The organism is Arthrobacter sp. 01T425 (assembly GCF_056398725.1).
This window is the reverse complement of record NZ_JBFTPY010000001.1, coordinates 338,668-395,740: the sequence shown is the minus strand read 5'-3', so window position 1 is coordinate 395,740 and position 57,073 is coordinate 338,668. Positions and strand designations below refer to the sequence as shown.

The following is a 57,073-nucleotide window of genomic DNA, read 5'->3' as shown; positions in this document are numbered from 1 at the left end:
CGGTATCGTCCACTGGGCCAAGGCCCTTATGCCGGACCACGAGGTCTCGGAAGAGCGCCACGCGATCCGCACTGAGGAAGACCGCCAGGCTGCCGTGCGCATCGTCGATGACATCGTCGAGGAAACCGGCATTAAGCGCCGGCCGCTGATCCGCAACACCCTGCTCGGCGCCGTCGCCCTCGCCCCCCTGCCGGCCCTGGCCATCTTCGGTGACCTCGGTCCCCGTCCGGACGACAAGCTGGCCCACACTCTGTGGGCCCCGGCCCCGGACGGCAGGCTCAAGCGGCTGGCCCGCGACCCGGATGGCACCCCCATCAAGGCCGCGGACGTCACCATGGGCTCCGCGTTCCACGTCATCCCCGAAGGGCTGAACGAACTGAGCGAAGGAAAGCTGAACGAGAAGGCCAAATCGGTCGTTCTGCTCATGCGCCTGGACCCGGCACTGCTCAACCCCTCCCCCGAGCGCGCAGATTGGGCCTACAACGGAATCGTTGCATACTCCAAGATCTGCACCCACGTTGGCTGCCCTGTTGCCCTGTACGAACAGCAGACCCACCACCTTCTGTGCCCGTGCCACCAGTCAACCTTCGACCTGACCCAGCAGTGCAAGGTTATCTTCGGCCCGGCCAGCCGCCCCCTCCCCCAGCTGCCTATCGCAGTCGACGCTGAGGGCTACCTCGTCGCCACGAGCGACTTCCATGAACCCGTTGGACCGACCTACTGGGAGCGTGAGCAGCATGTCCTCAACAACAACGCCTGATGCCCCTGTTTTCGTCGCCAAAACCACAGGCGGCCGCATCACCGACTTCGTCGACCAGCGTGTTGGCGGCTCCGGAATCCTCCGTGAATTCGGCCGGAAGGTCTTCCCGGACCACTGGTCGTTCATGTTCGGCGAAGTGGCGCTGTACTCCTTCGTCATCCTGCTGCTCTCGGGCACGTTCCTGACGTTCTTCTTCGATCCGTCCATGGCGGAGACGCATTATGCGGGCTCGTACACCCCGCTGAAGAACGTTGAAATGTCGGTGGCCTACAGCTCCTCCCTGAACATCTCCTTCGATGTCCGCGGCGGCTTGTTCATGCGCCAGGTACACCACTGGGCTGCCCTGCTGTTCGTCGCATCTGTCTCCGTGCACATGCTCCGCGTGTTCTTCACCGGCGCATTCCGGAAGCCCCGGGAACTGAACTGGGTGGTGGGCAGCGTTCTGCTCATCCTGTCCATGGCCGCAGGCTTCACCGGCTACTCGCTCCCCGATGACCTGCTCTCCGGCAACGGCCTGCGCATCATCGACGGCGTCATCAAGTCCATCCCGGTCATCGGCACCTACACCTCGTTCTTCCTCTTCGGCGGCGAGTTCCCGGGCACCATGATCATCAGCCGGCTGTACATGCTCCACATCCTCCTGGTTCCCGCGCTCATCCTGCTGATGATCGTGATGCACCTCTTCATGGTGGTTGTGCACAAGCACACGCAGTACCCCGGCCCGGGCCGCAACGACGGCAACGTCGTCGGCTACCCCCTGGGACCGGTTTACGCGGCGAAGGCCGGCGGCTTCTTCTTCATCGTGTTCGGTGTCGTTGCCATCATGGCGGCGTTCTTCACCATCAACCCGATCTGGAACTACGGCCCGTACGACCCCTCCCCGGTTTCTGCGGGCACCCAGCCTGACTGGTACATCGGCTTCGTTGACGGTGCCCTCCGCCTGATGCCGGGCACGATCGGCGACTGGAAGGTCGAGCAGATCTGGTTCGGCCACATGTTCACGTTCAACGTGCTGCTGCCGGCACTCGTCCCGGCGGGCATCCTCTTCACGGTCATGTTCGCCTACCCGTGGATTGAACGCTGGATCACCAAGGACAACCGCGAACACCACGTCCTGGACCGCCCCCGCAACGCTCCTACCCGTACGGCAATCGGCATGGCCGGTTTCGTCTGGTACTGCGTGATGTGGGCAGCGGCCGGCTCGGACCTCATCGCCACCCACTTCCACGTGGCCCTGAACGATGTCACCTACTGGCTGCGCGCACTGTTCTTCATCGGCCCGGTCATCGCGTTCGTCGTCACCAAGCGCGTCGCCCTGGCGCTCCAGCGCAAGGACCGCGAGATTGCCCTGCACGGCCGTGAAACCGGCCGCATCGTGCGCCTGCCGCACGGCGAGTTCATCGAGGTCCACGCCCCGCTGGATGAATACAAGCGCTACAAGCTGGTCGGCTTCGAGTCACCGGCCCCGCTGCCCGCGGTGCCGAACGAGCACGGCGTCGTTGACCGCAAGGAAAAGCGCCGCGCGAAACTGTCCCGCTGGTTCTTCGAGGACCGGGTTGCCCCGGCCACCCCGGCAGAGCTGGAGGCCGCTCACGGCCACCACGGCGCCCACGAAGCGATCGAAGCCGCTGAGTCGAAGTCGCTGAGCCACTAGGCGGCACCAAGGAATACAAAGGAAGGCCCGGTCCCTTGGGACCGGGCCTTCCTGCGTCCCCCCGAAGCTGCAGAAACAAGAGGGAACGCGGGGTCACGTCGCGCCCATCAACCCCTTCGGGATGGACGCGACGTGACCCCGCGTTGCTGTGGTTAGGGGCGGTACCCCGAGGCGTAGTTCCGGGTGGGCCGGACGCCAGGGCGCTGCAGGGGCACCCAGAGCTTGTAGCGGTCAGCCCGGTAGTAGGACACGGAGTAGTCCACCATGGCGCGGGCCACGAACGCGTGGCGCTGGATCTTGAGCAGCGGGGTTCCGACCTCGACGTTCAGGAGACGGGCCGTGGACGGCGACGCAGCCGTCGCCTCGATCATGTCCTCGCCCCATTCCATCACCAGCCCGTAGCGTTCGCTCAGCACGTTGTAGAGCGATGTGGGCGGTTCGCCGTCCAGCAGGCCGGGAACCCGGTGGGCCGGGATGAAGTTTTCGTCCACGCTCATCGGTTCGTTGTCGGCCAGCAGGAGGCGCCGGAACCTGACGAGGGGTGTCCCCTCCTCCAACTGCAGCTCACGGGCCAGGAACGCGCTGGCGCCAATTTGTTCGAAGCTCAGGACCTTGGCGGCCGGGACCATGCCGCGGCGCTGCATCTCTTCGCTGTAGGAAGTCAGCTTTACCTGGAGATCCAGTTTGGGTTTGCGCACAAACGTGCCCAGGCCCACGACGCGTTCAATCACTTCCTCACCCACGAGGGCATCGATGGCCTGGCGCACGGTCATCCGGGCGAGGCCGAAGCGCTGGGCGAGGTCGCGTTCGGAGGGCAGCGCGGATCCAGGCGGGCACGCGGCGGCGATGTGCGCGCGGAGGATCTCGCGCAACTGCACGTAGATTGGCACCCCGCTCTGACGGTCGATCTCGCCAATCATCTTGGACGCGTTAGTGGACGCCATGGTTCAGCCTCCGGTTGCGGCCCGGCGCGGGAAATACACTCATATCTCAAGGGTAAGCCCGCGACCCGGCAGGTCTAGACCACGCCGCCGACTCAAGTCGTGCCGGGTCCTCCCCCGCCGCTACCCTTGTAGGTACAGGCCGGAGCCGGGGCAATGCCGCCCGGCCTGACGGACTGCCTGCCGGACGCCCTCCACCTGGGTCACCGTTCGCGTGGCCGGCCCGTGCAGCAGCAACACGTACAGCACAACACCAGCATGAGGGAGTCCCGTTGCCAGTTCGCAAGGCAATCGTCACGGCCGCCATCGGCCTCCACGCCCGGCCCGCGGCAGTATTTGTCCGGGCTGTCACGGCGACCGGCCTCCCGGTGACCATCAGCAAGGACGGCAGGCCAGGCGTCGACGCCCGCTCGCTGCTGGAGGTCATGACCGAGGACTTCGAGTGCGGCTGTGAGGTGGAGCTGGCCGTCGCTGCGGACGCCCTCCCGGCCTCCTGCAGCCCCGCAGAGGCAGAGGGTGCGCTGGAGGAACTCCGGATCCTCTTGGAATCGGCAGCCGCCGCCTGAGGGCCTCCCCGCTCCCATTCGGCGGCCCGCAGTGCGGTGCCGCCCTCCAGGAGGGACGCTGCGCAGGCGGGCTGGACGTGCAGGGACGCGCCGCACCCGGCCGGCAGGAACTCAAGAACCAAGACACAACGACGGCGGGCCCCACCAATGGTGGGGCCCGCCGTCGTGCGTTCTGAACTTTTAGTCCGGGTGGGCGCTAGTGCGCGTGGTCACCGCGGCTGTACTCGTAGACCCAGCCGACCAGTGCGACCACTGCCATCCCGCCGGCGATGAAGACGATCCACCAGCCTACGGCCAGGCCGAGGAACCCTGCGGCGCAGGACAGGCCCAGCATCAGCGGCCACCAGCTCCAGGGGCTGAAGTGTCCCTGCTCGCCGGCGCCTTCGTGGATCTCGGCGTCGTTGCGGTCCTCGGGGCGCATGCCCACGCGGCGGCCGGTGAAGCCGAGGTAAGCGCCGATCATGCCGGCGAGTCCGCCAACCAGCAGGATGGCCAGTGCGCCCACCCATTCAGTCCAGTTGGTCAGGTATCCGTAGATGAATGCAACGGGCACGAAGAAGAAGACGCCGAAGCCAAAGATCCTTGATTCGATTTTCACTTGGCGGTGTCCTTCTGGTCGGCGTTACCGAGAGCCGCTGCTGCCGGAGCAGGCGAATCCGCGGTGTAGGACTGGGAGAGCTCCGGATGGTGCAGGTCCAGGGCAGGACGCTCGGAGCGGATGCGGGGCAGGGAGGTGAAGTTGTGGCGCGGCGGCGGGCAGGACGTGGCCCATTCCAGCGAGGCACCGAAGCCCCACGGGTCGTCAACTTCCACACGCTCGTTGCTGCGCCAGGTGATGTAGACGTTCCAGAAGAACGGAATCAGCGATGCGCCGAGGACGAACGAGGCGATGGTGGAGAACTGGTTCATCCACGTGAAGTTGTCCTGCGGCATGTAGTCGGCGTAACGGCGGGGCATGCCCTCGACGCCGAGCCAGTGCTGGATCAGGAAGGTGCCGTGGAAGCCCAGGAACAGCATCCAGAAGTGGATCTTGCCGAGGCGCTCGTTGAGCATCTTGCCGGTCCACTTGGGCCACCAGAAGTAGAACCCGGCGAACATGGCGAACACGACGGTGCCGAAAACCACGTAGTGGAAGTGCGCCACCACGAAGTAGGAGTCCGAGACGTGGAAGTCCAGCGGCGGCGAGGCCAGGATGATGCCGGTGAGGCCGCCGAAGAGGAACGTCGCCAGGAAGCCGATGCTCCACAGCATGGGAGTCTCGAACGTGATGGAACCGCGCCACATGGTGCCGATCCAGTTGAAGAACTTCACACCGGTCGGAACGGCGATGAGCATCGTCATGAAGGAGAAGAACGGCAGCAGGACCGAGCCGGTGACGTACATGTGGTGGGCCCACACAGTCACGGACAGGGCGGCGATGGAGATGGTCGCGTAGACCAGGCCCTTGTAGCCGAAGATCGGCTTGCGGCTGAAGACCGGGAAGATCTCGGAGACGATGCCGAAGAACGGCAGCGCGATGATGTACACCTCAGGGTGGCCGAAGAACCAGAACAGGTGCTGCCAGAGGACGGCGCCGCCGTTCTCGGGATCGAAGATGTGCGCACCGAAGCGGCGGTCGGCGCCGAGGGCAAACAGCGCGGCGGCCAGCGGCGGGAAGGCCATCAGGACCAGGATGGAGGTCACGAGGGCGTTCCAGGTGAAGATCGGCATCCGCCACATGGTCATGCCCGGGGCGCGCATGCAGATGATGGTGGTGATGAAGTTGACGGCGCCGAGGATGGTGCCGAAGCCGGAGAGCGCCAGGCCGAAGACCCAGAGGTCACCGCCCACGCCGGGGCTGAACGTCGTGTTGGACAGCGGCGCGTACGCGAACCAGCCGAACGACGCGGCACCCTGCGGGGTGATGAACCCGGAGACGGCGATCGTGGAGCCGAAGAGGAAGAACCAGAAGGCCAGCGCGTTCAGTCGCGGGAAGGCGACGTCGGGGGCACCGATCTGCAGCGGCATGATGACGTTGGTGAAGCCGGCGAACAGCGGCGTCGCGAACATCAGGAGCATGACGGTGCCGTGCATGGTGAAGAGCTGGTTGTACTGCTCTTTGGTCTGCAGGATCTGCATGCCGGGCTCGAAGAGCTCGGCACGGATCAGCAGCGCCATGATGCCGCCGAAGCAGAAGAAGATGAACGACGCGATCAGGTACATGTACCCGATCGTTTTGTGGTCGGTCGAGGTGATCCAGTTGACGACGATGCGTCCCTTGGACTTCGGTACTACGGGAGCCTCGAGGATCCCGGCGGATTGAGTGTAAGTTGCCACGTCGCTCCCCTTACTTGGTTTCGGCCGGGGCCGGGTTGCGGTCGTACTCTTCACCGAGCAGGCCGGTGTTCCCGTCCTGGCGCAGCTGGTTCATGTGCGCCTGGAACTCCGACTCGGAGACAACCTTCACGCGGAACAGCATTTCGGAGTGGTACTCGCCACAGAGTTCGGCGCACTTACCGTCGTAGGTGCCCTCCCTGGTGGGCGTCAACCGGATGTAGTTGGTCTTGCCGGGAATCATGTCGCGCTTCTGCAGGAAGGCAGGAACCCAGAAGGAATGGATGACGTCGCGCGCGTTGAGCTCGAGGTCAACCGACTTGTTGACCGGCAGGTACAGGGTGGGCAGCTTGTTCTTGTCCACGTCGTTACCGGTCAGGTGCGCCTGGACGCCCGCTTCGTGAACGTCCTCGGTGACGACGTTGCCCTTCAAGTAGTTGAAGTCCCACGCCCACTGCTTGCCGCGGACGTCGACGACGACGTCGGCCGGCGTTGAGCGGTCATCGATCGACTGCTGGTCGCGGTCGGTGAAGTAGAAGAACACCAGGACCATGAACAGCGGGATCGTCAGGTAGAACACTTCAAGCGGAAGGTTGAAGCTGTTCTGGCGCGGGAAGCCCACGGTGCCCTTGCGGCGCCGGTAAGCGACGATGCACCAGATCATCAGGCCCCAGGTGATGATGCCGACGACCAGCGCGGCAATCCATGAGTTGACCCAGAGGTCCATGATGAGGTCAGTGTGATTGGTGGTGCCACGCTCGGTGGGCAACCAGCCCTTCTGTACCTCTGGTGAACATCCAGTCAAAGCCAACGCGCCGGCTAGTGCCAAGCCAGTGATCGTAGTGATCTGTTTGCGTCGGCTGCCGGTTCGGTTCTGCGAACTCACAGACGGCCCTTCCTACTTGTTGCTGTTGCCCCGCAAATTACGGGCAGGGCAAACGAAAAGTTTTACTACTCGGTGTAGAGCTTACCGCTCCCCGGGAGTTTTCGCCCACATGTCCGCACCGTGCGTCGGGAGCTTTTTGTAGGCGCCGCTCGTTGAGGATCCTGCGGCACTAAGGCCGGGCAAAATGCCCGGCCTTAGTGGAAGGAATTAGTGGAAAGAATCTCCGCAGGCGCAGGACCCGCCGGCATTCGGGTTATCGATCGTGAAGCCCTGCTTGGCGATGGTGTCCTCGAAATCGATGCTGGCACCGCTGAGGTAAGGAACGCTCATCTTGTCGACGACGACTTCGACCCCGTCGTAGTCTCGCACTGCATCCCCGTCGAGCAGCCGCTCGTCGAAGTAGAGCTGGTAAATCAGGCCGGAGCAACCGCCGGGCTGCACGGCAACGCGGAGGCGCAGATCGGTGCGGCCTTCCTGCTCCAGCAGGCTGCGGACCTTTCCAGCCGCGACGTCGGTCAGCATGACCTCGTGCGTGGCCAGCTCGCCGGCCTCGGCGGCAGAGTTGCCGGCGCTGTTTTCATTGGTTGTAGTGCTCATGGCCTACCTTCTTGCAACGGTGGTGGCGGCCCCGCTCGCACGGTGCCCGCCCCTACTTAAACGGTATGGGCTATAGCTACATGCTACTTCGCGCAGCCCTGTAGCTCTAACTTCTGACGTAACCGTGGGAGACGGCTGGATGTTCCCCGGGACCCGCCGGGCGCGGGGGCTAGAGCGCGCCTTCGTTGTTCAGGCGCGCGAGCAGCAGGGCCTCGGCGACAATTGCGTTCCGGAAGTCGCCCAGATGCAGCGATTCGTTGGCGCTGTGGGCTCGGGAATCGGGATCCTCGACGCCGGTGACCAGGATCTGCACGTCCGGGTAGAGCTCGGTGAGGTCCGCGATGAAGGGGATCGATCCGCCGATCCCCATTTCGACGGCGGGCACCCCCCAGGCTTCGCCCAGGGCCCACATGGCCATGGACGCGGCCTTCGAGCTCGTGTCCGTCAGGAATGAGTTGCCGCTCTCCCCCGGGGTGAACACCACCTCAGCGCCGAACGGGGCGTGGGTTTCGACGTGCTGGCGGACAGCCTCCATGGCGGCTGCCGGGTCCTGACCCGGGGCCAGGCGCAGGCTGAACTTGGCCCGGGCCCGCGGCAGCAGGGTGTTGGAAGCTACGTCCACGGCCGGGGCGTCAAAGCCGATGATGGACAGGGCGGGCTTGGTCCACATGCGTGAGGCAATGCTGCCGGTCCCGGCGAGCTTCACGCCGTCGATCACGGAGGCGTCGGCGCGGTACTCCTCCTCGGTGAGGTCGACAACCACGTCATCGCGGCTCACCAGGCCCTTGATCGCGACGCTGCCCTCGTCGTCGTGGAGGGTCGCGATCAGGCGGGCCAGCAGGGTCGGGGCGTCGAGCACGGGGCCGCCGAACATGCCCGAATGCACGGCGTGGTCCAGGACCTTGACCTCGATGGTGCCGTCCACCAGGCCGCGCAGGCTGGTGGTGAGGGCCGGAATGCCGACCTTCCAGTTGCTGGAGTCCGCCACGACGATCACGTCGGCGCGGAGCAGTTCGCGGTGGGTTTCCAGGAACTGCCGGAACGTTGGCGAGCCGGCTTCCTCTTCGCCCTCGAAGAAGAACGTCACGCCCAGGCCCAGTTCGTCACCGAGCACCCGCGTCACCGCAGAGTAGGCGGCGATGTGCGCCAGGATGCCGGCCTTGTCATCGGCGGCACCGCGGCCGAAGAGCCTGCCGTCGCGCTCGACGGCGGTAAAGGGGTCGGTTTCCCACAGTGCCAGGTCGCCAGTGGGCTGGACGTCGTGGTGGGCGTACAGCAGGACTGTCGGCTTGCCCTCCGCGGCCGGGCGGCGGGCGACGACGGCGGGCCCGCCGGGCGTCCCGTCTTCCTTGTCGCAACGGAGGATCCGGACGTCGTCGAAGCCGCTGGCCCGCACGAGGCTGGCGACGGCGTCGGCGCTGCGGTTCAACGGGGCAGGATCAAAGCTCGGCCAGGCGATGCCCGGTATGGCGACAAGGTCCGTCAGCTGGCCGATCGTCTCGTCGAACGATTCGGCAACGGCCTGGCGGAGGGCCTCGGCATCGATGGTGCCCTCGTGGTCCATGGTGGTCTGCGGGTTCCCCGCGGTAGATGAAGTCATGGCCAAAACACTACCCGTGCTCTGAATCACTACAAACAGCGTCACGCCCGGGCCTGCGCCGTGTGGGCTGGGTCTCGGGCCTGTGTCTGCGGGGTATTCTTTAGGGGTGTTTGGACGTAAAAAGGAAGCGCCATCGGCGCAGGACGTAGTTGACCAGCAGGCATCCGAGGCAGCAGCCCGTAGCGCCGTGACCGGCAAGGGCGCACCCACGCCCAAGCGCAGCGCCCAGGAGGCGGCCCGCAAGCGGCCCCTCGTGCCGGAGGACCGCAAGGCTTCCAAGGCGGCCGAGCGCGCCGCCGTCACGGAGCAGCGGCTCAAGATGCGGCAGGCCATGGACACCGGTGACGAGAAGTTCCTGCCGCTGCGGGACAAGGGTCCGCAGAAGCGGTTCGCCCGCGATTTCGTCGATGCCCGCTTCAGCCTTGGCGAGTTCCTCATGTTCGGCGCCCTGCTGTTTGTCATCATCTCCTTGCTCGTGCCGGCCTCCAGCGCACAGATGGTCTACGTCCTGGGCGCATTCTGGGTCATGTTCCTCGCGGTCTTCGTGGACGTCTTCATCCTCTCCCGCAAGCTCAAGAAACGGCTCGGCGAAAAGTTCGGCGACGTCGAGCGCGGCACGGTCTGGTACGGCTCCATGCGCTCCCTGCAGTTCCGCCGCCTGCGCCTGCCCAAGCCCCAGGTCCGGCGCGGCGAGTTCCCCGCCTGACATTTCCCTTCCACGATTCTTCAACCAAGAAGCCCCCGGCAGTCACCTGCCGGGGGCTTCTTGGTTGCGGAGACCGGTCCGGGCCCGATCGCAGCGTAAGGTCTAGCGCCGGCTCGGGTGGGTGGCCAGCAGCCGGTTGATGCGGGCGGCCCAGAAAGGCCCCTCGTAAAGGAACGCCGTGTAGCCCTGGACGAGGGTGGCGCCGGCGTCCAGCCGTTCCTGCACATCCTGTGCCGTTTCGACGCCGCCCACCGAGACCAGGGTCAGCGCCCCGTCGGTGACGGACTTGAGCCGGGCCAGGACCTCCAGGGACCGTTTCTTCAGGGGCGCCCCGGAAAGACCTCCTGCTCCGCACGCCTCGACGTTGTCGGGCCCGGAGGCGAGCCCGGTGCGGGCGATCGTGGTGTTGGTGGCGATGATGCCGTCCAGCTTCAGGTCAAGCGCCAGGCGCGCGACGTCGTCGATGTCCTCATCACTGAGGTCGGGCGCGATCTTGACCAGGAGCGGAACGTGGCGGCCGGCGGCCTTGTCCGCCTCCTCCCCCACTGCGGCCAGCAGCGGACGCAGGGTCTCCACGTCCTGCAGCAGCCGAAGCCCGGGGGTGTTGGGCGAGCTGACGTTCACCACGAGATAATCCGCTGCGGGGGCCAGGCTGCGCGCGCTGATCAGGTAATCGGACACCGCATCCTCGAGCCCGACCACCTTGCTCTTGCCGATGTTCACCCCGATCACCGGCCGGACGCCGGGGTGCTGGCGCTGCAGGGCGGCGCGGGCGGACTTCAGGCGCGGGGCCACCGCCGCGGCGCCGTCGTTGTTGAATCCCATGCGGTTGATGACGGCCCTGTCCTCCACGAGGCGGAACAGCCGCGGCGCCGGGTTCCCGGGCTGGGCCTGGCCGGTGATGGTGCCGACCTCCACATGGCCGAAGCCGAGCTCCGCCAGCGCCTCGATGCCGTGGCCTTCCTTGTCGAAGCCGGCCGCAAGGCCGAACGGGGACGGGAAGGTCAGGCCTAACGCCTGGGTCTGCAGCGACGCCGCGGGGGCGGTGAACTTCTGCAGCAACCGCCCGGCACCGCAGCTGTGGGCGAGGCGGATGGCCTTGAACCCGATCTTATGGGCGCGTTCGGCGTCCATCCATGAGAAGGCCAGCCGGAAAAATGTGGGATATACGCGCATGCCTCTAGTTTTCCGGTTCGGGCCGCGCAGACCAAACCAGCGCGCGCGCCGGCACGGTTGTGACTGCCGTTGTGACTGCCCGTTGTGACTGCGGTTGTGACTGCGGCGCCCCGCGCCCCGGGCCCGGCGGCGGAAGTGCTCCGACGCGAGTTAGCATGAAGCCATGACCAGCAATGAGGGTGTCGGAACGGGCGGCCGTGGGGCTTCGGGTCGCGGGATCGAGGCCGACGTTGTGGTGGTCGGCGCCGGCCTGGCAGGGCTCGTGGCCGCGGCCCAGGCCTATGCGGCCGGCCGCCGGGTGGCGGTGCTCGATCAGGAACCCGAGGCCTCCGTCGGCGGCCAGGCGCACTGGTCTTTCGGCGGCCTCTTCATGGTCAACACTCCGGAACAGCGGCGGCTCGGGGTGCGGGACAGCGAAGAGCTGGCCCTCGCCGACTGGCATGCGTCCGCGGGATTCGACCGGCCGCAGGACGCCCTGGCGAAGGAGTGGGCGGCGGCGTACGTGAACTTCGCCGCCGGTGAGAAGCGTGCCTGGCTCGCCTCGCTGGGCGTCGGGCTGTTTCCCCTGGTGCAGTGGGCCGAACGCGGCGGCTACGGCCCGGACGGCCACGGCAACACTGTCCCGCGCTTCCATGTCGTGTGGGGCACGGGACCGGCGCTGGTGGCCCCCTTCCTTGCCAAACTGCGCGAAGGCGAAGCCGCCGGCCGCGTGTCCTTCCATTTCCGCCACCGCGCCACCGGGCTCGTGAAAACTGCGGGCCGGGTGAGCGGCGTGCGCGGCGAACTGCTCGAAGCCAGTGGCGCAGGCCGGGGTGAAAGCTCTTCCCGACTCCCTGACGGTACTTTCGAGGCTGCGGCCGCGGCCGTGGTGGTGACAAGCGGCGGCATCGGCGGCAACCACGATGTGGTCCGCAAGCAATGGCCGGGCGGCGCGGCGCCGGAGCGGATGTTGAGTGGCGTTCCGGCATCCGTGGACGGGGACTTCCTCCCGGCCGTGGGCCGCGCCGGCGGACACCTCATCAACGGGGACCGGATGTGGCATTACCCGGAGGGTATCCACAACCATGCCCCGGTCTGGCCGCGGCACGGCATCCGGATCCTGCCCGGACCGTCGGCCCTGTGGCTGGACGCGACGGGGCGGATGCTCCCGCCTCCCCTGTTTCCGGGTTTCGATTCGCTCGGCGCCCTGCGCCACATCCTGGCCACGGGACATGCCCATTCATGGTTCGTCTTGAACCGCAGCATCGCGCTGAAGGAGTTCGCGCTGTCAGGATCCGAGCAGAACCCGGATCTCACGGGCAAGGACGTCCGTCGGCTGGTCTCACGGCTGAAGCCCGGCAGCGATACACCGCTGCAGCGGTTCCTGGACCGCGGGGTCGACTTCCTGCAGGCAGCGGACCCCGCCGGGCTCGCCGGGCAGATGAACGATCTGACGGGCGGGCAGCTCATCGACCCCGCTGCCCTGGAGCAGCTGATCCGCGACCGGGACCGGCAGTTTGCCAGCGGGATGGGCAAGGATCCGCAGCTGGCGGCGATCCGGGCAGCGCGGCGTTTCGCCACCGACAAGATCATGAGGGTCGCCCCGCCGCACCGGCTTCTGGATCCGCGGCACGGTCCCCTGCTCGCCGTCCGGCTCTCGGTCCTGACGCGCAAGAGCCTTGGCGGGGTGCAGACCGACCTGCAGTCGCGGGTCCTGGATGCCGCCGGGCAGCCCGTGCCCGGGCTGTTCGCGGCCGGTGAAGCCGCAGGGTTTGGCGGCGGCGGAATCCACGGCTATCGGTCCCTCGAGGGAACGTTCCTGGGCGGATGCCTCTTCTCCGGACGTTCCGCGGGCCGGGCCGCTGCGTCCGCGGCCTAGTCCGAGCAGGCACTCAGCAACACAGGAGGAAAGTCGATGCAGTGGCGGACCGACATTCTCGGGGACGATTTCCAGGCGTGCACCTTTGAGGCCGTCAGCCCTGACGGTGTGCTGCGCACTGCCACCCTGGTCCGCCATACCCCGCTCCCGCCGGCACCATCGGCGCTGCCGGCCCGGGCGGTGCTGTTCCTGCACGGCTGGAGTGACTACTTCTTCAATGAGGAGCTCGCGGAATTCTGGGCGGGGCAGGGGTTTGAGTTTTTCGCCCTCGACATGCACAACCATGGCCGCAGCCTGCGTCCGGGCACCCACGGCGGCTACGTCGCGGACCTGGACAACTACGACGCCGAGATCACTGCAGCGCTCGGGATCATCGGCTCGCTCAGGCCGGACGGTGCGGCGCCGCAGGTGACGCTGATGGGACACTCCACCGGCGGCCTGATCGCGGCGCTGTGGGCCGACAGGCATCCGGGGATGGTGTCACAACTGGTCCTGGACAGCCCATGGCTGGAAGTCCACGGCAGCCCCGCCCTGCGCCGCGCCGCGCGGACCATGGTGGAGCCGTTCGCCCGGTTCTGGCCGGAGTCTGTGATCCGGCTGCCCGAGCGGGCCTTCTACTGGCGCAGCATCAGCAGCGCCGCGGAAGGCGAATGGGCCCTGGACGATGCCTACCGTCCGCCGCACGCCTTTCCGGTCCGCGCCGGCTGGCTCAGCGCCGTGCTCGCCGGGCAGTCCAAGGTGGCGCGTGGCCTGAACATCGACGTGCCCATCCTGGTGCTCATCTCGGGCGCCAGCGCCAACGGGATGTTCTGGAAGGAGTCCATGCGCCGCACGGACGCGGTCCTGGACGTGAACACAATCGCCCTCCGCGCGCTCAGCCTGGGCCGCACCGTGACGCTGGAGCGGATTGACGGCGCCCTGCATGACGTCTTCCTCTCCGCCCCGCGGGTCCGCGCGGACGCCTATGCCCGGCTGTCCCGGTGGATCAGGGCGTACGTCTACGACTGACGCGGATCAGCTGACCTGGCCGCCCGCGGCGGGAGCGGCGTCGATGGCTCCACCGTAGCGGCGATCCCGCTGTGCATAGATCTCGACGGCGTCCCACAGCGTCCGCCGGTCCACGTCCGGCCACAGGGTGTCCATGAACACGAACTCGGCATAGGCCGACTGCCAGAGCATGAAGTTGGACAGCCGCTGTTCCCCGGAACTGCGCAGGAACAGGTCCACGTCCGGCAGGTCCGGCTCGTCGAGGAACTTCTGGATGGTCCGCTCGGTGATGGCCCCCGGCTTCAGCCGGCCCTGGGCCACTTCCTCCGCAATCGCGGAGACGGCGTCGGCGATCTCGGCCCGTCCGCCATAGTTGACGCACATGTTCAGGGTGCAGGTGCTGTTGCCCCGGGTGTAGTCCTCGGCCTCTTCGAGTTCGCGGATCACCGAGCCCCACAGCTTCGGGCGCCGCCCGGACCAGCGGATCCGGACCCCCCATTCATCGAGCTGGTTCCGCTGCCGGCGCAAGACATCCTTGTTGAAGCCCATCAGGAAGCGCACCTCCTCAGGGGACCGCCGCCAGTTCTCGGTGGAGAAGGCGTACACACTGACGTATTCGATCCCCAGCTCGATCGCGCCGGCCATGACGTCCAGCAGGGCAGGCTCCCCTGCCTTGTGGCCCTCGATCCGGGGCAGGCCCCGCTGGTTCGCCCAGCGCCCGTTGCCGTCCATGACGATCGCCACATGCCGCGGGATGAACTCCGCGGGAATCGCGGGCGGAACAGCGCCGGACTGGTGCGGATAGGGAGCCACCACCGGGGTGGTCCGCCGCCGGCCGTTGGACTGTTTCGCCTGGCTTTTATCCAGGTTCTTTCCCAGGCTTCTTCCCAATGCCACTTTTACGTTCGCTCCACATGTTTGAGGGATTTCAGGACTCGTTCCAGGTGCCACTGGAGGTAGCTGGCTACCAGGCCGGCCGCTTCCCGGCGGTGGACGGAGGCGGAGGCATCCGCCGTCGTCCAGTTTCCGGTGAGCAGGGCACCCATGAGGAGCACCGTCTCCGGGGCCGGCGCGGGCGATCCCGGCGGCCGGCACCCGTGGCAGACCATGCCGCCGAGAGGCGCGGAAAAGGCGGTGTGCGGCCCGGACGCACCGCACCGGGCGCAGTCGGTGAAGCTGGGCGCCCAGCCGCCGGTCGCGAGGGCGCGGAGCAGGTAGGAATCCAGGATGAGTTCGGGGGCGTGGTCGCCCCGGCTCAGGGACGCGAGGGCCCCCACCAGCAGGTTGTACTGGGCGGTGCCGGCTTCACCGTCGACGTCGGTGAGCTTCTCCGCCGTCTCGGTCATGGCGGCCGCCACCGTGTACCGGCCATAGTCCGCGGCGATGTTCCCGCCGTAAGCGCCCTTGGCCACGGCCTGCGTGACGACGTCCAGGGTCCGCCCGGAAATCAGCTGGAGATCGGCCACCATGAACGGTTCCAGCCTGGCGCCGAACCGGCTGCTGGTGCGCCGGACCCCCTTGGCCACCGCCCGCACCTGGCCGTGGTGCTTGGTCAGCAGGGTGATGATCCGGTCGGCCTCGCCCAGCTTATGGGTGCGCAGCACGACGGCGTCATCACGGTAGGCACGCGCAGCAAAGGATTGTTGGACCACAGTTAATCTTCGCACTGTCTTTACGGAATCACGGCATGGGCAGCGCCGCCGAGGCAGAACGGTAAAAGACTGAGATAAAAGACTGAGGCAAAATACTGCGCCGCCGGAGTGTTCCGGCGGCGCAGTCATGCATTGGTTCGACAGTGCCTGCCCATCCGCGGACGGATCAGGCGCGGACGGATCAGGCAGGGACGAATCAAGCAGCGACGGATCAGGCGCGGGCGTCCCGGATGGCGCGGTTCACGGCCGAGATGACGGCCTTGAGGGCTGACGTGCTCGTGTTGGCATCGATCCCCACGCCCCAGAGCACGCGCTCCCCCACGGCGCATTCGACATACGCGGCGGCCAGGGCACTGCCGCCCTCGGAGAGTGCGTGTTCGCTGTAGTCCAGGACCCGGACGTCCACGCCGTCCTCGCGCAGGATGCTCAGCAGGGCCGCGATGGGGCCGTTCCCGGTCCCGGTCCGGCGGACCTGGGTCCCGTCGATCTTCAGGGCGGCGGTCAGCGTCATGTCGCCGTCTTCGTCCGTCTCCGTGCTGATCGAACCGAGGGCGTAGCGGCCCCACTGCGTGTCGGCAGAGCCCGAGGGCAGGTATTCGTCCTGGAAGACCTGCCACAGCTGGGGTCCGCTGACTTCTCCGCCGACCGTGTCGGTCCGTTTCTGGATGACGCCGGAGAACTCGATCTGGGCGCGGCGCGGCAGGTCCAGGCTGCGCTCGTTCTTGAGCAGGTAGGCGACGCCGCCCTTGCCGGACTGCGAGTTGACCCGGATGACCGCCTCGTAGCTCCGGCCGAGGTCCTTCGGGTCCACCGGCAGGTACGGGACCTGCCAGGTGTAGTCGGCCACGTCCTTGCCCGCCGCGGCCGCGTCCTTTTCGAGGGCCTCCAGGCCCTTCTTGATCGCGTCCTGGTGCGAGCCGGAGAACGCCGTGAAGACGAGGTCTCCGCCGTACGGGGACCGCTCGGCCACCGGCAGCTGGTTGCAGTACTCCACCGTGCGGCGGATTTCGTCGATGTCGGAGAAGTCGATCATCGGGTCGATGCCCTGGACGAACATGTTCAGGCCCAGGGTCACCAGGTCCACGTTGCCGGTCCGCTCGCCGTTGCCGAAGAGGCAGCCCTCGATCCGGTCTGCCCCGGCCAGGTAGCCCAGCTCGGCGGCGGCGACGCCGGTGCCGCGGTCGTTATGCGGGTGCAGGGACAGGATGATGCCTTCGCGCGGGTGCAGATTCCGGCTCATCCACTCGATGGAGTCGGCGTAGACATTGGGGGTGGCCATTTCCACCGTGGCGGGCAGGTTGATGATGACCTGACGGTCCGCCGAGGCCTCGAAGACGTCGGCGATCGCGTTGCAGACCCGGATGGCGTACTCCAGCTCGGTGCCGGTGAAGGACTCGGGCGAGTATTCGTAGGTGATGTGCGTATCGGCGAGGGTTTCCTCGTACTTCTTGCACAGCCGAGCACCCTGCAGGGCGATGTCGAGGATGCCGTCCTCGTCCTGGTTGAAGACCACGCGGCGCTGCAGGACGGACGTGGAGTTGTAGAGGTGGACGATTGCCTGCTTCGCCCCGACCAGGGACTCATAGGTCCGCTCGATCAGGTGTTCGCGTGCCTGCGTCAGCACCTGGATCGTGACGTCGTCCGGGATGTGGTTGCCCTCGATCAGCTGCCGGACGAAGTCGAAGTCCGTCTGCGATGCCGAGGGGAACCCGACCTCGATCTCCTTGTAGCCCATCCGGACCAGCAGGTCGAACATCTTCAGCTTGCGGGCCGGGCTCATGGGATCGATGAGGGCCTGATTGCCGTCGCGCAGGTCCACGGCGCACCAGCGCGGGGCCTTGGTGATGACTTTGTCCGGCCAGGTGCGGTCCGGCAGTTCAACGGTGATCTGGTCCTGGAACGGGATGTAGCGGTGGACCGGCATTCCTGAGGGCTTCTGTGCGTTTCGCATTACAATCGGGGCCTTTTCTGTGATTCTTGGTGAAAGGGTGGCCGGGCAACACAAACTCCGCAGCGAGGGTGGGCCTTGCGCTAGATCGCGTCTGAGGCCTCGCCGCGGCAGCTAAGAAGGAGCAGTTCTGCGCGCACCTTTTCACAGTAACACGGGTGCGTAAGATGAAGGAGCCAGACCACCGTAACGTCCACCATGCAGACCGTGCGCCGGCAAACACTCCGGGCCGGACTGCCTCTCAAAGGAGCATCCGTGCCACTTTCGGGGATCGATCTGTCCACCATCGACGCCAGCGTCCGCCCGCAGGATGACCTGTACCAGCATGTGAATGGCGGCTGGCTCAACACTACGGTCATCCCGGACGACCGGCCGCTGGAGGGCACCTTCACCGCCTTGCGCGACGCGTCGGAGCTCGCGGTGAAGGAGATCATCGAGCAGGCCGCCGCACGCGGTGCGAAGGCGACCGGCATCGAGCGCAAGATCGGGGACCTGTACAACAGCTTCATGGACGAAGCGGCGGTCGAGGCCAAGGGCCTGGACCCGCTCCGGGCGCGGCTGGCGCAGGTGTTCGCGACGACGTCGGTGCCCGAACTCGTGGCGCTGGCCGGACGGCTGTTCCGCGCCGATGTGTCCGGGCTCTTTTATATTTACCCCGCCCCGGATGCCGGAAACCCGGACCGGGTCCTGCTCTACACGGGCCAGGGCGGCCTCGGCCTGCCGGATGAGTCTTATTACCGGGAAGCGAAGTTCGCCCCGATGGTCCAGGCCTACCGTGCACACGTGGGGGCCATGCTGGGCCTCGCGGAGGTTGCCGACCCTGAGGGGGCAGCCGGACGCGTGGTGGCGCTGGAAACTGCGCTGGCTTCGCACCACTGGGACAACGTGACATTGCGGAATCCGCAAAAAACGTACAACTTGAAGTCCGCCGCAGAAGCCGCGGAGCTGTTCCCTCTGCTGGCGGACTGGTTCGACGCGGCCGGCATCGAGCCGGAGAAGCGTGCCGAGCTGGTGGTGAGCACCCCCGACTTCTTCTCCGGCGCGGCCTCGCTGCTGGATTCCGAACCGCTGGCGACCTGGCAGGAATGGCTCGCCATGCGCGTGGTCAGCGCGGCCGCCCCGTACCTGTCTTCCGGGTTCGTGGACGCGAACTTCGCGTTCTATGGCACCACCCTGAGCGGTACGCCGCGGATCAAGGACCGCTGGAAGCGCGGCGTCGCGGTGGTCGAGGCGGCCCTGGGTGAGGCGGTCGGGCAGATCTACGTGGCCGGACACTTCCCGGAGGGGCACAAGGCGCGCATGCAGACCCTCGTGGCCAACTTGATCGAGGCGTACCGCGAGTCCATCACCGGGCTGACCTGGATGGGCGAGGCAACCAAGCTCGAGGCCCTGAAAAAGCTGGACTCCTTCCGCGCCAAGATCGGCTTCCCGGACAAGTGGATCGACTACTCCGCGGTGGAGATCGACCCCGCCGATCTGCTGGGGAATGTGGAGCGCGCGCACAGCGCCGACGTCGACCGCCACCTCGACGAGGTCGGCAAGCCCGTGGACCGCGAGAAGTGGCTGATGACGCCTCAGACGGTCAACGCCTACTACCATCCGCTCCTGAACGAGATCGTGTTCCCTGCGGCCATGCTGCAGCCCCCGTTCTTCACTGCCGACGCCGATGACGCCGTCAACTACGGCGGCATCGGTGCCGTGATCGGCCATGAAATCGGCCACGGCTTCGATGACCAGGGCTCGCAGTACGACGGCAGCGGCCTGCTGCGCAACTGGTGGACGGAGGATGACCGCACCGCGTTCGAGGCGCTGGCCGCCCGGCTCGTGGCGCAGTTCGATGCCCTTTCCCCCACGGCAGCCCCCGGCCACACGGTCAACGGCAAGCTGACCTTGGGCGAGAACATCGGCGACCTGGGCGGGCTCACCATCGGCTACAAGGCCTACCTGATCAGCCTCGACGGGCAGGAACCGCCGGTGCTCGATGGCCTGACCGGGGTGCAGCGTTTCTTCGCGTCCTGGGCCGCGGGGTGGCGGCAGGTCATCCGGACCGAAGAGGCCATCCGCCGGCTGGCGACGGATCCGCACTCCCCAAATGAGTTCCGCACGAACGCCATCGCCAAGAACCTCGACGCCTTCCATGCGGCATTCGGCGTCACGGACCAGGACGGCATGTGGATGGCACCGCAGGAGCGCGTCAGCATCTGGTGACCCGGGGCCCGGTCACTGGCACCGACCCAGCCGGGAGGGCTTTGCTTACACGCTTGCGTGAATACATCGACAGCTGTACTTTCGGTTGATGGAGACTCTTACGCATGCCCCGGTGCTGGCACGGTTCGGTTATGCCGTGTCAGACCCGACACGGGCAGAAATCCTGCTTGCCCTCACGGCTGCGCCGTCCTATCCCTCGGAGCTGGCGGATTCCCTCGGGGTATCCCGGCAGAGCATGTCGAACCACCTGACGTGCCTGCGGGGATGCGGGCTGGTCGTTGCCGTTCCGGAGGGGCGAAGGACCCGCTATGAGCTCGCCGATCAGCGCCTCGGCCATGCCCTGAAAGATCTTCTGGGCGTCGTGCTGGCGGTGGACCCGGCCTGCTGCGCACCCGACGGGACGTGCACGCTGTGATGGCTTCCCTCCAACTGTCGCCGGGCCCGGCCCGCCGCGCCGTCCTCAGCCGCCGGATCCGCTTGTTCGCGGCGGCCACCATCAGCTATAACCTCATCGAGGCCGTTGTGGCTTTGTGGGCCGGGGGTACGGCGGACTCGTCGGCGCTCCTCGGCTTTGGCCTGGATTCCATCATTGAGGTCGCGTCGGCGCTGGCCCTGTCGTGGCAGTTTTCCACCAAGGACCCTGAACGGCGTGAACACCTCACCTTGCGGATTATCGCTGTCTCATTCTTCGCACTGGCGGCCTTTGTCTCCGCCGAGGCAATCAGGTCACTTCTCGGCGCCGGCGAGGCACAGCACTCGACCCCGGGCATCGTGATTGCCGCACTGAGCCTGGTGATCATGCCGGTCCTGTCCTGGCTCCAGCGCCGGGCCGGCCGGGAGCTCGGATCACGCACGGCGGTGGCTGACTCCAAGCAGACCCTGCTCTGCACGTATTTGTCGGCAGTCCTGCTCGCGGGTTTGGTGCTGAACAGCACCCTTGGCTGGTGGTGGGCCGACGCCGGCGCTGCGCTGGTCATCGCCGCGATCGCCCTCCGGGAGGGCATCAACGCCTGGCGCGGCGACATCTGCTGCACGGTCCCCCACACGGCGGCAGACACCCTTCCGACGGCCACGGAGCCGGCCTGCTGTGACGGATGCGGTGCCGATTCAGCACCTCCAAAGGCGCTCTTCCTACCTGAGGTGGGGGTGGGACAGTCCGCCGCCGATGAGCAGCATGCGTAGTCGGTAGTGCTTCCGGTTGCGGAAGCCGCGGTGTCAGCAGCACTCATCTGGCACAGCGGTTCAAGGAGCTCGTCGCCGCTGCCGGCCGCTTGATTTCTTACTGGAGCGACAGCTCGCGGCACGCTAATGTGGGGGCACCCCAAAGCAGAGGAGTGCCCCGTGGGCAAGGTGGTCATGTACAGCTCGGTGTCGGTGGACGGCTTCATCGCGGACGAGAATGACCAGCCCGGACCGCTGTTCGACTGGTTGTCCAACGGTGACGTCCCGTTGGACGAGAGCGGCGAGGTGAAGGTGTCCCAGGCCTCCTACGACTACACCCGGCCGTACTGGGACCAGATCGGGGCGACCCTCGTCGGCCGCCACGTCTTCGACCTGACGGACGGCTGGGACGGGAAACCCCCGAGCGGGATCGATCACGTGGTCGTCGTGACGCACCGGCCGCAGCCCGAGGGCTGGGACCCCGAGGCGCCGTTTCACTTCGTCGACGGCGTCGAGGCAGCCATGGCCAAGGCGCAAGAGCTTGCGGGTGACCGCATCGTCGAGGTCGCCGCTGGTGATGTCGGTGGCCAGATGCTTGCCGCGGGCCTGGTCGACGAGGTGCGCATGGACGTCGTACCCGTCGTGTTCGGGTCCGGCAAGCGCTACTTCGGGTCGGTCCACGCACAGCACCTGCTGGAGGATCCCGACGTGGTGATTCAGGGCAACCGGGTGCTTCACCTGCGCTATCGGGTGCGCCGTTGAGGTCCTCGCCGTGTGCCACGACCCAGCAGGACGTGGAAGGGCCTCCAAAGGCCGCCGTCCAACATCCATGACAAAAGAAGGCCCCCGTTCAGGAAAATCTGAACGGGGGCCTTCCTGGCTGCCGGGTCAGCGGGTGATCAGTGCCGGGTTGGCCTGCTGGCAAACGGTGTCGCCGGCTGTCTGGTTGACGATGTCCTTGGGCAGCTGCGGGGCAGCGGCGGCGGCGGTCGGCGTCCCGTTCGCGAAGTCACTGCCCAGGTAGACCTGGACACCGGCAACTCCGGCGGCCGGGAGCACCCGGTCCGGCGCCACACCGAGCAGGGCCGCGACGTCCCCGGCCACGTCAGCGTAATCCGCACCGTAGTAGACCGCCGTCGCAGCGACGGGCGGAGCAGTCAACTGGCCCACATGGGTGAAGCCGGCGCCCTTGATGGCCTGCATGATCTCCTGGGTCCGGGCCGGAACACCCGAGCCGTTGGCCACAGTGACGGGCTGCAGGGTCTTGTCATAGGCCGGGGCGGTGGGGCTGGGCGTCGGCGTGGCGCTGGCGCTCGGGGAAGCGCTCGGCTTCGCGGTCGGATCCGTCAGGTCCACGTCGTTGCGCATGGCGGCGAACAGCTGGGATGCCGCGGGCTCGGCCAGCTGCAGCCGGTTGATGTCCGTTTCGGCCGGGACTGTCGGCGTGGCCACGAAGGCTACCTTGCCGACGTCGATGTTCTTGAGCCGGTTGCCCACGGTCAGCAGCGTCGGCACCGAGGCCAGGCCGTCGTCGATGGTCAGGTTTTTGGTGATCGCGTCCGCGATGCCGAGCATCCGGGCCGGGTTGGTGAGGGTGCCGTCGTCCTTGATTTTCCGGGTCAGCGCGGACAGAAAGCCCTGCTGGGCCTTGATCCGGCCGAGGTCGCCGCCGTCGCCGAAGGCGTGCCGGGTGCGCACGAACGACAATGCCTGCTCGCCCTGGACAGTGGAGGTGCCCTTGGGCAGGCGCAGCTTCGAGTCGGGGTCATACACGGCGTCGCTGACACACACTGACACGCCGCCCACGGCGTTGGAGAGTTCCTTGACGGCGTTGAAGTCGGCCATCATGAAGTGGTCGATCTCCAGGCCAGTGAGCTTGTTGACGGTGTCCACGGCGCAGCCGATGCCGGCCTCGGACATCGCCGAGTTAATCATGACGCCGGTCTGGGCCGGGTACTCCTTATTGGTTTTCGGATCCTTGCACTTGGGGATGTCGACCAGCAGGTCGCGGGGGAAGCTGACGACGTTGACCCGCTTGTTGTCCGCGGAGATGTCCATCAGCATCATCACGTCCGAGTGCCCATATCCGGTCGCGTCATCGCTGGTGCCGTACTGCGAGTTCTTCCCGTCGCGCGTGTCCGAGCCGAGGATCAGGATCTGCATCCGGTCCGTCGAATCGTTCACGGCACCCTCGGTCTTGATGCTGCCGGCGCTCAGTGGGGCCTTGGTGAGGTTGCCCTGGAGCCGGATGGTCCAGTAGGCGCCAAAAGCGATCACGCCGACCAAGAGCACGGCCACCACCCCCGTGAAGACTTTCAGCCAGGTGGGGGTCCGGCGGGCGGAGCCGAGGTGGCGGGCCGGACCAACGGCGGGATCGGCCGTGTGCCGGGCAGCGGCTGTTGACCGGGCCGGCGGGGCGGATCCGTCGGCACGGTTGTCACGGGGTCGAACCACTTGTTGAGCCTTCCTAAACGAACGGGGAGTCAGCCCATTTTAGAGTCCGAATCTGAGAAAACGCCGATGGCCCTCTCTTGGGAGCGGCGGGAAGGGCCAACGGTCAAAATAGCGGCCCAAGAACAGCGCGTCTCAGAAGCCCAGTTTGACGAGCTGCTTCGGGTCGCGCTGCCAGTCCTTGGCGACCTTGACGTGCAGGTCAAGGTAGATCCGGGCACCGAGCAGCGCCTCGATCGCCTTGCGCGCGTTGGTGCCGACCTCGCGGAGCCGGGCGCCGCCCTTGCCGATGATGATGGCCTTCTGGGAGGGCCGCTCGACGTACAGGTTGACGCGGACGTCCAGGAACGGGCGGTCCTCGGGCCGGCCTTCCCGCGGAACGATTTCATCGACGACGACGGCCAGGGAGTGCGGCAATTCGTCGCGGACGCCTTCGAGGGCTGCTTCCCGGATGAGTTCGGCGATCATCACCGCTTCCGGCTCGTCCGTCAGGTGACCGTCCGGATACAGCGGCGGCGACGCCGGCATGTGACCGATCAGGACGTCGGCAAGGGTGTCGACCTGGAAACCGTCCGTGGCGGAGACCGGGACGATGTCCTTCCAGCCGTCCTCGCCAAGGACCTCGCGGCCCAGGGAGGCGACGGCGAGCAACTGCTCGGTGAGGGCCTGCCGGTCGACGGTGTCGGCCTTGGTCACGATCGCGATGATGGGCTTGTTGGGGATGGCGGCGAGCTGGGCGGCAATGAACTTGTCCCCCGGGCCGATTTTCTCGTTGGCCGGCAGGCAGAAGCCGATCGCGTCGACCTCGGCGAGGGTATCGGCGACCAGTTCGTTCAGCCGCTTCCCCAGCAGCGTGCGCGGGCGGTGCAGGCCCGGGGTGTCAACGAGGATCAACTGGGCGTCGTCCCGGTGCACGATGCCACGGATTGTGTGGCGCGTGGTCTGGGGCTTGGCCGAGGTGATCGCGACTTTTTGGCCGACCAGGGCGTTGGTGAGGGTGGACTTGCCCGCATTGGGCCGTCCGACCAGCACCGAGAAACCGGCGCGGTAGCCGCCGTAGGCTGCGTCGCCGTCGGACTTATTCTGCTTGCTCACGTGAGACTCCCTGTTGGATTGGTGCGGCCTCGTCGAGAAGGTCTTCAAGGTCAGTTTGTTCTTTTGCTACGGCGGCCGCAATGATGTGGCTGACGCGGTTCCGCCGGCCCTCCAGCCTGTCGGCGCGGAGGGACAGTCCGTGGACCTGGACGGTGCTGCCGACAATCGGCACCCGCCCGAGGGCCTTGGCCAGCAGGCCGCCCACGGTGTCTACTTCGTCGTCGTCGAGCTCGAGGTCGAAGAGTTCGCCGAGGTCATCGATGCTCATGCGGGCGCTGACCCGGTAGCTTCCGTCCCCCAGTGCCACGGCCTCGGCGCTCTCGGTGTCGTATTCGTCCACGATTTCGCCGACGATCTCCTCGATGAGGTCCTCGAGCGTGACCAGCCCCGCCGTTCCGCCGTATTCGTCGATGACGATCGCAACGTGCGTGGATTCCTTCTGGAGTTCGCGGAGCAGGTCGCTGACGAGCTTCGAGTCCGGCACGTAGCGGACCTCGCGGGCCACCTCGTCCACCACCGGCGGTTCCTCGTGCGGGCCGAGGTTGTGGAGCGAGGCGGCAACGTCCTTCAGGTACACAATGCCCAGGATCTGGTCCGTGTTTTCGCCGATGACCGGAATCCGCGAGTACCCGGAGCGCAGGAACAGCGACATCGCCCGGTGCAGGCTGGATCCGGAGTCGATCGTGAGGATGTCGGTCCTAGGCACCATAACGGAGCGGACCAGGGTGTCCCCGAAGTCGAAGACCGACTGGATCAGCTCGGCCTCGTTGTCCTCGATCACGTCGGACTCGGTGGCCCGGTCCACGAGTTCGCGGAATTCTTCCTCGCTGAAGAACGCCTCGCTGTCGGCCGGCGCGCCGGGCGCTACGACGCTGCCGAGCCGCACCAGCCAGCCCGGAATCGGGCCGAGCACGGCGTAGAGGGACCGGACGAGCGGGGCGCTGAACCGGACCAGGGCGGCGGAGTGGACCCGGCCGAGCTGCCGAGGGGACACCCCCACGATCACGAAGCCGAGCAGCGCCATGATGCCGGTGGCCGCCAGCCCGGCCAGCCAGACGTTGTCCAGCATGCTGTAAAGGAGCACGGTCACGGCGACGGCGGCGGCCATCTCGAACCAGACCCGCCAGAACCGCAGGGCGCGCATGTGCCCCACGGGCTGGGCCAGGATGCGTTTGAGCGAGGTGCCTCTGCTGTTCAGGACCGCCTGCTCGGCGTCGTGCCGGGGCAGGAAGTTGAACGCGGACTCGGCAGCGGTCAGCACTGCGGCAAAGCTAAGGAACACCAGCGCCATGCCGGCAAGGATCAGTGGGGTCACTGAACCGTCTCGGACGGGGCCGCTTTGCCGGTGAAGGCGGTCAGGAGTTCGCGCTGCAGCCCGAACATCTCTTCCTTCTCTTCCGGCTCGGCGTGGTCATAACCCAGCAGGTGAAGGATGCCGTGCGTGGTCAGCAGCAGCATCTCGTCCTGGGTGGAGTGGCCGGCGTTGCGGGCCTGGACCTCGGCTACCTGGGGGCAGATGGCGATGTCGCCGAGCATGCCCTGCGGCGTCGGCTTGTCCGGCGTGCCCGGGGTCAGCTCGTCCATGGGGACGGAGAGGACGTCGGTGGAGCCTGGCTCGTCCATCAGTTCGAGGTGCAGCTTTTCCATGGCCGGTTCGTCCACGAGCAGGATGGACAGCTCCGCCTGCGGGTGGATGTAAAGGCTTTCGAAGATGAAACGCGACAGCGCCACGAGCCCGGCCTCGTCCACGACGACGCCGGATTCGTTGTTGACCTCAATGCTCATGCGTGTTCTCCCCGCGTTTCCCGGGCAACGGAGTGCTTGACCCGGTTCCTTTGGACTTCGTCCCAGATGCTGTAGGCGTTGACGATATCCCCCACCAGGCGGTGCCGGACGACGTCGGAGGCATCCAGGATCGAGAAGTTGACGTCCTCGATCCCCTGCAGGATCTCCTCGACAATCCTGAGCCCCGAGCGGGTGCCGAAGGGCAGGTCCACCTGGGTGATGTCGCCGGTGACCACCATCTTGGAGCCGAAGCCCAGACGGGTCAGGAACATCTTCATCTGTTCGGGCGTGGTGTTCTGCGCCTCATCGAGGATGATGAAGGCATCGTTAAGCGTGCGGCCCCGCATGTAGGCCAGCGGGGCGACCTCGATGGTGCCGGCGGCCATGAGACGGGGAATGGATTCGGGGTCCATCATGTCGTGCAGGGCGTCGTACAGGGGCCGCAGATAGGGGTCGATCTTGTCACTCAGGGTGCCCGGCAGGAAGCCGAGCCGCTCCCCCGCCTCGACGGCGGGACGGGTCAGGATGATGCGGCTGACTTCCTTCTGCTGCAGGGCCTGGACGGCCTTGGCCATTGCCAGGTAGGTCTTGCCGGTACCGGCCGGACCGATCCCGAAGATCACGGTGTTGGCGTCGATCGCGTCCACATAGTTCTTCTGGTTCAGCGTCTTGGGCCGGATGGTCTTCCCGCGGGTGGAGAGGATGTTGGTGGTCAGCACTTCCACGGGGTTCTGCAGCGACTGGCTGCGCAGCAGGGAGACGAGCTGCTGCAGCACGGCCGGGGTGATGACGGTGCCTCGGGCCACCAGCCCGCGCACCTCGTTGAGCAGCCGCATGATGCGCGGCACGTCGGCGGCAGGACCGCTGATCGCGAGCTCGTTGCCCCGGACGTGGAAATCGACGGCGGGGAACTGGTTTTCGATGAACCTTAAGGCTTCGTCATGGCTGCCCAGCGACTGGACCATCTGCTCTGAGTCGTCGAACAAGACCACCTCCGTCCGCAGCCCTGGTAGGGAGTGGGGAAATTCCCCTGCGGTGCGTTCTCGGGCGCTGAACCGGGCCTTGCCGTTCGCTGCTTCAGTCATGGTGTTGGCCCGCGGGCCTCTGGTCCCCTCCAGTATGAATATGGTCTGTCGCCGTGATCCGTGCCGACGGCGGTTCGCACCGCCCGCGGCCAGGGTCTACGGGTGCTTCCATCTTACGCCAGCGCGGCGCGGCCGACGCCGGAGGGCAGCCGGCGCCGGCTGTTACGGGTAGGCGTTTCCGAAGACGACCCACCCCTCCAGCCAGTGGGCGCCTGTTGCCGGGCACGGCTGTTCCGCTTTGCCGGGTTCCCGCTCCGGCTTCGGCTCCCGCTCCGGCTTCGGTTCCGCCTTCGGTTCCGACACGGTCAGGCCGCGCTCTCCAGCGCGCCGGCGCGGGACCCGACGCCGGCGTAGCGTCCCTTGTAGAAGAGCAGGGGCTCAGCGTCGGGGCGGGCGCCCAGGGCGCGGACGGCGCCGACGACGATCGTGTGGTCGCCGCCGTCGTACTCCTGGTGGAGTTCGCAATCCACCCAGGCCAGGGCGTTATCCAGGACGGGGTTGCCCAGCGGCGAGGGCGAATGGCCGACGCCGGCGAACTTGTCCGTCCCCGAGTGCGCGAACTGCCCCGCCAGATGCTGGTGCTCTGCGGCCAGGATGTTCACGGTAAACCGTCCCGCCGCACGCAGCAGCGGCCAGGTGCTCGATGTCCGTGCGGGGCTGAAAGTGACCAGGGCCGGCTCCAGGGACAGGGAGGCGAAGGACTGGCATGTGAAACCGGCCGGCCCGTGCTGGGTTGCTGCGGTGATCACCGTCAGGCCGGTGGCGAAGTGTCCGAGAATGTAGCGGAGTGCCTTCGGGCTGGGGTCAGAATGTTCCGTCATGGCGGGTCCTTTCGAGCGCTGGTAGCCCCAATCAACCACCGTAGACGCGGGTTCCCAAGCCCGGCCGCAACGCACAGTCGCGCAACGACACAACGCGTCACGGACCCGTTGCATGACGTAAGAATTCGGCACCGGGAGTTCCCCGGCCATGGCCGTTAGGCTCGGTTGATGGCAAACCAGGAAAATTTGATGGACGTCAGATCCGCGTACGACACAGTGGCCGAGACCTATTCAGCGGTTATCCCGGATACCAGTTTCGAGGCCCCGCTGGATATGGCCATGATGGACCACTTCATCGCCCACATGCGCGGCACGGCGGACCGGACGGTGATCGACGTCGGATGCGGTGCCGGACGAATGAGCAGTTATCTCGGCCAGGCGGGGCTGAACGTCAGCGGAGTCGACCTGTCGCCCGAAATGGTCCGGATCGCGCAACAACTGCATCCCGGGCTGTCGTTCGAGCTGGGAGAGCTGACGGACCTGCCCCAAGCGGACGCAGCTGCGGACGGCGTCCTCGCCTGGTATTCGATCATCCACTCTCCCCCGACGGCGCTGCCGGCGATCGCGCGCGAGTTCTGGAGGGCGCTCCGCCCTGGCGGTTCGGCGCTCGTCGCCTTCCACGCCGGCAGCGGCCACCGCACGATTGACCGTGCCTACGGACACGACGTCCAGCTCCGGGCGGAACTGCACGCACCCGAAGAGGTGGCGCTCCGGTTCACCGAACAAGGCTTTGTGATGCGCGCCCAGTTGGTGCGTTCACCGAGGGCCAAGGAAAAACATCCACAGGCCGCCATCCTCGTCGACAAACCCTTCGTGTCTTCAACACTTAGTCCCTCATAGCGGACGTTGGCGTGTTCGCAGGGTCGAACCAGCGGTGAACTGCTCTTCACGGGAGTAGTCGAGATAGTGCTTGAGGGACGGATCGCCGGTTCCCGGCATGGCTCCGGCCGCTGCCGCCTTCACCAGCCAGTCCACCTGATGCGGGATGGTCTGAGCGTATGTCCCAACAGGTTCATAGGCGAGGTTAAGGGAGGCCTTGGTGCTCAGTACCAGCGGAGGCCGGAAATCCCACGGATGGTCACCGAGGCCCGTGGGTGCGCTGTCATCCAGAAGCACCTCTTCCCAGTGGTGGCCCAGGTAGCGGGCAATTGCTGCGGCGATCTGCCGGGCATTCGGCGCATCTGGATCGGCGCTGTTGAGGATTCGTGCCGCGGGCACGGCGGCAACCCGTTCCACGAGGGCCGCCGTGTTCACCGCTGCCGTCGTGTGGTCCGCGCCCTGCCCAGCATGGGCCAGGAACACGGCCCGGCGCCGGTCGAGCACCCGTTTGACGAACATCCATTCCCGGGGCAGGGCCGCGCCCTCACCATGTACCTTGGACGCCCGGATCACCGTCACGGGATGGCCGCTGCCCAGGAGGGTGTTCTCTGCAGCCACCTTGTTGGCGCCATAGCCTTCCCGGGATTGGTAGTCCCCGGTTCCCGGCCGCATGGTCGGATTGTTCTCGAGGATCGGCGCATCAAAGCGGGGCGCTACCTCGGAATTGACGTGGTTGCCGGCGGCGTCAACGTACACAGCCTTGCTCGAGAGCATGACGGCAGAGGTCACCGCGGCCAGGTGCGGCAGGAGTTGCCGGGCGTCGGCCTCGGTGTAGCACACCGCGTCCACGAGGAGATCGGCACCACCGGCCATCACCCCGGCCAGTGCGGCGTCGTCACGACGTTCGGCGGCGATAAATCGGGCACCGGCGGCAGCCAGGTCAGCCGGCATCTTGGTCCGGTCCCGGCCCGTCACGTCCACGGCCCAGCCGGCACGGATCAGCCGCCACGCAATCGCGCGGCCGAGAACGCCAGTGCCTCCAAGGATCACAGCCCGTTTCATTTGTCCGACTCTAACGGACGGGTGCATTAGGCGGAGGCGATGCCGGGACCAAGAAGCCTCGGGTATTTCCACTCCTTGGAGAGCGCGGGAACCGCGGCGGCCGTGCGGGGAAGCCGGACGACGAGCCGGTCACCGAGCGTGAGCATGACGTTGTCCGTCCCGCTGGATGACACCGGCTTCAGCGGGAGCCCGGCCCACCCCGGAAACTGATCCGCGATCATGAGGCCGACCTGGTTTGTGTCGATGTCAGGCTCAGCGTCGTGCAGCTTCTTCGAGGTCGCCCTGCGGACCTTCAGTGGGAGGCGGGCGCCCCGCCAAAGTAGGGTACTTCCATGTTCATCATTCGCGAAGGGCGCCCAGACGATGTGCCCGGCCTTGCGACGCTAAGGGCCACGTGGGCGGCGGAACAGGACCCCGCGCCCATGGACGATCCCACCTTCGACGCCGTCTTCATGGAGTGGATGAATGCCAGTCCCCGAAAGTTCTTTGTGGCCGACTACGGTGGCGAACTCGTCGGGATGCTCAACCTGATGATTTTCGAGCGGATGCCCAAACCCGGAACAGAATCGTCCCGGTGGGTCTATCTGGGCAACGCCTACGTGCTCCCGGAGTTTCGGAACGCAGGAATCGGCGGCCGGCTCGTGGAGGCATCGATCCAGTTCGCGCAAGGCATCAAGGCCGTACGGATGGTGCTTTCCCCCTCCGATGCATCACGCGGCTTTTACGCACGGCTTGGTTTCGAACCGGCCGCGGAATTGAACATTCTCAGGTTTTGACCCACGGCCCGCCAGGCCGCTGCGCCGGCTCCGGCATGATGGACACATGGAATTGCAGACTGATCGTCTCCTGCTGCGCGAGTACACCCTGGATGATTTCGCAGCGGTACATTCATTCGCTTCCGACTTGAGGATCGCCGAATACGTGGACTGGGGACCGAATACAACCGGCGAAACGCTGGAATTCCTTAAAATGTGCTCGGCGGCGCAACGCGGTTCGAACCGGACAAACTTCACTCTTGCTGTCACTTTTCCCAGGGGCGAACCCTTTGGTTCTGTCGGACTCGGCATTGATCGTGGCCGGGGCGAGCTGGGGTACGTGATTGATGCTGACCACTGGGGGCACGGATATGCCACTGAGGCCGCAGCCGCCCTCCTCAGGTTCGGCCAAGGAACTCTCAAACTGCAGGACATTACCGCAACCTGCAGACCTGAAAACACCGCTTCTGCGAGGGTGCTGGAAAAGATCGGATTGGTCCCGGTAGGAGTGCGGAGGGCGGACAAACTCATTCGTGGACAGTGGCAGGATTCGCTCGTCTTTTCGTCGGTCAGCACCACCTGATAACGCACGAAACGAAGGGTGACCTCAGCCGACGTTTAGCGTGGCCCCTGCCCGGCTAAATGTCGGAGCGGACCATCCGTATTTCAGGTAGTTCCTCCCACTCGGGTGAAAGCAACTTACGCGTCCCATCGGGCTGAAAACCGTTCTTGACGTAAAAGGCCTGAGCGCGCACGTTGGCCTCAAGGACCCACAGGTAGGCGGGTAAATCGCGGAGGGCGGCCTTCAACAGGGCGACACCGAGCCCAGTGCCATGGGTGCGCCTCAGAGTGTAAATGGAGTAAAGCTCAAGTTCGCCGGGCAGGTCATCGTCACGCCCCGTGCCTGCGTCGGCAAATCCAACTATTTCATTGCTCTCGTCCATGGCGATGATTCGCGGCTGGGCACTGTCCAGATACGGTCGGCGTTTTTCCACGCGCACCGGCATGCTGGCACGGCGCGCATCGAAGAACGCTGGGGACAAAAGGTGCCCGTAGCATTCCTCATGGGCCAGGGTGTGCATCCTAACCACGGCATCAGCGTCCTCGACCGCGGCCTGGCGGATCTGATATTCCATCGTCCCAGCCTAACTTCGACTTGAGGGCTTCCCAGGGTCATTTTGCAGCCGGCCGGCAGAACGCCGCACCGGTGAGGAAGCGACGCCGTCACCAGCCGCCGCGTGTCGGCGTATGTCCCTTTCGGGCATCGTCGGGCATTGCCATTTCGGCCCGCAGGCCCAGGAGCCGGATCGGACGGTCTGCTTCGATTCCGGCTGCGAGGTCCAACGCCTGCGCGAGGATTTCGTCCCGGTCGAATGTCTCGGGAAGCTTCCTCGCGTGGGTCTTGGTGACGAACGGCGCGTACCGGACCTTGAGGGTCAGCCCAACCACGGGCCGACCTTCGGCCACAACATCCTCCAGGACGCGCGCTGTCAGCTCCCTCACGGCGTCGTCGACCTGGGCGGGTTCAGTCAGGTCGCGCTGGAAGGTGGTCTCCCGGCTATGCCCGCGGGCAACCCACGGGGTGTCGTCCACGACGCTGGCGCCGTCCCCGCGTCCGAGCTCCGCGTACCAAGGTCCCATCCTGGGGCCGAACTCCGGGACCAGGTCCCGGGGGTCGGACGCGGCTAGCTCGGCCACTGTGTTGATGCCGAGTTTGGCCAGTCTGCCCGACACCTTGGTTCCGACGCCCCAGAGCTCCTTGGTGGGCCGACTGCCCATGACGTCGAGCCAGTTCGCGGCAGTGAGACGGAAGACGCCGGCCGGTTTGCCGAAACCGGTGGCGACCTTGGCTCGTACCAGGGTGTCGCCGATGCCCACGCTGCAGTGCAGCTGCGTTCGCTCCAGGACAGCGGCCTGCACCTGCCGGGCGTAGGCTTCCGGATTCTCTGTCTCGGTGCCTACAAAAGCTTCATCCCACCCCAGCACCTGCACGGTGGCGCCGGGCTGCGCGCGCAGGGTAGCCATGACCGTTTCGGACGCCGCAAGGTAAGCCTCCTGATCGACGGGCAGGATCACAGCATCGGGCACTTTCCGGGCCGCAATGCGTAGGGGCATTCCGGAACCCACGCCGAACGCCCTCGCTTCGTAGGATGCCGTCGACACCACGGCGCGTTCCGTGGGGTCGCCCCGACCGCCGACAATGATCGGCTTGCCAGCAAGCTCCGGCCGCCGGAGCACTTCGACCGCCGCGATGAACTGGTCGAGATCGACGTGCAGCACCCATGGGATTCCGCTCACGCCACCAGTGTGCCCTAAACATCCCTTGCAAGCATCGGCTCTCCACCAAGCCTGGCCGGACTCGCCGTCGTCGACGTGCCCTCCCGTGACGAAGCATTGGAGCGGGCCGCCAAGATCGCCGCCGCTTGCCGCTGTGCGCGGGAGGTCCGCGGGTTCGTGCCTGACCCCACGGGATAATTTGTGTGCTGGATGCCCCCGTGATCGACTGATGCGATGACCCACCGCATTGCCGTCGGCGTACTCTTCGGGCCACGATGCGTTCTGATGTGCCGCCGGGTCCCGACATCGAAATGGTACCCGGGTATGTGGGACTTCCCGGGCGGCCACATCGAGGACGGCGAATCAGCCGGCGAGGCGCTGGCCAGGGAGCTCCTCGAAGAAATCGCAGTCAACGTCGTCCCGCCTACGAACGCTCCCACGTTTAGGGTCCAGGACAACGAGGGCTCACCTGAGGGTTGGCGCTCTCGGGGTGGGTCCTGGAAATGTGGACCGGCGATCCTGCCAACTTGGCCAGGGATGAGCACTCCGAAATACGCTGGTTCAGCCCTAACGATGCCCTCGGACTGGACCTCGCGCACGCCCATTACACCGAAGTACTTCAACACCTTTGAAGTTTAAGAAACGGCGGCGCCTGAAGAGGACAGACTTACACGCATTCTGATAAAGGCCGGCCCGCGGATGGGTTCTGATAGGTGTCGGCCTTCGGAGCACCTTGGCATATGGAACCAGACCGTCCGGCTCGAGGAAACGCGTGCCGGGTGCGCATCGGGGGTATAGTCGGCGCATGCAACTTTCGCGTCGATTTATATGCCCCCGGCCGGTCCCCGGCCGCGAGGGCTCTGAGGCGCGCGCCTAGGTCCTGGCGCCGGGTTTGAGTCGGGGGAAGTCAACCCACCACTCGAAATCCGAAAACAAGGACCTGCAATGCCCTCATATCTCAGTCCCTCCGAGCTCCACGACGCTTTGACCATCCGCGATCTTTCAGATCCGGACGGCGGGCCCCATGCAATGCAGCCGCTGTTGCAGGGCATCCTCGACGCGCTCAGCCGCGAATGGAGAGTGCCACAACGAATCGTCCGCCACAGCCCGCTGGTGAGCGTGGCCGACAATTACGACCGCTTGGGGTTCAAGGAATCAGATGTGACGCGGGATCAAAGGTATTCCCGCTATCTCAGCCCGACGGCCATGCTCCGAAGCCACACGTCGGCTTCCATCCCGCAGCTGCTGCGTGCACTGCACGCGGACCAATCCATGGACGAGCTCTGGGCGGTCCCAGGTCTGGTCTACCGGCGCGATTGCATCGACCGCACCCATGTGGGAACTCCCCACCAGGTCGACCTATGGCGCGTCAGCTCACGGGGGCAACTCGACGCCGGCAACCTGCAGGAAATGGTCGGATCGCTGGTGCAGGCGGTGCTTCCAGGAGCACCCTGGCGTGCAGTTCCGGCAGATCACCCCTACACCGAAGAAGGCTTGCAGGTCGATGTCCTCGCGGACGGGGAATGGCTCGAACTCGCCGAGTGCGGGCTCATCGCGCCGCATCTGTTCTCCGGGGCCGGCCTGGATCCCACCAAGTGGTCGGGACTGGCTCTGGGCATGGGATTGGACCGCGCCCTCATGCTCCGCAAGGGCATCCCCGACATCAGGCTGCTTCGGTCCACAGACCAGAAGATGGACCAGCAGATGCTGGACCTGTCCCGGTGGAATCCAGTTTCCCAGATGCACTCCATCCGCCGGGACATCTCCATCGTCATTCCCGCTGACCTGGATACCGAAGTGCTTGGAGACCGGGTGCGAACAGCGTTGGGCGCAAAGGCCGACGATCTGGAAAGTGTCGAACTCCTGGCCCTGACGCCCTGCGCTGACCTCCCCGCAGCGGCGAGGAAACGACTCCGCCTCAGCGATGGGCAGGCCAATGCACTGATACGCCTGGTGCTGCGTCCCCTCGCCCGGACCATGACAGACCCGGAGGCGAATCGGATCCGGGACGACGTCTACCTGGCCCTGCACGAGGGGCCCGTCAAGGAACTCATCGCAGGATAGTGCCTGCCGTGCCAGTTCACCATCGGGCTGCTGGCACGGCAGGCATGGAGACGCGGCCGGACCATGTCAGTGCCAGGAACCACAAGCGGACGCCATTAGGTATCAACTTTGTATCGGCCTCATATCGTTCCCGTTGCAGTTCCGGCGCCAGGGCCCAAACCCGGCTGCCGCGCCGCGCCCGTGTGCCATGCTGGAATCCGGCTGTCCCGGGATCGCCGGGCCGGTCTCCGGCCGGTGAGGGATGGGGCGGCCGTCGACGGCCGACGACGGCTACAAACGGATCATCACCGCGGAACGCGGGGCGTACGACGAAGGGACAGCAGCATCAGGAAGCGTGGAGTTCAGCAGCCATCGGCGGGGCGCGTCCGCCGCGTCGCGCTGGCGTTGGCGCTGCCTGCCGTGCTCGTCCTGTCCGGCTGCGTGGCGACGCCGCAGAGCGGCATCACGAATTCCAGCAGCCCATCAGAGCTCATTCCCGCCCCGGCGTCGGGCGCCCCCACCACGAGCGCACCGCTGGAGACTGCCCAGACGTCGAACAAGGCTCCGGTGTATTGGATCGGCCGTGGCAATGACAACGCGTTTCTCTACCGCGAGTTCCGCGACGTTCCGGATCAGGACAATCCCGTCACCCGCGCCCTGCGGGTCATGATGTCGCAGAAGCCACTGGACCCGGATTTTTTCACGCCCTGGCAAAATCCGAAGAAGCTGGCGACGTCGATTTCCGGCAAGAACGTCATCACGGTGGATGTCTCCGCTGATGCCTTCAACAGCAACGTGGATGCGGCCATGGCCGAGCGCGCCATCCAGCAGCTCGTCTACACGGCGACAGCTGCCGCGGCCAGCGCCGGCCTCATCGATGCCGGACAGCAGGTCCAGGTGGTTGTGCTGGTGGACGGTCACACCGACTACGTCGCCTTCAACCATGTCCGCCTGGGCGAGCCGACCTCCCGCAGCGCCGGGATGGTGGCACCAGTGTGGATCATTGATCCGCAGGAGGGCACGTCCGTGGCCGACGGTTCGGTCAAGATCAGCGGCCGCAGCACCGTCCAGGGCGGGAAGCTCCGCTGGGCGATCCTCAAGGTCGACGGCGACGGCGACAACGCCAAGACCGCGTATCTCAACGGCAGCGCCACCGCCTCCGCCGATGCAGCCCGGCCCGGGCTGTTCACCTTGTCCGTGAACCTCGGCCCGGGCAATTACGAGGTCCGGGTGTCCCAGGTGGACGCATCCGACAGCGCCAAGGAAGTATTCCAGGACACCCGCGGGTTCACGGTCAAGTAGCCGTCACCTCAACAAGGCATCACGTCACCTGCGGCGGCGGCTGCCGCAGGTCACCAGCGGCCGAGGATGTCACTGGCCAGCACAGTGGCGGCGGGCCCGGCCGTGGACGAACGCAGCACATGGTGCCCCAAAAGGGCCGTAACTGCGCCGGCGTCGCAAAGCCGGGTCACCTCCCGCGGGCTGATGCCGCCTTCCGGACCCACGATCAGCAGGACCTCACGGGATCCGGCATCATCTGCCACAACATCGCCGGGCCCAACACTTTCCAGCCAGGCCTCGAGTACCTGCCGCAGCGGGCGCACGGCGTCTTCGTGCAGGATGACGGCGAGGTCTGCCGCCGTTACGGCCGCCTGCAACCCGGCGCCGTCGACGGCGGCCCGGACCTCGGGAATCCATGCCCGGCGCGCCTGTTTGGCGGCTGCCGTCACCACCGACTGCCACTTGGCATGCGCCTTCGCGGCCCGCTCAGCCTTCCACCGCACAATGGACCGCTCGGCCTGCCAGGGAATGACGGCGTCGATGCCCAACTCGGTCGCGGTCTCGGCCGCCAGTTCATCGCGGTCGCCCTTCGCCAGGGCCTGGACCAGGACCAGCCGTGTTCCTGGCCGTGGTTCCTCAGCCAGGTCCACGCATTCGACGCTCAGCTCCCCGGCAGCGACGGCTGTCACGGTGCCGGTCAGGCGCTTGCCTGCGCCGTCCGCGATGTCGACCGCTTCGCCGACGCCGATCCGTTTGACGGTGACGGCGTGGCGGGCCTCGGTTCCCTCGAGGACGAAGGCCGAGCCGGGGACCTGCTGGTCCAGGGTGCCTGGGGCGGTGAAGAAGACCGGGTTACTCACCGCTACAGGTTACCGAGCCGGTCCCGCAGTTTGGCGAAGACGCCGCCGCTGGCCGCAAGCTTTCCTTCCGTGAGGTGCTCGCCACGGTGCTTGGCCAGCTGGCGGAGAAGTTCCTCCTGGACGTGATCGAGCTTGACCGGTGTTTCCACCTGCAGGTGCACCTTCAGATCGCCGCGGCCGTGGCCGCGCAGGTGCGTGACGCCAAGACCGCGAAGGGTGATGATCTCGCCGGACTGGGTGCCGGCCTTGACGTCGATCTCCTGCTGTCCGTCGAAGGTGTCGAGGGATATTTCGGTGCCGAGGGCGGCCGCCGTCATGGGAATGTTGAGGCTCGCGTGCAGGTCATCGCCCTCGCGCACGTAAGTGGCGTCGTTGTTGACCCTGATCTCCACGTACAGGTCCCCGGCGGGGCCGCCGGCAGGGCCGGCCTCGCCCTGGCCGGACAGCTGGATGCGGGTGCCGGTGGCCACGCCGGCCGGGACCTTGACGGTCAGCGAGCGGCGGCTGCGGATCCGGCCCTGGCCGCTGCATTCGTTGCACGGGTCCTTGATGACGGTGCCGAAGCCCTCGCAAGACCCGCAGGGGGCGGACGTCATGACCTGGCCCAGGATGGACCGCACGGCGCGCTGGACCTGACCGCTGCCGCCACAGATGTCGCAGCGGACCGGGTGGGTGCCCTCCCGGCAGCAGGATCCCTCGCAGGTGGGGCAGATGACGGCCGTGTCGACCTCGAGCTTTTTGTTCACGCCGAACACCGCATCGCGGAGGTCGATCCGGACGCTGATCAGCGCGTCCTGGCCGCGGCGGACCCGGGACGCCGGGCCGCCCTGGCCGCCACCGGCGCCGAAGAAGGTCTCGAAGATGTCCTGGAAGGCGAAGCCCTGGCCCGAGTAGCTGCCGCCGCCGAACCCGTTGTCGGTGCCGTTCTCGTTGCCGGTGGTGTCATAGACCCGGCGCTTCTGCGGATCGGAGAGGACCTCGTAGGCGTGCGTGACGGCCTTGAACCTGTCCGAGGCGTCCTCCCCGGGGTTCACGTCCGGGTGCAGGGTCCGGGCCAGTTTCCGGTAGGCCTTCTTGATCTCCTCCCCCGATGCGTCGCGGGAGACTCCAAGAACGTCGTAGTGGCTGCTCAAAGTGTGTATCTCTTCCTTGTTGTACTGCCTGTGGGGTACTGCCTGTGGGGCACTGCCTGTGGGGCAAGAAGTCGTATTCGGTCCCGGACCCGTCAGGGCCCCAGGATCCTCGAAAGGTAGCGGGCCACCGCTCGGACGGCGGCCATGGTGGTGGGATAGTCCATCCGGGTGGGCCCAAGCACTCCGACCTTGGCCGTGGCGTCCGGCCCGTAGGCGGTGGCCACGACCGAGGCCTCGGCGAGACCGTCGTAGGGGTTTTCCCGGCCGATGCTGACGGTCACGCCGCGCGGGTCTTCGGCCATTTCGCTGAGCAGGCGGAGCATGACCACCTGTTCCTCGAGGGCCTCCAGCACGGGGCCGATGCTGAGCGGGAAGTCCACATTGGAGCGGGCCAGGTTGGCGGTGCCGGCCATGACCATGCGCTCTTCACGGCTGCTCGTGGCCAGGGCCTCAAGGCCGCGGGCCAGCGCCTGGGCTGCTCCGCGCCGCGCGGGCGGGCCACCGGCAACGACGGCGGGCAGCAGCTGCGGCATCAGGCTCAGCGGCGTACCGGAGAGGCTGGCCAGAAAGCTGCTCCGCAATTCCGACAGCGCGTCGTCGGGAATGTCCTGCCCGACGTCGATCACGCGCTGCTCCACCTTGCCGGTGTCAGCGATCAGAACAGCCAGCACTTTCCTGGGCGCCAGCAGCACGAACTCAATGTGCCGCACCCGGGCGCGGCTGAGCAGCGGATACTGCACGACGGCGACCTGGTTGGTCAGGTGCGAGAGGAGCCTCACGGTCCGGTCAAGGATGTCGTCAAGGTCCTCGGATCCTTCCAGCAGCGCCTGAATGGCCCGGCGCTCGGCCTGGGACAACGGCTTCACCGCTGAGATCTGGTCGACGAACAACCGGTAGCCCTTGTCAGTGGGGATCCGGCCTGCACTCGTGTGCGGTGCCGTGATCAGGCCCTCGTCTTCCAGCGCCGCCATGTCATTTCGGATCGTGGCGCTCGAGACGCCGAGATGGTGCCGTTCAACGAGCGCTTTGGAACCAACGGGCTCACGCGAATGGACGTAGTCCTCCACGATGGCGCGCAGCACTTCGAGTTTGCGCGGTTCGCTCACGCTCCACCTCCAATCGACTGTCCCGCAGCCGGTGCCACCCCCCGCGTCCGGTCCGGGTACACCAGTGGTGCACGGACGGCCCGCCACAGGACAAGGGTTAGCACTCGACATGCCTAAGTGCTAACCAGTCTAATATGAGTCGCCGCGTTGTTAGCATTGGATTCGCTCCAGGCGTGGCCCGCGGGAACGCGATTCCCGTCACGCCGGCGCCGAGACCGTGGCAGATGCTGCCGTTGCCGCGCCGTCGCGGTCCGGTTCCGGCCCCCGGAGAGTTCCACCGACCGCCGTACATTCCGAGTGCAAAGTAAGCGTGAAGAGATGTCGTACCAGAACTGGGGACCCCAGGACCTGTCCGCCCCCGCCAAGACCCAGCTGCCGGAAGTCCCGGTGGAACGCGGGATGGTCCTCGAGGAGGTCCAGTCCGGCTGGGTGGGCGCCGTAACCCGCGTGGAGAAGTCCGGCGGCATGCACGTGGTGGCGCTGGAGGACCGGCGGGGCAAGTCGCGGTCCTTCCGCCTCGGCTTCGGCTTCCTCTTGGACGGCCAGCCCATCCGCCTGATGCCGCCGGCCCCGAAGAAGACGGCACCGGCCGCCGGTGCCGGCCGCACGGCGTCGGGCTCGGTACGGGTGGCGGGGCAGCGCGCACAGGTGGCCAAGGCCAGCCGCATCTGGGTGGAAGGAAAGCACGACGCCGAGCTGGTGGAGAAGGTCTGGGGCGATGACCTCCGGGTGGAGGGCATCGTCGTCGAGCCCCTGCACGGCATTGACGACCTCGCGGCCGCCGTGGCGGACTTCGGCCCGGGCCCCGGCCGGCGCCTCGGCGTGCTCGTAGACCACTTGGTGGCAGACTCCAAGGAGTCGCGGATCGCCGACGCCGTCATGGCCTCACCGGGCGCCGCAGGCAACGTCCTGATTGTGGGGCACCCCTACGTGGACGTGTGGCAGGCCATCCGGCCCTCGGTCCTGGGGATCGAGCAGTGGCCCGTGATCCCCCGCGGCACGGACTGGAAGACCGGGATCCTCATGGCTTTCGGGTGGCCCCACTCCACGAAGGAGGACATCGGCCTCGGCTGGCAGAAACTCCTGGGGGCTGTCCGCAGCTACGCTGATCTGGAGGCGTCGCTGCTTGGCCGCGTGGAAGAGGTCATTGACTTCCTCACCGTGCCCTAGTCCGCCGCGGCGGCCGCCCCTGATCTCCATTTCCTTGCCCGAGCAAGTATTCTTGAAACGGCGGCCGCGCTTCCAGCGCGGTCCCGGCTATTTCAGGCACAACCCAGGCAGCAACGCATCACCGCAATCCGAAGGGCTACACCGTGGCAGATAACGCACGCGAACACACGGGCAATCAGGCTGGCCATGGCCAGCCCCCGTACCATGGCGTTCCGGCAAACGCGCTGCCGCTGACGGCCAGCGAGGACCGCCAGTGGGCCACGCTCGCGCACTTCGGCGGCATCCTGGGCTGCGTGCCGTCGCTGCTGATCTACCTCATCTTCAAGGACCGCGGCCCGTTCACGGCACAGGAATCCAAGGAAGCCCTCAATTTCACGCTGCCGCCGACCCTGGCCGCGGTGCTGGCCAATCTGCTGGTCTTCATCCCGGTGGTGGGCAACCTCTTCGCCGTGCTCGCCACGGTGATCTGGATCGCCGTGACGTGCTTCTCGGTGGCCGCCGGCATCCACGTCAACCGCGGCCAGCCGCACCGCTACGAGTTCAACCTGCGCTGGATCAAATAGCCGGCCCGGACCCAAGCAAGAGAGCCGGCCGCCGCCCGTCAGGGCAACGGCCGGCTCTCTTTTGTGCGGCAGGGTGTTGTGGCCGCTGATGCGGGCAGCCAAGTCGTGGAAGTTTTGCCGGCAGACTAGTCCGGCAGGATCCTGCGGACGACGGCGTCGGCCAGCAGCCGGCCCTTAAGAGTGAGAATGAGCCTGCCTTTGAAAGCCGCCGCGGGATCCACGAGGCCGTCCGCGATCAGCCCCGCCACAGCGTGCCTGCCGGTGTCCCCCAGGCCGCCGAGGCTTGGGATGTCGAGCCCGGAATTGAGCCGGGCCTCGAGCATGACCCGTTCCACGTTGCGGGTTTCAGAGTCCAGCGTTTCGCGTCCGGCGGCGGGTGAGGCGCCGGCGCCGAGGCGGTTGGCGTAGGCGGTGGGGTGCTTGACGTTCCACCAGCGGACGCCGCCCACGTGCGAGTGCGCCCCCGGCCCGATGCCCCACCAGTCGTCCCCGCGCCAGTAAGCGAGGTTGTGCCGGCAGGCCTGTTCGGGGGTGCGGGACCAGTTGCTGACCTCGTACCAGTTGAGCCCGGCGGCGGAAATCAGTTCGTCGGCGAGTTCGTATTTGGCGGCGTGGTCGTCGTCGTCGATTTCCGGCACTTCGCCACGGCGGATCTGCGCGGCAAGCTTTGTGCCGTCTTCAACGATCAGGGCATAGGCGCTGATGTGGTCGGGGGCGTAGGACAGTGCGGTCTCGAGCGAGTAGCGCCAGTCCTCCAACGACTCCCCCGGCGTCCCGTAAATGAGGTCGAGGCTGACCGAGAGCCCGGCATTACGCGCCCACTGCACCACCTCGGGCACCCGGCTGGGCGTGTGGGTGCGGTCCAGGACCTTCAGGACGTGCGGCACAGCCGACTGCATGCCGAACGAAACGCGGGTGAACCCGGCGTCGGCCAGCAGCTGCAGGGATGCGGGCGTGACGGAATCGGGGTTCGCCTCGGTGGTCACCTCGGCGCCGGGCCGCAGTCCCCAGGCGTCGATCGCGGCGCTGAGGATGCGCGCCAGATCCTCCGCCGGCAGCAGGGTGGGGGTGCCGCCGCCGAAGAAGACCGTGCTGAGGGGGCGGCCGGGCAGGCCGCTGCCCTTCAGGGCCGCGGCGGCGAACTCCACTTCCGCGATCGCGGTGGCGGCGTAGGCGTCCTGGGAGGCCCCGCCGCCCAGCTCGGTGGCGGTGTAGGTGTTGAAGTCGCAGTACCCGCAGCGGACCGCGCAGAACGGGATGTGCACGTACAGCCCGAATGCTCGCTGATCGGCGCCCTCGCCCGCCTGGACGGGCAGCAGCCCGTCCGCCGGCGCCGGGTCGCCGAGGGGAAGAACGCTAGGCACGGGCCCGGCCTGCCGATACTGCAGCAACAATCATTACCTGCACCGTTACTTCTTGGCCTTGTCCTTGGACTCGTCCGTTGTCAGCGCGGCGATGAAAGCCTCCTGCGGCACCTCGACGCGGCCCACCATCTTCATGCGCTTCTTGCCTTCCTTCTGCTTTTCCAGCAGCTTACGCTTTCGGGTGATGTCACCGCCGTAGCACTTGGCAAGGACGTCCTTGCGGATGGCGCGGATGCTTTCGCGGGCGATGATCCTGGACCCGATGGCGGCCTGGATGGGCACCTCGAACTGCTGGCGCGGGATGAGTTCGCGCAGCTTGCCGGTCATCATCACGCCGTAGGCGTAGGCCTTGTCGCGGTGGGTGATGGCGGAGAACGCATCAACCTGTTCGCCCTGGAGCATGATGTCCACCTTGACCAGGTCGGCCACCTGCTCGCCGTCGGCCTTCCAGTCCAGTGACCCGTAGCCGCGGGTCTTGGATTTGAGGATGTCGAAGAAATCGAAGACGATTTCGGCCAGCGGCAGGCGGTAGCGGATTTCCACCCGGTCCTCGGAGAGGTAGTCCATGCCGCCCATGACGCCGCGCCGGCTTTGGCAAAGCTCCATGATGGCGCCGACAAACTCGTTCGGCGCAAGGATGGTGGCGGACACCATCGGCTCACGGACCTCAGCGATCTTGCCGGTGGGGTATTCGCTGGGGTTGGTGACGTGGACGACCTTCTTGTCCTCCAGCGTGACCTCGTATTCCACGTTGGGCGCGGTGGAAATGAGGTCCAGGTTGTATTCGCGTTCGAGCCGCTCGCGGGTGATTTCCAGGTGCAGCAGGCCCAGGAATCCCACGCGGAAGCCGAAGCCCAGCGCGGCGGACGTTTCGGGCTCGTACACCAGTGCGGCGTCGTTGAGCATCAGCTTCTCCAGCGCATCGCGGAGCACGGGATAGTCCGTGCCATCGAGCGGATACAGACCGGAGAAGACCATCGGCTTGGCGTCCGCGTAGCCGGGGAGGGACTCGGTGGCGGGCTTGGCCAGGTTGGTGACGGTGTCGCCCACCTTGGACAGGCGGACGTCCTTCACACCGGTGATGAGGTAGCCGACCTCGCCGACGCCAAGGCCCTTGGAGGGGGTGGGTTCCGGGGAGCTCACACCAATCTCAAGGAGCTCGTGCGTGGCACGGGTGGACATCATCTGGATGCGTTCACGCGGGTGCAGCATGCCGTCGACGACGCGGACGTAGGTGACCACACCGCGGTAGGTGTCGTAGACCGAGTCGAAGATCATGGCCCGGGCGGGGGCGTTCGGGTCGCCCACCGGTGCCGGCAGGTCGCGGACGATCTTGTCCAGCAGGACCTCGACGCCCATACCGGTCTTGCCGGAGACGCGGAGCACGTCGTCGGGGTCGCCGCCGATTAGGTTGGCGAGTTCCGCCGCGTATTTCTCGGGCTGGGCTGCAGGGAGGTCGATCTTGTTCAGGACCGGGATGATGGTGAGGTTGTTTTCCATCGCCAGGTAGAGGTTGGCGAGAGTCTGGGCCTCGATGCCCTGGGCCGCGTCCACCAGCAGGATCGCGCCTTCGCAGGCCGCGAGCGAGCGGGAGACCTCGTACGTAAAGTCGACGTGCCCGGGGGTGTCGATCATATTCAGCGCGTAGCTGGTGCCGTCGAGTTCCCAGGGCATGCGGACGGCCTGGGATTTGATGGTGATGCCGCGTTCGCGCTCAATGTCCATGCGGTCCAGGTACTGGGCCTTCATGTCACGGGACTGGACAACACCGGTGAACTGGAGCATCCGGTCGGCCAGTGTGGATTTGCCGTGGTCAATGTGCGCAATGATGCAGAAGTTCCGGATGATGGCCGGATCTGTTGCGGCGGGCACCGGGGCGGTGCGGGCCATGGGAGACACGCAGGGTCCTTACTGTTGGCATTACGGTTGGCTTTTCCACGGCTCGGTGCGGATGCTCGTATGCCATCCTGCGACGTGGCGCATTTCTGTCCCTATAGTCTCCCACGTCCGGGCCAGTGGCAGTGCATCCCTGCGTTGCGTTGCGGACTCTCCTGGGTCCGGTGGACTCTCGGCGGGATTCCGCCCGCGGATCTGGCCTCGGTTCGGCTGGGGTTGGCCCGCGGATCTGGCTGTGTGCTGCGCCGCGACTGGGTCCGCCCCTGCCTGGCCGCCAGCCGACTGCGGCCACCCTCTGCCCCACCTCTCCCCCGCTCATTCCCTGCCCCTTTCTCTGCAGGGGTTGCCGGTATGGTTTCCCCATGGCTTGGAACTTACGATCGATCAGCGGCGCGGTCCGCGATGCCCTGCGCTTCCTGGATAAACTTGGCGGCTCCGCACCGGGAACCACCCGCGGGCCGGCGGCAAAACCCGCCCGAAAGCCTGCGGCGAAGCGGCGGCCGGGCCAGGCGCGTCCCGGCACCCCGGCCCGCTCCACAGGCGGCGCCCCGGCCGCCGGACTGACCGGAACATATCCCGGCGACTTCCGGGGGCGGGCCGCCGTCCGCTACGCCCCCGCACCCAACGGCCTGCCCGAGCCCGGCGAAATCGTCTGGACCTGGGTGCCCTACGAAGAGGACTACTCCCAGGGCAAGGACCGCCCGGTGCTGCTGGTGGGCACCAGCGGCCGGTATTTGTTGGGCCTGATGCTGACGAGCAAGGACCACGACGGCGACTCCCGCCGGTCGGATGACTACGTGGACATCGGCACGGGACCCTGGGACCGCCAGTGGCGGCCCAGCGAAGCGAAGCTGGACCGGGTTCTGCAGATCAACGCGAAGGACATCCGGCGCGAAGGAGCGATCCTGGACGCAGGCCGCTTCAACCACATCGCGGCCGCGCTGCGGCAGCGGCACGGCTGGAGCTGACCCGGCGGACACCGTGCGCGGCGGCGGATCGCCACCCGCACTCGTGCCTGTACGTTGATCTCTGCTATTATTTACAGCTGTGTGTCCGTGCAGGTCGACGGCCACAGATGGTTGGTCGCCATAGGTATCCCCACGCCGCTCAGTCAATGGCCAATCTGAAAGCCCTCTAGACCATTTTCCGCATTGAAAAAGAGAGTTCACACGTGGCTAATATCAAGTCCCAGAAGAAGCGCATCCTGACCAACGAAAAGGCTCGCCTGCGCAACAACGCAGTCAAGTCTGAGCTGAAGACGGCCATCCGCGCCGTCAACACCGCCGTTGAGTCCACCGACAAGGATGCTGCGGCTGTTGCACTGCTTTCTGCCAGCCGCAAGCTGGACAAGGCCGTCAGCAAGGGTGTTCTCCACAAGAACAACGCTGCAAACCGCAAGTCGGCCATCTCCAAGAAGGTCAACGCGCTCTAAGGTTTCCAGTTCACTTGAACTGATGATTGTGGCCGGCACCCCCTGGGGTGCCGGCCACATCCAGTTAAACCGGTTCCGCAAGGGGCCGACTCCGCACCCGTTCTCGTACTACTCCGGTACCCCGCCGGCTGCCCGCTGCCGGGTCCGCGCCAGCAGGGCCGACACGCCGCACCTGGTCCGGCCGGACTCGCAGGGCCAACACGCCGGGCCCCGGTCCGGCCGGACCCGCAGGGCCGACACGCCGGGCCCCGGTCCGGCCGGACTCGCAGGGCCGACACGCCGGGCCCCTGGGTTCGAACGCGGGTGTCAGGAACTCCTGGCCGAGGTGGCAATCACCGTTACCGCATGTTCCACGGCATAGACAGGATCCCGGGAGAGGCCCTTGACCTGGGCGTCGGCCTCGGCGGTGACCTGGATCGAGCGGACCAGCCCCTCGGGCGTCCAGCGCCGGACTTCCCGCTGGGCCTGTTCGACGAGCCAGGGCTGCATACCCAGTTGCTTGGCGATCTGCGAGGACGACCCCTGCGCGCCGGCCACCTTGGCCAGGGAACGCAACTTCGACGCCAGGGCAGCCACGATCGGCACCGGGTCCGCGCCGGTGGCCAGGGCGTGGCGAAGTGTGGAGAGGGCCAGCGGGCCGTTGCCGGCCATCGCGGCGTCGGCGACCTTGAAACCCGTTGCCTCGACCCGGCCGCCGTAGTACTTGTCCACCATGGCCGCGTCCACGCCGGTGGTGGCGTCAGCGATCAGCTGGCTGCAGGCGGCGGCGAGTTCCGCGAGCTGCGCGCCAACCGCATTGACCAGGGCGTGCACGGCGTCGGGGTCGATACGCCGGGAGGCCGCCCGGAACTCGGCCGTGACGAAGGCGATCTTCTCGGCGTCTTTCTTGAGCGGCTGGCAGTCGACAACGGGCCAGCCCGCGGCCTTGATGGCGTCCAGCAGCTTCTTGCCGCGGACTCCCCCGCCGTGGCGGAGCACCAGGAAGGCCTCCGGTTCGGGCTGGACCACATACTTCAGGGCATCGGCGAGGAAGGCATCGTTCATCGCCTCGAGCCCGTCGACCTCGATGAGCTTTTGTTCGCCGAACAGTGAAGGGCTGACGTTCATGGCCAGGGACCCGGCCGTGTAGCTGCCGGCATTGAGCCGCGTAATTTCGACGTCGGGCGCCACCGCGCGGACCTGCGCGCGGATACGGTCCATGGCCCGGGCACCTATGTAGTCTTCCGGACCGCCCACCAGGACGACGGCAGCAGGTGTCACATCGCGCCAGGTGGCGGTGTTCGACGCCGAGGTCCTGGGCCGTTGGGTCTGGGCAGCAGCCACTCTCGATTCCTCCCGGAAGTTGGTTTGCGGACTCTAAGCGTCCCACGCCCGGACCGGTGCTCCAAGCCGCGGCTGACGGCCCGCCGGACGGCTGACCGTGCCGCCGCATGCGAGCGTCCGTCGAGGACGGCGACCACCCGTGCGTGTGCCGCGAGGACGCCACGGGCGGCCGCGGCAGGGTGCAGGGCGAGCCACGCCGCCGCCAGCACAGCCGCGGAAAAGATTCCCATGGTGGCTGCACCAAAGACTCCTTCCGGCCACGGCAGGGCGGCGCCCGGGAGTGCCGCGAAGAACCGGGCGACCCCCGCCACCGCACCTGCGAAGGCAGCAGCGGCGGCCATGAGGAGGCCCGCTGCGGCCGGGAGAGCGGGCAGGAGCACCACGGCGGCCGTGCCGAGGAGTGTAACTGGCGCCACGAGCGCTGCGGCGGCCACATTCGCGGGCAGGGTGTAGGCGCCGAACTGCGGCTGCAACAACACGATCGCCGGGGCGCAGAAGAGCTGGGCAGACAGGGGTACGGCGACGCCGGCTGCCGCCCAGCGCGGAACCGAAGGCGGCAGCCAGTCCATGATGCGGCGTCCGGCGACCACGATTCCCAGCGTGGCCAGGACCGAGAGCAGGAATCCGAAGCTGGCAGCCAGGACCGGCTGCGCCAGCAGCAGGCCGATGACGGCAACACAGAGCAGGCTGAGTCCGCGCCCCGCCCGGCCAAGAGCTACGGACGCGAGGCCGATGCTGCCCATGAGTGCGGCCCGCAGCACACTCGGATCCGGTCCCACCATGAGGACGAACAGCGCCAGCCCCGCGAGGCTGGCCGCGGCGGCGGCCGCGCGCGGAAGGCGGAGCGTGCGGGCGGCGAGCAGCAGCGTCCCGAGGATCAGGCTGCAGTTGGCCCCGCTGACGGCGGTCAGGTGCGTCATCCCGACGGTCTTCATGGCGGCTTCCAACTCGGGGTCCAGGGCGCTGGTGTCGCCGGTGACCATGCCGGGCAGCAGCCCGCCGGCGTCGCCCCCGAACCTTGCCGCCGCGGCGGTGAAGGCGCGGCGAAGCTCCCCGGGACCCTGCTGCCAGGGCCCGGGTCCCCGCAGCAGGGTTGGCGCCGACGTCGCTGCCAGGAGTCCGGCCTCCGGCTCCCCTGGCGCGGCGGGACGGAGTTTGCCTGGGGCGCGCAGGTGCTGGCCCGGAACGGCGTCTCCCCAGGTGGCCCCGCCCATGACGACGATCCGTGCGTCCCCGGCGACCCTGTGGCCGCCGAAGGTCATCGCCGTCAGGATCACGGGAACTGCCCAGCGGTCCGGCAGGCCACCGGCACCGGGAATCCTGAGCGGCCGTGGGGCGCCTGCAATTTCCAGTTCCGCGACGACGGCCGCGCGGGCGGCCACAGCTTCTGCGATGGCGCCGTCGTGCCGCCGGGAGGCCTCGACGGCGGCGTGTGAGCCTGCCGCGGAGGACAACAGCAGCGCCGCTGCCACTGTGGCGCGAGTGCTGCGCGGAACCGCCTGCCCGGCGCTGCGGCCGCGCCCGTGGCCACCCCGCCCAATCCTGGCGCCCCGCTCCCTCGCCGGGCGGAGCCCAGAACGGCCGAGGATGACGCGACCGGCCAGGAAGAGCATGCCTCCGGCCGCCGCCAGCGCCGTGCAGAGACCGGCCAGCCCTGCAGGGGACAGCCAGTTTCCGGCAACGGCGGTCCCCCAGACAAGAAGTGCCGGGAGCACCAGACGAAGGTCCGTCCGTCGTGTCCGTTCGATCGGGCGCCGACGCGCGGCGGTGTCTCGCGCGGGTTTACCGGATCCGCGGATCCGGCCGGAGGCCACCGGATCCTCGTGCTCCGCACGCGCCGGGGAATCGACGGCCGCATCGACGTAGCGCTGCCAGCGACTCTGCGGGACCGCCACAGAACCCAGCGGGCCGGTCCGGTCCACGCCACGCCGTGCAGTGCCAGGCTGTGCAGTGTCAGGCTTTTCCATCTCAGGATTTGCCACGTCAGATACCCACCAACGGGAGCAGGGCCTCGAGCAACTTCGGACCGATCCCGTCGACGGCGTCGAGCTCCTGCACTGTCTTGAACCGCCCGTGCTGCTGGCGCCAATCCACGATCCGCTGCGCCAGCACCGGCCCGACGCGCGGGAGGGTCCCGAGTTCCTCAAGGCCGGCGGTGTTGAGGTTGACCTTCCCGCCCCCGCCGACTGGCCCCGTGCCGCCCGGACCGGAACCGGGCGCAGGTGAGCCGTCCGTGGGCGTATCGGCCTCATCGGGTTCGCCGCGGATGGGCACCAGGACCTTCTGCCCATCCTCAAGCACGGCGGCCAGGTTGAGTCGGTCCGGATCCCCGAGAACCGTGGGCCCGCCCGCCGCTGCAATCGCCTCATGCAGCCGGCTTCCCGCCGGCAGTTGAACCACCCCCGGGCTGGCCACGGCACCGGCAACGTGGACCTCGATCCTTTCGGGCGCCGCGGTGGCCTCATCTCCCGGCGGCGCGGTTGACCCGTCATCCGCCGGATCGGGTGCTTCCTCGGCGGCGGGGGCGGAGTCGCTGAGAGCCACCACCTGCGCGCCGCCGGTTCCGGCCTGCCACCAGAAGCAGCCGCCCAGCACCACGGCAAGGACGCCCAGCAGGGCAGCGGCCTTAACCCCTGTCCTGGCCCGAAATCGCATAGCCAGCGTCGGCCTTCTTCCCCGGCGGTACCCGCGGGTTTCATCAGCATGGTGTGAAGGGTCGCCACCGACGCATCGTCCAGCAGCGAGGACGCCATCAGCCCGGACCGGGACAGGGCTGCCGGGCGCCGGAACTTGCAACTCCAGCAGCCCCGCTGAGTCGCCCGGTTCCCGGCCCGGAGCCGGGGATTCGCCCGGCTCCGCAGTATCTTCCGCACCCCGGGCAGCCCAGCGCGTCGCTGCCAGGCGATCACGGGCAACCCTGACGCCTGTGGCGGATTCAGTTCCCGGGTTGCGGCGTGGCATGGAACGACTCTAGGCAGCCCTCACCCCCGCTGATACCGGGGACCGGGCGTATGTGGATATACCTGAGTAATACGCGTAGATCCGCGGCATCAGGCAAGTATTCCCTACGCTGGTGCCCGCCCGGACCCGGTGGTAACGTCTGCATCCAATCGAGAAGACTTTGCCGGCTGGGGGCAACCCTGATCGCCTGGAGGTAAATTTCAGGCGTCGAAAGCTGGTGTGCAATGAAGTGGTTGTTTGGGCCCGCGGCGGTGCTGGCGCTTGGCGGCACCATGCTGCCAGCCCCGCCGGTCGTGGCAGACACAACGCAAGCCACCTCAACCCAGGTGGTCAATTTTTCTCTGGAAAGCAGTTTCTGCCCCCAGTACGGTCTGTACGGCATAGCGCATGTTTCGGTCGACGGCACGGCCGGAATGACTGCCGACCAGAATTTCATCTGGACCACCCAAACAGCCGCCACCTCGATCCATGCAGTTCCGCCGCAGGGCGCCGTCGCCAATGTCACGATTGTCTACCACTGCAACGTACAGGTGCTCTGGTGGCTGGAGCCCGGAAGTGCCCGCCGGGTGCAGGCCGCCCTGTGGGTCAACGGCTCAGGCCAGCAGCCCAGCTACACTATCGGGCCGAATCAGCCAGACCCCGGGCCAACCCCGCCGCCAACGACTCCGCCTCCCACAGCCCCGCCGGCCTCCCTAACGCCAACGACTCCACCAACGTCAGTGTCGGTACCCGCGCCCACGACGCCAACCGTCATACCTACCACCGAGCCAACGTCCGCGCCAGTCACCGTGCCGACGGTCCCGGAAACGCCCGCCGCACCAACGTCCGAGCCGGCCGCGCCACCGACGGTCCCGGAAACGCCCGCCGCGCCAACGTCCGAGCCGGCCGCCCCACCGACGGTCCCGGAAACGCCCGCCCCGCCAACGTCCGAGCCGGCCGCCCCACCGACGGTCCCGGAAACGCCCGCCCCGCCAACGTCCGAGCCGGCCGCCCCACCGACGGTCCCGGAAACGCCCGCCCCGCCAACGTCCGAGCCGGCCGCCCCACCAACCACCGCCCCACCAACCACCGTGTCAGGGACAACGCCAGAGACAGCGCCAACGGAACCAGCCACACTCGCGCGTACAGCATCGCCCACGCCCGGACGGACATCGCCCGTGCCTACCCCCTGAAACGCAGCTACAGTCGGGGGGTTCACTTCTGATAGGTGATGTATGCCTCGTACTGCACCCGCCATTTATCCGCCGCCTTGGGATCCGGGACCGTGGTGGTGAGGAATTGAACGCTGGTCACTTGGCCTTTGAGGTATTTCAGCCACTTGGTCACCTCTTCGGCAACGTCGCGATCGAACTGGACTACGTGGTGCACCTGCATTGCCATGGCGGCCTCCGGATTCGCTGGTTCGCTGGGTTCGGTGGAGTGACTTTACCGCCGCCGCCCGTTCACGGCCAGAGTCCGGCGTCCGCGCAGATGGAGCACATGGACCCGCCGCGCTAGTCGCCGGTTTCCGTCGCTTCGGCCGCCGCCCTGCCAGGGTGCGCTTCCCCGCTGTCCGGGCTGGCGATGTCCCCGGCGAAGGCATCGGGCTTCGCTGCCGCAGGGGTGCTGCCCTCCCCCACGATCACGGCGAGCACACCGAGCCCGGCGTGTGCCGCCAGGACTGCCGGGAGAGCGCTGATCTGGGCCGGCGGACATGCCGGTAATGCCACGGCCAGGCGCCGGGCAAGGTCTTCGGCCTCGGCCTGGTTGCCAAAGTGGTGCACAGCCAGCCGCGCCTGCCCGGCAGGGCGGCCGGAGGCGTCCGCGGCCACGATTTCTTCCAGGCGTGCGATGGCCTTCGCCGCTGACCGGACCTTTTCCAGCGGGATGATCCGGCCGTCTTCCACCGCCAGGATGGGTTTGATGGAGAACATGGTCCCCCAGAGCGAGGCCGCCGCCCCGATCCGGCCGCCCCGGCGCAACTGTTCCAGGGTCGGGACATAGAAGTACACTTTGGTACGGTCCAGCCGGTCCTGTGCGAAGGCCAAGACGTCGGCCGCGCTCCTGCCGTCGGCGGCCGCGACCACCGCGCCCTGCACGCCCATCCCCTGGGCCATTCCGACCGTCCGGGAGTCGAGGACCTCTACCGGCATGCCGACCCGTTGGGCTGCCAGGCGGGCGGCGTCGGCTGTCCCGGACAGCCCCGCGGAGATGTGAATGGAGACCACGGACTGGAAGCCACGCTCGCTGGCCTCCCGGTAGGCGTGTTCAAACTGCCCCGGTGACGGACGCGAGGTCTTGACGGGCTTGCCGCTGGCCAGGGCCACGGCGATGGTCTCCGCAATGTCGTCCTCACCCTCGCCGTAGATTTCGGCGCCGACCATCACGGGCATCGGGACCACGGTGAGCCGGCCGTCAGCAGCGAAAGCCCGGACCCAGTCCGCGGGCAGCGCGGCGGCAGAGTCCGTGACCACCGCAACCTGCACGACGGCGGCGGGAGCCGCTTCGGGGATGCTGTCCCGGGAACCCTGCCGCAGGCGAACAAGCCGCTCGCGCAGCCATGGCCAGCCTGACGGCTCGCGGTGTGGCACGAAGGACCTCCTGCTTTGGGGACGCGTGGACTTACTTCTCCGGCGGGGGCACTTGTGCCCGTCCCATTGTCTGCGCTGGTTGTCTGCACTGGCCGCCGGGATCAGCCGGCGGCCAGTGTCAGGCTGGTACGTCCGGCTAGGCCGGGACGATGTTGACCAGTTTAGGCGCCCGTACGATCACCGTGCGCAGGGCACGGCCATCGAGGGCGCGCTGGACATTTTCCGATGCCAGCGCCAGTTCGCGCAGGTCCTCCTCGGAGATGTCCGGGGAAACCTCCAGCCGGTCCCGCACCTTGCCCTGCACCTGGACGACGGCGGTGACCGTGTCCTCCACGAGGAGTGCGTCGTCGTGCGTGGGCCAGCCGGCGTTGGCGACCGATGCCGGGTGCCCCAGGACGTTCCACAGATCCTCGGCGGTATACGGTGCAAACAGGCTCAGGATTACGGCTACGGCCTCGACGGCCTCGCGGACTGCTGGGTCCGCACCGCCGGCACCGCTGGCTGCATCTATGGTCTTGCGGGTCGCGTTGACCAGTTCCATCAGCTTTGCGACAACCACGTTGAACTTGTTGTTGTCCAGCAGGGCCTGCGCATCGGCGATCGTGCGGTGGGTGACGGTGCGCAGGGCACGGTCACCGGTGGCGGCATCGACGCCGGGTGCGCTTGTGACGTCCTGGCCGAGGCGCCAGGCCCGGGCCAGGAACTTCGCGGAGCCCGACGGCGATACGTCCGCCCAGTCGACGTCGTCCTCCGGCGGGGAGGCGAAGATCATGGTCAGGCGGACAGCGTCCACACCGAACTTGTCCAACTGCTCGCCGAGGTCGACGCCGTTGCCCAGGGACTTGCTCATGGCCTTGCCGCCGTTGAGCACCTGCCCCTGGTTCAGCAGTGCGCTGAACGGCTCGTCCGCCTCGATCATGCCGAGGTCGTGGATGACCTTGGTGAAGAACCGCGCATAGAGCAGGTGGAGGATGGCGTGCTCCACGCCGCCCACGTACTGTCCGACCGGCATCCAGTCGTTGATCTTCTCCGGATCGAACGGACCGCCGGTGTACTGCGGAGAGACGAAGCGCAGGAAGTACCAGGAGGAATCCACGAAGGTGTCCATCGTGTCCGTGTCCCGCTTGGCCGGTCCCTGGCAGTTGGGGCACTCGACATTGACCCAGCTTTCGACCGCGGCGAGCGGTGACGTGCCCTTCGGGGACAGGTCCTCGCCGCGCAGGTCCGCCGGCAGGGTCACGGGCAGCTGATCATCCGGGACCGGGACCTCCCCGCAGGCCGGGCAGTGGATGATGGGGATCGGTGTGCCCCAGAACCGCTGCCGGCTGAGCAGCCAGTCACGCAGCCGGAAGTTCACGAACTTCTCGCCGGTGCCCAACTCGCGCAGGATTTCGATGGCCGCCGGGATGGCCTCGGCCTTGGGCAGCCCGTCGAGGCCGCCGGAGTTGATCAGGGTCCCCTCGCCGGTGGTGGCGATGCCCGTGGCAGCCGGGTCTTCCTCGCCCGTGTCCAGGACTGCCCGGACGGGCAGGTCAAAGGTCTTGGCGAAGTCGAGGTCGCGCTGGTCGTGGGCCGGGACGGCCATGATGGCGCCTGTGCCATAGTCGGCCAGGACATAGTCGGCGGCCCAGACGGGCAGCTTTTCGCCGTTGAGCGGGTTGGTCGCGTAGCGCCCGGTGAAGACGCCGGTCTTTTCGCGCTCGGTGGACTGGCGCTCGATTTCGGAGAGCGCCTTGACCTGTTCCCGGTAGGCGTCCAGGGCGGCGGCGTGCTCGTCGGTGACCAGTTCGACTGCGAGCGGCGCGTCGGCGGCGACGACGAAGAACGTGGCGCCGTAGAGGGTGTCCGGGCGCGTCGTGAAGACGGTGACGTCCTTGGCGGCCTTGCCGCCGTCGGCCTCGATCACGAAGTTGACGTGGGCACCCTCGGAACGGCCGATCCAGTTTTTCTGCATCGCCAGGACGCGTTCGGGCCAGTGCCCGCGCAGTTCGTCCATGTCATCGAGCAGGCGGTCAGCGTAGTCGGTGATCTTGAAGTACCACTGGTTCAGGGACTTCTTGGTCACGGGAGTGCCACACCGCTCGCAGGCGCCGTTGACCACCTGTTCGTTGGCCAGCACGGTCTGATCCTTGGGGCACCAGTTGACCGGCGAATTCTTGCGGTAGGCCAGTCCACGTTCGTAGAACCGCGTGAACAGCCACTGGGTCCAGCGGTAGTACTCCGGGTCCGAGGTGTGCAGCCGGCGGGACCAGTCCGCGGAGATTGCGTAGCGCTTGAACGACGCCGCCTGGGTGTCGATGTTGGCGTACGTCCACTCACTGGGGTGCGCGTTGCGTTTGATCGCCGCGTTTTCCGCGGGCAGGCCGAAGGAGTCCCAGCCGATCGGGTGCAGCACGTCGTAGCCCTGCTGGCGCAGGTAGCGCGCCACAACGTCGCCCATCGCGAACGCCTCGGCGTGGCCCATGTGAAGGTCACCGGACGGATACGGGAACATGTCCAGCACGTAGCGGCGTTCCTTTGAGCCGTCGTCGAGCGGCGTGAAGACCTTCAGGTCTTCCCAGACCTGCGGCCATTTGGCTTCCATTGCCGCGAAGCTGTAGGCACCTTCCTCAGGCCCCTCCGCCACGGCTGCTGGCGATCCGGTCTGTGTTTCCGGCTGAACGCTCACTGCTGGCCTCTTCTGTTCTGTGCGGCCTGTTACCCAGGCCTGTCTACCTTCAGGCCTGCCTGCCGCCAGGCCTGTTCACCATCAAGTCTGCACTGTCACGGCCGGCTGCCCGGTCCTGACTCCATACTGTCCGTACGTGGTACTCCTGCTGTAACTTCGTGCGTTGCGGACCGGAATTTACCCCGGACACACAAAAGCCCCTCGACATGGAGGGGCCGCCGCTCGGCAATCCGGGGACTCTTCGGAAACGAGGTCTCGCCGGGATGCCGGGCGGCTAGCTAAGCAGGAGCACGGCGCGCATAGGACCACTTTAGCCCCTCGGGCTGGTTCGTGCTGAACCGACGGGCCGGTTGCGGCCCGGTAGTCGCAGTCGACTCGCGCTCCGGCGGCCTGTGCGGGCTGCTATGTCCGCAATTGTTACAAACGACATACCTATGGAATAGCGGTACTTACTGCCAATTGCCCGACGTATCGGGCAAGTAACTACGACAGAAATTCGGGTAGCTCGGCGCGGAAAACAAGTAGAAAAACAACGAACACCCGGGTGGCCGGCCACGGGCGCCCGGGCCCTTCCGCGAAGTTTCTTCGGAGAGCGCATTGTGAGCCTCCAAGCTGGGAGAAACCCGTGAAAAACCGTGAAGCAGGCCTAAAATTTTGATCTTGCCAAACGATTCAAATGGGAACACTATTCGATAAAGATCAGCAAGAAATGGGATCTCTTGGGGGGATTCGCAAATGGTCTCGGGTTGAGGAGCCTGTCATGTATCAATTGCGCAATTCTTCCGTGCACTTGCCGAAATCCCCCGCCGGCCGCACCTGCGACGCCGGCTCCCTGGAACAGGGCTAGCCATGTTCGGCTGGATCACCCGTTTCAGTATGCAGTTCCGCATCCTGGTTCTCGCCATGGCGGCCGGACTCATTGCCTTCGGGGTAGTGAACGTCCCCCACGTCGCCATCGACAGCATGCCCGAGTTCGCCCCGGCCCACGTCGAGATCCAGACCGAGGCCCTGGGCCTCTCAGCTGCCGAAGTTGAACAGCTCATCACTGCCCCGATGGAAGCCGACCTCCTTAACGGGGTGGCGTGGCTCGATGAAATCCGGTCCAAATCAGTTCCCGGCCTGTCCTCGATCGAGCTCGTGTTCGAGCCGGGCACCGACCTTCTGCGCGCGCGCCAGCTCGTGGCCGAACGCATGACCCAGGCCCACGCGCTGCCGAACGTCTCGGCGCCGCCGCTGATCATGCAGCCGTTGTCGTCCACCAGCCGCGTCCTTATGGTCCGGATGAGCTCCAAAGAGCTTTCCGGGATCGAAATGTCGGTCCTGGCCCGGTGGAAGATCAAGCCGCGGCTGATCGGCATTCCCGGGGTCGCCAACGTTTCCATTTGGGGACAGCGCGAACAGCAGCTCCAAGTAGAGGTGACCCCCACGCAGCTGCGTGACAAGGGCATCACGCTCGAACAGGTCATCAAGACCACCGGCAACGCAGTCTGGGTGTCGCCGCTGAGCTTCCTTGAGGCGTCCACCCCCGGCACGGGCGGGT

At 66.8% G+C, this 57,073-nt stretch carries 53 protein-coding genes (2 of these 53 running past the window's edge); 22 read left to right on the top strand and 31 right to left on the bottom strand.

The window, feature by feature from the left end; all coding sequences use genetic code 11:
• Positions 1-760 carry the 3' portion of a cytochrome bc1 complex Rieske iron-sulfur subunit gene (qcrA, locus tag AC1DNG_RS01860; protein ID WP_028276730.1) on the top strand. 314 nt of this gene lie to the left of the window's left edge, so only the last 760 of its 1,074 coding nucleotides appear in the window; its start codon lies off the left edge, out of view; the stop codon is at positions 758-760.
• Entirely contained in the window at positions 738-2,414 is a 1,677-nt protein-coding gene (gene qcrB, locus AC1DNG_RS01855; RefSeq protein ID WP_476886495.1) for a cytochrome bc1 complex cytochrome b subunit, read from the top strand. The genes qcrA and qcrB overlap by 23 nt, the downstream gene beginning before the upstream one ends.
• Before the next feature lie 152 nt (positions 2,415-2,566).
• Here qcrB and AC1DNG_RS01850 read toward each other — a convergent pair whose 3' ends face one another.
• Positions 2,567-3,358 (bottom strand): GntR family transcriptional regulator, encoded by a 792-nt coding sequence (locus AC1DNG_RS01850; protein WP_028276728.1) that lies wholly within the window; start codon positions 3,356-3,358, stop codon positions 2,567-2,569.
• Between the two features lie 269 nt (positions 3,359-3,627).
• Here AC1DNG_RS01850 and AC1DNG_RS01845 point away from each other — a divergent pair, with 269 nt between their 5' ends.
• Positions 3,628-3,921 (top strand): HPr family phosphocarrier protein, encoded by a 294-nt coding sequence (locus AC1DNG_RS01845; RefSeq protein ID WP_028276727.1) that lies wholly within the window; start codon positions 3,628-3,630, stop codon positions 3,919-3,921.
• 196 nt (positions 3,922-4,117) lie between these two features.
• Here AC1DNG_RS01845 and AC1DNG_RS01840 read toward each other — a convergent pair whose 3' ends face one another.
• The 5 genes from AC1DNG_RS01840 to AC1DNG_RS01820 form a co-directional block, all read right to left on the bottom strand.
• Positions 4,118-4,519, bottom strand: coding sequence for a cytochrome c oxidase subunit 4 (locus tag AC1DNG_RS01840; protein WP_018773077.1), 402 nt, complete (start codon positions 4,517-4,519; stop codon positions 4,118-4,120).
• Entirely contained in the window at positions 4,516-6,237 is a 1,722-nt protein-coding gene (gene ctaD, locus AC1DNG_RS01835; protein ID WP_223917347.1) for an aa3-type cytochrome oxidase subunit I, read from the bottom strand. Before ctaD ends, AC1DNG_RS01840 begins: the two co-directional genes overlap by 4 nt.
• A gap of 10 nt (positions 6,238-6,247) precedes the next feature.
• Entirely contained in the window at positions 6,248-7,120 is an 873-nt protein-coding gene (gene ctaC / locus AC1DNG_RS01830) for an aa3-type cytochrome oxidase subunit II (protein ID WP_028276725.1), read from the bottom strand.
• 207 nt (positions 7,121-7,327) lie between these two features.
• Complete coding sequence (locus AC1DNG_RS01825) at positions 7,328-7,717, bottom strand: HesB/IscA family protein (protein WP_028276724.1); 390 nt, start codon at positions 7,715-7,717, stop codon at positions 7,328-7,330.
• 169 nt (positions 7,718-7,886) lie between these two features.
• Positions 7,887-9,317, bottom strand: a complete 1,431-nt coding sequence (locus tag AC1DNG_RS01820) for a M20/M25/M40 family metallo-hydrolase (RefSeq protein WP_476849257.1) — start codon at positions 9,315-9,317, stop codon at positions 7,887-7,889.
• Between the two features lie 106 nt (positions 9,318-9,423).
• Here AC1DNG_RS01820 and AC1DNG_RS01815 point away from each other — a divergent pair, with 106 nt between their 5' ends.
• Positions 9,424-10,023 (top strand): DUF3043 domain-containing protein, encoded by a 600-nt coding sequence (locus AC1DNG_RS01815; protein ID WP_223917351.1) that lies wholly within the window; start codon positions 9,424-9,426, stop codon positions 10,021-10,023.
• 102 nt (positions 10,024-10,125) lie between these two features.
• On the opposite strand, the gene AC1DNG_RS01810 is transcribed toward AC1DNG_RS01815, so the two are convergent.
• Entirely contained in the window at positions 10,126-11,199 is a 1,074-nt protein-coding gene (locus AC1DNG_RS01810) for a quinone-dependent dihydroorotate dehydrogenase (protein WP_476886494.1), read from the bottom strand.
• Positions 11,200-11,362: 163 nt separating this feature from the next.
• On the opposite strand from AC1DNG_RS01810, the gene AC1DNG_RS01805 reads away from it, so the two are divergent.
• Both AC1DNG_RS01805 and AC1DNG_RS01800 read left to right on the top strand, forming a co-directional pair.
• Positions 11,363-13,057: an FAD-binding dehydrogenase gene (locus AC1DNG_RS01805; RefSeq protein WP_476886493.1), complete on the top strand. Its 1,695-nt coding sequence runs from the start codon at positions 11,363-11,365 to the stop codon at positions 13,055-13,057.
• Between the two features lie 36 nt (positions 13,058-13,093).
• Positions 13,094-14,065 (top strand): alpha/beta hydrolase, encoded by a 972-nt coding sequence (locus AC1DNG_RS01800; RefSeq protein WP_476849260.1) that lies wholly within the window; start codon positions 13,094-13,096, stop codon positions 14,063-14,065.
• 6 nt (positions 14,066-14,071) lie between these two features.
• Here AC1DNG_RS01800 and AC1DNG_RS01795 read toward each other — a convergent pair whose 3' ends face one another.
• From AC1DNG_RS01795 to leuA, 3 genes are all read right to left on the bottom strand, one after another.
• On the bottom strand, positions 14,072-14,923 hold the full coding sequence (locus AC1DNG_RS01795) for an isoprenyl transferase (RefSeq protein ID WP_028276718.1): 852 nt from the start codon (positions 14,921-14,923) through the stop codon (positions 14,072-14,074).
• A gap of 20 nt (positions 14,924-14,943) precedes the next feature.
• Positions 14,944-15,696 carry a DNA repair protein RecO gene (recO, locus tag AC1DNG_RS01790; protein ID WP_028276717.1) on the bottom strand — a complete coding sequence of 251 codons (753 nt, stop codon included), beginning with the start codon at positions 15,694-15,696 and terminating at the stop codon, positions 14,944-14,946.
• 211 nt (positions 15,697-15,907) lie between these two features.
• A complete protein-coding gene (gene leuA, locus AC1DNG_RS01785; RefSeq protein WP_476886492.1) occupies positions 15,908-17,647 on the bottom strand; it encodes a 2-isopropylmalate synthase in 1,740 nt (579 codons plus the stop codon).
• 252 nt (positions 17,648-17,899) lie between these two features.
• On the opposite strand from leuA, the gene AC1DNG_RS01780 reads away from it, so the two are divergent.
• The 4 genes from AC1DNG_RS01780 (at position 17,900) to AC1DNG_RS01765 (ending at position 21,775) form a co-directional block, all read left to right on the top strand.
• Positions 17,900-19,852: a M13 family metallopeptidase gene (locus AC1DNG_RS01780; RefSeq protein ID WP_476886491.1), complete on the top strand. Its 1,953-nt coding sequence runs from the start codon at positions 17,900-17,902 to the stop codon at positions 19,850-19,852.
• Positions 19,853-19,940: 88 nt separating this feature from the next.
• A complete protein-coding gene (locus AC1DNG_RS01775; RefSeq protein ID WP_028276714.1) occupies positions 19,941-20,267 on the top strand; it encodes an ArsR/SmtB family transcription factor in 327 nt (108 codons plus the stop codon).
• The gene (locus AC1DNG_RS01770) at positions 20,267-21,034 is read left to right on the top strand and encodes a cation diffusion facilitator family transporter (RefSeq protein ID WP_230008759.1); all 768 of its coding nucleotides are present in this window, start codon (positions 20,267-20,269) and stop codon (positions 21,032-21,034) included. The genes AC1DNG_RS01775 and AC1DNG_RS01770 overlap by 1 nt, the downstream gene beginning before the upstream one ends.
• A 159-nt stretch (positions 21,035-21,193) precedes the next feature.
• Positions 21,194-21,775 (top strand): dihydrofolate reductase family protein, encoded by a 582-nt coding sequence (locus AC1DNG_RS01765; protein WP_476849341.1) that lies wholly within the window; start codon positions 21,194-21,196, stop codon positions 21,773-21,775.
• 126 nt (positions 21,776-21,901) lie between these two features.
• Here the strand turns inward: AC1DNG_RS01765 and AC1DNG_RS01760 are convergent, their stop codons facing one another.
• The 6 genes from AC1DNG_RS01760 to AC1DNG_RS01735 all read right to left on the bottom strand — a co-directional run bounded on the left by AC1DNG_RS01760 (position 21,902) and on the right by AC1DNG_RS01735 (position 28,250).
• Positions 21,902-23,467 carry an LCP family protein gene (locus tag AC1DNG_RS01760; RefSeq protein ID WP_476886490.1) on the bottom strand — a complete coding sequence of 522 codons (1,566 nt, stop codon included), beginning with the start codon at positions 23,465-23,467 and terminating at the stop codon, positions 21,902-21,904.
• 132 nt (positions 23,468-23,599) lie between these two features.
• Positions 23,600-24,559 carry a GTPase Era gene (gene era / locus AC1DNG_RS01755; protein ID WP_476849263.1) on the bottom strand — a complete coding sequence of 320 codons (960 nt, stop codon included), beginning with the start codon at positions 24,557-24,559 and terminating at the stop codon, positions 23,600-23,602.
• A complete protein-coding gene (locus tag AC1DNG_RS01750; RefSeq protein WP_223917363.1) occupies positions 24,543-25,874 on the bottom strand; it encodes a hemolysin family protein in 1,332 nt (443 codons plus the stop codon). Before AC1DNG_RS01750 ends, era begins: the two co-directional genes overlap by 17 nt.
• Positions 25,871-26,344 carry an rRNA maturation RNase YbeY gene (gene ybeY / locus AC1DNG_RS01745; RefSeq protein ID WP_028276709.1) on the bottom strand — a complete coding sequence of 158 codons (474 nt, stop codon included), beginning with the start codon at positions 26,342-26,344 and terminating at the stop codon, positions 25,871-25,873. The genes AC1DNG_RS01750 and ybeY overlap by 4 nt, the downstream gene beginning before the upstream one ends.
• Positions 26,341-27,429, bottom strand: a complete 1,089-nt coding sequence (locus tag AC1DNG_RS01740; RefSeq protein WP_028276708.1) for a PhoH family protein — start codon at positions 27,427-27,429, stop codon at positions 26,341-26,343. Before AC1DNG_RS01740 ends, ybeY begins: the two co-directional genes overlap by 4 nt.
• 305 nt (positions 27,430-27,734) lie before the next feature.
• Entirely contained in the window at positions 27,735-28,250 is a 516-nt protein-coding gene (locus AC1DNG_RS01735; protein WP_476886489.1) for a flavin reductase family protein, read from the bottom strand.
• 168 nt (positions 28,251-28,418) lie between these two features.
• Here AC1DNG_RS01735 and AC1DNG_RS01730 point away from each other — a divergent pair, with 168 nt between their 5' ends.
• Positions 28,419-29,090 (top strand): class I SAM-dependent DNA methyltransferase, encoded by a 672-nt coding sequence (locus AC1DNG_RS01730; protein ID WP_476849265.1) that lies wholly within the window; start codon positions 28,419-28,421, stop codon positions 29,088-29,090.
• Here AC1DNG_RS01730 and AC1DNG_RS01725 read toward each other — a convergent pair.
• On the bottom strand, positions 29,085-30,131 hold the full coding sequence (locus AC1DNG_RS01725) for an NAD-dependent epimerase/dehydratase family protein (protein ID WP_476870891.1): 1,047 nt from the start codon (positions 30,129-30,131) through the stop codon (positions 29,085-29,087). The two genes, AC1DNG_RS01730 and AC1DNG_RS01725, sit on opposite strands and share 6 nt — an antisense overlap.
• A 26-nt stretch (positions 30,132-30,157) precedes the next feature.
• Positions 30,158-30,352, bottom strand: coding sequence for a hypothetical protein (locus AC1DNG_RS01720; protein WP_476886488.1), 195 nt, complete (start codon positions 30,350-30,352; stop codon positions 30,158-30,160).
• Between the two features lie 111 nt (positions 30,353-30,463).
• On the opposite strand from AC1DNG_RS01720, the gene AC1DNG_RS01715 reads away from it, so the two are divergent.
• Positions 30,464-30,907, top strand: coding sequence for an N-acetyltransferase family protein (locus AC1DNG_RS01715; RefSeq protein WP_476857052.1), 444 nt, complete (start codon positions 30,464-30,466; stop codon positions 30,905-30,907).
• 46 nt (positions 30,908-30,953) lie between these two features.
• The gene (locus tag AC1DNG_RS01710) at positions 30,954-31,469 is read left to right on the top strand and encodes a GNAT family N-acetyltransferase (protein ID WP_476886487.1); all 516 of its coding nucleotides are present in this window, start codon (positions 30,954-30,956) and stop codon (positions 31,467-31,469) included.
• Positions 31,470-31,524: 55 nt separating this feature from the next.
• On the opposite strand, the gene AC1DNG_RS01705 is transcribed toward AC1DNG_RS01710, so the two are convergent.
• On the bottom strand, positions 31,525-32,022 hold the full coding sequence (locus tag AC1DNG_RS01705; protein WP_476886486.1) for an N-acetyltransferase family protein: 498 nt from the start codon (positions 32,020-32,022) through the stop codon (positions 31,525-31,527).
• An 88-nt stretch (positions 32,023-32,110) separates the two neighbouring features.
• Positions 32,111-33,184, bottom strand: coding sequence for a DNA polymerase IV (locus tag AC1DNG_RS01700; protein ID WP_476886485.1), 1,074 nt, complete (start codon positions 33,182-33,184; stop codon positions 32,111-32,113).
• Between the two features lie 213 nt (positions 33,185-33,397).
• On the opposite strand from AC1DNG_RS01700, the gene AC1DNG_RS01695 reads away from it, so the two are divergent.
• From AC1DNG_RS01695 to AC1DNG_RS01685, 3 genes are all read left to right on the top strand, one after another.
• Positions 33,398-33,802: an NUDIX domain-containing protein gene (locus tag AC1DNG_RS01695; RefSeq protein ID WP_476886484.1), complete on the top strand. Its 405-nt coding sequence runs from the start codon at positions 33,398-33,400 to the stop codon at positions 33,800-33,802.
• A 306-nt stretch (positions 33,803-34,108) separates the two neighbouring features.
• Positions 34,109-35,227, top strand: coding sequence for a PheS-related mystery ligase SrmL (gene srmL / locus AC1DNG_RS01690; protein WP_476886483.1), 1,119 nt, complete (start codon positions 34,109-34,111; stop codon positions 35,225-35,227).
• A gap of 399 nt (positions 35,228-35,626) precedes the next feature.
• The gene (locus AC1DNG_RS01685; RefSeq protein ID WP_253906772.1) at positions 35,627-36,508 is read left to right on the top strand and encodes a GerMN domain-containing protein; all 882 of its coding nucleotides are present in this window, start codon (positions 35,627-35,629) and stop codon (positions 36,506-36,508) included.
• Between the two features lie 50 nt (positions 36,509-36,558).
• Here AC1DNG_RS01685 and AC1DNG_RS01680 read toward each other — a convergent pair whose 3' ends face one another.
• From AC1DNG_RS01680 to hrcA, 3 genes are all read right to left on the bottom strand, one after another.
• Positions 36,559-37,347 (bottom strand): 16S rRNA (uracil(1498)-N(3))-methyltransferase, encoded by a 789-nt coding sequence (locus tag AC1DNG_RS01680; RefSeq protein ID WP_476849273.1) that lies wholly within the window; start codon positions 37,345-37,347, stop codon positions 36,559-36,561.
• Positions 37,348-37,349: 2 nt separating this feature from the next.
• Entirely contained in the window at positions 37,350-38,480 is a 1,131-nt protein-coding gene (gene dnaJ, locus AC1DNG_RS01675; RefSeq protein WP_028276700.1) for a molecular chaperone DnaJ, read from the bottom strand.
• 92 nt (positions 38,481-38,572) lie between these two features.
• A complete protein-coding gene (gene hrcA / locus AC1DNG_RS01670; protein WP_476849274.1) occupies positions 38,573-39,586 on the bottom strand; it encodes a heat-inducible transcriptional repressor HrcA in 1,014 nt (337 codons plus the stop codon).
• Between the two features lie 318 nt (positions 39,587-39,904).
• On the opposite strand from hrcA, the gene AC1DNG_RS01665 reads away from it, so the two are divergent.
• Both AC1DNG_RS01665 and AC1DNG_RS01660 read left to right on the top strand, forming a co-directional pair.
• Positions 39,905-40,756 carry a DUF3097 domain-containing protein gene (locus tag AC1DNG_RS01665; RefSeq protein ID WP_476872438.1) on the top strand — a complete coding sequence of 284 codons (852 nt, stop codon included), beginning with the start codon at positions 39,905-39,907 and terminating at the stop codon, positions 40,754-40,756.
• A gap of 143 nt (positions 40,757-40,899) precedes the next feature.
• Positions 40,900-41,319, top strand: coding sequence for a DUF4870 domain-containing protein (locus tag AC1DNG_RS01660; protein ID WP_026537291.1), 420 nt, complete (start codon positions 40,900-40,902; stop codon positions 41,317-41,319).
• A 125-nt stretch (positions 41,320-41,444) separates the two neighbouring features.
• On the opposite strand, the gene hemW is transcribed toward AC1DNG_RS01660, so the two are convergent.
• Both hemW and lepA read right to left on the bottom strand, forming a co-directional pair.
• Complete coding sequence (gene hemW / locus AC1DNG_RS01655; RefSeq protein WP_476886482.1) at positions 41,445-42,683, bottom strand: radical SAM family heme chaperone HemW; 1,239 nt, start codon at positions 42,681-42,683, stop codon at positions 41,445-41,447.
• A gap of 45 nt (positions 42,684-42,728) precedes the next feature.
• The gene (gene lepA, locus AC1DNG_RS01650; protein ID WP_026266375.1) at positions 42,729-44,582 is read right to left on the bottom strand and encodes a translation elongation factor 4; all 1,854 of its coding nucleotides are present in this window, start codon (positions 44,580-44,582) and stop codon (positions 42,729-42,731) included.
• Between the two features lie 359 nt (positions 44,583-44,941).
• Between lepA and AC1DNG_RS01645 the strand changes: the two genes are divergently transcribed.
• Both AC1DNG_RS01645 and rpsT read left to right on the top strand, forming a co-directional pair.
• Positions 44,942-45,547: a type II toxin-antitoxin system PemK/MazF family toxin gene (locus tag AC1DNG_RS01645; RefSeq protein WP_028276696.1), complete on the top strand. Its 606-nt coding sequence runs from the start codon at positions 44,942-44,944 to the stop codon at positions 45,545-45,547.
• A 203-nt stretch (positions 45,548-45,750) separates the two neighbouring features.
• Entirely contained in the window at positions 45,751-46,011 is a 261-nt protein-coding gene (rpsT, locus tag AC1DNG_RS01640) for a 30S ribosomal protein S20 (RefSeq protein WP_018773112.1), read from the top strand.
• A gap of 306 nt (positions 46,012-46,317) precedes the next feature.
• Here the strand turns inward: rpsT and holA are convergent, their stop codons facing one another.
• Genes holA through AC1DNG_RS01625 form a run of 3 tightly spaced genes read right to left on the bottom strand, consistent with a single transcriptional unit; the run spans position 46,318 to position 49,989 of the window.
• Positions 46,318-47,334 carry a DNA polymerase III subunit delta gene (holA, locus tag AC1DNG_RS01635; RefSeq protein WP_028276695.1) on the bottom strand — a complete coding sequence of 339 codons (1,017 nt, stop codon included), beginning with the start codon at positions 47,332-47,334 and terminating at the stop codon, positions 46,318-46,320.
• Complete coding sequence (locus AC1DNG_RS01630; RefSeq protein WP_476886481.1) at positions 47,268-49,301, bottom strand: ComEC/Rec2 family competence protein; 2,034 nt, start codon at positions 49,299-49,301, stop codon at positions 47,268-47,270. The genes holA and AC1DNG_RS01630 overlap by 67 nt, the downstream gene beginning before the upstream one ends.
• Before the next feature lie 16 nt (positions 49,302-49,317).
• On the bottom strand, positions 49,318-49,989 hold the full coding sequence (locus AC1DNG_RS01625; RefSeq protein WP_476886480.1) for a ComEA family DNA-binding protein: 672 nt from the start codon (positions 49,987-49,989) through the stop codon (positions 49,318-49,320).
• 886 nt (positions 49,990-50,875) lie between these two features.
• Between AC1DNG_RS01625 and AC1DNG_RS01620 the strand changes: the two genes are divergently transcribed.
• On the top strand, positions 50,876-51,499 hold the full coding sequence (locus AC1DNG_RS01620) for a hypothetical protein (RefSeq protein WP_476886479.1): 624 nt from the start codon (positions 50,876-50,878) through the stop codon (positions 51,497-51,499).
• On the opposite strand, the gene AC1DNG_RS01615 is transcribed toward AC1DNG_RS01620, so the two are convergent.
• The 3 genes from AC1DNG_RS01615 to leuS form a co-directional block, all read right to left on the bottom strand.
• The gene (locus AC1DNG_RS01615) at positions 51,490-51,669 is read right to left on the bottom strand and encodes a hypothetical protein (RefSeq protein ID WP_476849342.1); all 180 of its coding nucleotides are present in this window, start codon (positions 51,667-51,669) and stop codon (positions 51,490-51,492) included. The two genes, AC1DNG_RS01620 and AC1DNG_RS01615, sit on opposite strands and share 10 nt — an antisense overlap.
• A gap of 119 nt (positions 51,670-51,788) precedes the next feature.
• Positions 51,789-52,865, bottom strand: coding sequence for a DegV family protein (locus AC1DNG_RS01610; protein WP_476886478.1), 1,077 nt, complete (start codon positions 52,863-52,865; stop codon positions 51,789-51,791).
• Positions 52,866-53,001: 136 nt separating this feature from the next.
• Positions 53,002-55,533, bottom strand: a complete 2,532-nt coding sequence (gene leuS / locus AC1DNG_RS01605) for a leucine--tRNA ligase (protein ID WP_476886477.1) — start codon at positions 55,531-55,533, stop codon at positions 53,002-53,004.
• Between the two features lie 876 nt (positions 55,534-56,409).
• Here leuS and AC1DNG_RS01600 point away from each other — a divergent pair.
• Positions 56,410-57,073, top strand: partial view of an efflux RND transporter permease subunit gene (locus tag AC1DNG_RS01600; RefSeq protein WP_476886476.1) — the 5' portion only. It continues 2,486 nt past the right edge of the window; only the first 664 of its 3,150 coding nucleotides appear in the window; its start codon is at positions 56,410-56,412; the stop codon falls past the right edge of the window.

Excerpts from the sequence above, each read along its gene's own strand:
- qcrB (WP_476886495.1), top strand. The coding sequence starts at position 738 with ATGTCCTCAACAACAACGCCTGATGCCCCTGTTTTCGTCGCCAAAACC.
- AC1DNG_RS01850 (WP_028276728.1), bottom strand. The coding sequence starts at position 3,358 with ATGGCGTCCACTAACGCGTCCAAGATGATTGGCGAGATCGACCGTCAG.
- AC1DNG_RS01825 (WP_028276724.1), bottom strand. The coding sequence starts at position 7,717 with ATGAGCACTACAACCAATGAAAACAGCGCCGGCAACTCTGCCGCCGAG.
- AC1DNG_RS01820 (WP_476849257.1), bottom strand. The coding sequence starts at position 9,317 with ATGACTTCATCTACCGCGGGGAACCCGCAGACCACCATGGACCACGAG.
- AC1DNG_RS01810 (WP_476886494.1), bottom strand. The coding sequence starts at position 11,199 with ATGCGCGTATATCCCACATTTTTCCGGCTGGCCTTCTCATGGATGGAC.
- AC1DNG_RS01805 (WP_476886493.1), top strand. The coding sequence starts at position 11,363 with ATGACCAGCAATGAGGGTGTCGGAACGGGCGGCCGTGGGGCTTCGGGT.
- AC1DNG_RS01800 (WP_476849260.1), top strand. The coding sequence starts at position 13,094 with ATGCAGTGGCGGACCGACATTCTCGGGGACGATTTCCAGGCGTGCACC.
- leuA (WP_476886492.1), bottom strand. The coding sequence starts at position 17,647 with ATGCGAAACGCACAGAAGCCCTCAGGAATGCCGGTCCACCGCTACATC.
- AC1DNG_RS01775 (WP_028276714.1), top strand. The coding sequence starts at position 19,941 with ATGGAGACTCTTACGCATGCCCCGGTGCTGGCACGGTTCGGTTATGCC.
- AC1DNG_RS01770 (WP_230008759.1), top strand. The coding sequence starts at position 20,267 with ATGGCTTCCCTCCAACTGTCGCCGGGCCCGGCCCGCCGCGCCGTCCTC.
- ybeY (WP_028276709.1), bottom strand. The coding sequence starts at position 26,344 with ATGAGCATTGAGGTCAACAACGAATCCGGCGTCGTCGTGGACGAGGCC.
- AC1DNG_RS01740 (WP_028276708.1), bottom strand. The coding sequence starts at position 27,429 with ATGACTGAAGCAGCGAACGGCAAGGCCCGGTTCAGCGCCCGAGAACGC.
- AC1DNG_RS01735 (WP_476886489.1), bottom strand. The coding sequence starts at position 28,250 with ATGACGGAACATTCTGACCCCAGCCCGAAGGCACTCCGCTACATTCTC.
- AC1DNG_RS01730 (WP_476849265.1), top strand. The coding sequence starts at position 28,419 with ATGGCAAACCAGGAAAATTTGATGGACGTCAGATCCGCGTACGACACA.
- AC1DNG_RS01725 (WP_476870891.1), bottom strand. The coding sequence starts at position 30,131 with ATGAAACGGGCTGTGATCCTTGGAGGCACTGGCGTTCTCGGCCGCGCG.
- AC1DNG_RS01720 (WP_476886488.1), bottom strand. The coding sequence starts at position 30,352 with ATGATCGCGGATCAGTTTCCGGGGTGGGCCGGGCTCCCGCTGAAGCCG.
- AC1DNG_RS01715 (WP_476857052.1), top strand. The coding sequence starts at position 30,464 with ATGTTCATCATTCGCGAAGGGCGCCCAGACGATGTGCCCGGCCTTGCG.
- AC1DNG_RS01710 (WP_476886487.1), top strand. The coding sequence starts at position 30,954 with ATGGAATTGCAGACTGATCGTCTCCTGCTGCGCGAGTACACCCTGGAT.
- AC1DNG_RS01705 (WP_476886486.1), bottom strand. The coding sequence starts at position 32,022 with ATGGAATATCAGATCCGCCAGGCCGCGGTCGAGGACGCTGATGCCGTG.
- AC1DNG_RS01695 (WP_476886484.1), top strand. The coding sequence starts at position 33,398 with ATGACCCACCGCATTGCCGTCGGCGTACTCTTCGGGCCACGATGCGTT.
- srmL (WP_476886483.1), top strand. The coding sequence starts at position 34,109 with ATGCCCTCATATCTCAGTCCCTCCGAGCTCCACGACGCTTTGACCATC.
- AC1DNG_RS01665 (WP_476872438.1), top strand. The coding sequence starts at position 39,905 with ATGTCGTACCAGAACTGGGGACCCCAGGACCTGTCCGCCCCCGCCAAG.
- AC1DNG_RS01645 (WP_028276696.1), top strand. The coding sequence starts at position 44,942 with ATGGCTTGGAACTTACGATCGATCAGCGGCGCGGTCCGCGATGCCCTG.
- AC1DNG_RS01630 (WP_476886481.1), bottom strand. The coding sequence starts at position 49,301 with ATGGAAAAGCCTGACACTGCACAGCCTGGCACTGCACGGCGTGGCGTG.
- AC1DNG_RS01625 (WP_476886480.1), bottom strand. The coding sequence starts at position 49,989 with ATGCGATTTCGGGCCAGGACAGGGGTTAAGGCCGCTGCCCTGCTGGGC.
- AC1DNG_RS01615 (WP_476849342.1), bottom strand. The coding sequence starts at position 51,669 with ATGCAGGTGCACCACGTAGTCCAGTTCGATCGCGACGTTGCCGAAGAG.